Source organism: Sphingobacterium sp. UBA1897, from assembly GCF_002337775.1.
Lineage (GTDB): Bacteria > Bacteroidota > Bacteroidia > Sphingobacteriales > Sphingobacteriaceae > Sphingobacterium > Sphingobacterium siyangense.
Genome location: NZ_DDGR01000024.1, coordinates 57,672 through 115,342, shown reverse-complemented (window position 1 = coordinate 115,342; position 57,671 = coordinate 57,672). Strand labels below are relative to the sequence as shown.

At 37.4% G+C, this 57,671-nt stretch carries 51 protein-coding genes (1 of these 51 only partly in view); 24 read left to right on the top strand and 27 right to left on the bottom strand.

Annotated elements, in window-relative coordinates; translation table 11 throughout:
• The 6 genes from B4N43_RS15765 to surE all read right to left on the bottom strand — a co-directional run.
• Positions 1 to 835, bottom strand: partial view of a M20 metallopeptidase family protein gene (locus tag B4N43_RS15765; RefSeq protein WP_075994568.1) — the 5' portion only. It extends 356 nt beyond the left edge of the window; 835 of the gene's 1,191 nt are visible here — the first part of the coding sequence; the start codon lies at positions 833 to 835; its stop codon lies beyond the left edge, outside the window.
• Between the two features lie 13 nt (positions 836 to 848).
• The gene (locus B4N43_RS15760; protein WP_286735545.1) at positions 849 to 1,307 is read right to left on the bottom strand and encodes an SPOR domain-containing protein; all 459 of its coding nucleotides are present in this window, start codon (positions 1,305 to 1,307) and stop codon (positions 849 to 851) included.
• A gap of 20 nt (positions 1,308 to 1,327) precedes the next feature.
• Positions 1,328 to 4,615 carry a preprotein translocase subunit SecA gene (gene secA / locus B4N43_RS15755; RefSeq protein ID WP_286735544.1) on the bottom strand — a complete coding sequence of 1,096 codons (3,288 nt, stop codon included), beginning with the start codon at positions 4,613 to 4,615 and terminating at the stop codon, positions 1,328 to 1,330.
• Between the two features lie 257 nt (positions 4,616 to 4,872).
• Positions 4,873 to 5,742 carry a menaquinone biosynthesis family protein gene (locus B4N43_RS15750; RefSeq protein WP_088159757.1) on the bottom strand — a complete coding sequence of 290 codons (870 nt, stop codon included), beginning with the start codon at positions 5,740 to 5,742 and terminating at the stop codon, positions 4,873 to 4,875.
• 48 nt (positions 5,743 to 5,790) lie between these two features.
• Positions 5,791 to 6,051 carry a hypothetical protein gene (locus B4N43_RS15745; protein WP_075990446.1) on the bottom strand — a complete coding sequence of 87 codons (261 nt, stop codon included), beginning with the start codon at positions 6,049 to 6,051 and terminating at the stop codon, positions 5,791 to 5,793.
• On the bottom strand, positions 6,041 to 6,841 hold the full coding sequence (surE, locus tag B4N43_RS15740) for a 5'/3'-nucleotidase SurE (RefSeq protein WP_075990445.1): 801 nt from the start codon (positions 6,839 to 6,841) through the stop codon (positions 6,041 to 6,043). Before surE ends, B4N43_RS15745 begins: the two co-directional genes overlap by 11 nt.
• A 540-nt stretch (positions 6,842 to 7,381) precedes the next feature.
• On the opposite strand from surE, the gene kduI reads away from it, so the two are divergent.
• Genes kduI through B4N43_RS15725 form a run of 3 tightly spaced genes read left to right on the top strand, consistent with a single transcriptional unit; the run spans position 7,382 to position 10,120 of the window.
• Positions 7,382 to 8,227: a 5-dehydro-4-deoxy-D-glucuronate isomerase gene (kduI, locus tag B4N43_RS15735; protein ID WP_120335649.1), complete on the top strand. Its 846-nt coding sequence runs from the start codon at positions 7,382 to 7,384 to the stop codon at positions 8,225 to 8,227.
• Position 8,228: 1 nt separating this feature from the next.
• Positions 8,229 to 9,350 carry a DUF4861 family protein gene (locus tag B4N43_RS15730; RefSeq protein WP_286735543.1) on the top strand — a complete coding sequence of 374 codons (1,122 nt, stop codon included), beginning with the start codon at positions 8,229 to 8,231 and terminating at the stop codon, positions 9,348 to 9,350.
• Positions 9,351 to 9,355: 5 nt separating this feature from the next.
• Positions 9,356 to 10,120 carry an SDR family oxidoreductase gene (locus B4N43_RS15725; RefSeq protein ID WP_172840746.1) on the top strand — a complete coding sequence of 255 codons (765 nt, stop codon included), beginning with the start codon at positions 9,356 to 9,358 and terminating at the stop codon, positions 10,118 to 10,120.
• A 26-nt stretch (positions 10,121 to 10,146) separates the two neighbouring features.
• Here the strand turns inward: B4N43_RS15725 and B4N43_RS15720 are convergent, their stop codons facing one another.
• The 9 genes from B4N43_RS15720 to dnaN form a co-directional block, all read right to left on the bottom strand.
• Positions 10,147 to 10,986, bottom strand: a complete 840-nt coding sequence (locus tag B4N43_RS15720; protein ID WP_088159753.1) for a formylglycine-generating enzyme family protein — start codon at positions 10,984 to 10,986, stop codon at positions 10,147 to 10,149.
• 60 nt (positions 10,987 to 11,046) lie between these two features.
• A complete protein-coding gene (locus B4N43_RS15715) occupies positions 11,047 to 11,802 on the bottom strand; it encodes a hypothetical protein (RefSeq protein WP_286735542.1) in 756 nt (251 codons plus the stop codon).
• Between the two features lie 222 nt (positions 11,803 to 12,024).
• Positions 12,025 to 12,600: a nicotinate (nicotinamide) nucleotide adenylyltransferase gene (gene nadD, locus B4N43_RS15710; protein ID WP_075990440.1), complete on the bottom strand. Its 576-nt coding sequence runs from the start codon at positions 12,598 to 12,600 to the stop codon at positions 12,025 to 12,027.
• Positions 12,601 to 12,604: 4 nt separating this feature from the next.
• On the bottom strand, positions 12,605 to 13,174 hold the full coding sequence (gene gmk, locus B4N43_RS15705) for a guanylate kinase (RefSeq protein WP_286735541.1): 570 nt from the start codon (positions 13,172 to 13,174) through the stop codon (positions 12,605 to 12,607).
• Between the two features lie 2 nt (positions 13,175 to 13,176).
• Complete coding sequence (locus B4N43_RS15700; protein ID WP_083663423.1) at positions 13,177 to 14,052, bottom strand: YicC/YloC family endoribonuclease; 876 nt, start codon at positions 14,050 to 14,052, stop codon at positions 13,177 to 13,179.
• Between the two features lie 84 nt (positions 14,053 to 14,136).
• Positions 14,137 to 14,709: a CAP domain-containing protein gene (locus B4N43_RS15695; RefSeq protein ID WP_088159751.1), complete on the bottom strand. Its 573-nt coding sequence runs from the start codon at positions 14,707 to 14,709 to the stop codon at positions 14,137 to 14,139.
• Between the two features lie 171 nt (positions 14,710 to 14,880).
• Positions 14,881 to 15,528, bottom strand: coding sequence for a DedA family protein (locus B4N43_RS15690; protein WP_286735540.1), 648 nt, complete (start codon positions 15,526 to 15,528; stop codon positions 14,881 to 14,883).
• A gap of 27 nt (positions 15,529 to 15,555) precedes the next feature.
• Positions 15,556 to 16,218 (bottom strand): DedA family protein, encoded by a 663-nt coding sequence (locus B4N43_RS15685; RefSeq protein ID WP_075990435.1) that lies wholly within the window; start codon positions 16,216 to 16,218, stop codon positions 15,556 to 15,558.
• A 13-nt stretch (positions 16,219 to 16,231) separates the two neighbouring features.
• Entirely contained in the window at positions 16,232 to 17,353 is a 1,122-nt protein-coding gene (gene dnaN, locus B4N43_RS15680; protein WP_088159749.1) for a DNA polymerase III subunit beta, read from the bottom strand.
• 209 nt (positions 17,354 to 17,562) lie between these two features.
• Here dnaN and B4N43_RS15675 point away from each other — a divergent pair, with 209 nt between their 5' ends.
• From B4N43_RS15675 to B4N43_RS15645, 7 genes are all read left to right on the top strand, one after another.
• A complete protein-coding gene (locus B4N43_RS15675) occupies positions 17,563 to 18,708 on the top strand; it encodes an ATP-binding protein (protein WP_088159748.1) in 1,146 nt (381 codons plus the stop codon).
• A 6-nt stretch (positions 18,709 to 18,714) separates the two neighbouring features.
• Positions 18,715 to 20,091, top strand: coding sequence for a PSP1 domain-containing protein (locus tag B4N43_RS15670; protein WP_208734247.1), 1,377 nt, complete (start codon positions 18,715 to 18,717; stop codon positions 20,089 to 20,091).
• 52 nt (positions 20,092 to 20,143) lie between these two features.
• On the top strand, positions 20,144 to 20,614 hold the full coding sequence (locus B4N43_RS15665; RefSeq protein ID WP_145328248.1) for a gliding motility lipoprotein GldH: 471 nt from the start codon (positions 20,144 to 20,146) through the stop codon (positions 20,612 to 20,614).
• On the top strand, positions 20,611 to 21,660 hold the full coding sequence (lpxK, locus tag B4N43_RS15660) for a tetraacyldisaccharide 4'-kinase (RefSeq protein ID WP_286735539.1): 1,050 nt from the start codon (positions 20,611 to 20,613) through the stop codon (positions 21,658 to 21,660). Before B4N43_RS15665 ends, lpxK begins: the two co-directional genes overlap by 4 nt.
• Before the next feature lie 151 nt (positions 21,661 to 21,811).
• The gene (locus B4N43_RS15655; RefSeq protein WP_286735538.1) at positions 21,812 to 22,180 is read left to right on the top strand and encodes a hypothetical protein; all 369 of its coding nucleotides are present in this window, start codon (positions 21,812 to 21,814) and stop codon (positions 22,178 to 22,180) included.
• Positions 22,181 to 22,483: 303 nt separating this feature from the next.
• Positions 22,484 to 22,867: a hypothetical protein gene (locus B4N43_RS15650; RefSeq protein WP_088159744.1), complete on the top strand. Its 384-nt coding sequence runs from the start codon at positions 22,484 to 22,486 to the stop codon at positions 22,865 to 22,867.
• A gap of 64 nt (positions 22,868 to 22,931) precedes the next feature.
• The gene (locus tag B4N43_RS15645; protein ID WP_088159743.1) at positions 22,932 to 23,348 is read left to right on the top strand and encodes a hypothetical protein; all 417 of its coding nucleotides are present in this window, start codon (positions 22,932 to 22,934) and stop codon (positions 23,346 to 23,348) included.
• 146 nt (positions 23,349 to 23,494) lie between these two features.
• Here B4N43_RS15645 and dnaA read toward each other — a convergent pair whose 3' ends face one another.
• Both dnaA and dxs read right to left on the bottom strand, forming a co-directional pair.
• A complete protein-coding gene (dnaA, locus tag B4N43_RS15640; protein ID WP_046672557.1) occupies positions 23,495 to 24,919 on the bottom strand; it encodes a chromosomal replication initiator protein DnaA in 1,425 nt (474 codons plus the stop codon).
• A 550-nt stretch (positions 24,920 to 25,469) separates the two neighbouring features.
• The gene (gene dxs / locus B4N43_RS15635) at positions 25,470 to 27,398 is read right to left on the bottom strand and encodes a 1-deoxy-D-xylulose-5-phosphate synthase (protein WP_286735537.1); all 1,929 of its coding nucleotides are present in this window, start codon (positions 27,396 to 27,398) and stop codon (positions 25,470 to 25,472) included.
• A 160-nt stretch (positions 27,399 to 27,558) separates the two neighbouring features.
• Here dxs and B4N43_RS15630 point away from each other — a divergent pair, with 160 nt between their 5' ends.
• On the top strand, positions 27,559 to 28,347 hold the full coding sequence (locus B4N43_RS15630; RefSeq protein ID WP_286735536.1) for a segregation and condensation protein A: 789 nt from the start codon (positions 27,559 to 27,561) through the stop codon (positions 28,345 to 28,347).
• Positions 28,348 to 28,380: 33 nt separating this feature from the next.
• Here the strand turns inward: B4N43_RS15630 and thiL are convergent, their stop codons facing one another.
• The gene (gene thiL, locus B4N43_RS15625; protein ID WP_088163402.1) at positions 28,381 to 29,433 is read right to left on the bottom strand and encodes a thiamine-phosphate kinase; all 1,053 of its coding nucleotides are present in this window, start codon (positions 29,431 to 29,433) and stop codon (positions 28,381 to 28,383) included.
• Positions 29,434 to 29,660: 227 nt separating this feature from the next.
• A complete protein-coding gene (gene nadA / locus B4N43_RS15620) occupies positions 29,661 to 30,656 on the bottom strand; it encodes a quinolinate synthase NadA (protein ID WP_088163401.1) in 996 nt (331 codons plus the stop codon).
• 3,154 nt (positions 30,657 to 33,810) lie between these two features.
• Here nadA and nadB point away from each other — a divergent pair.
• The gene (nadB, locus tag B4N43_RS15615; protein ID WP_286735535.1) at positions 33,811 to 35,403 is read left to right on the top strand and encodes an L-aspartate oxidase; all 1,593 of its coding nucleotides are present in this window, start codon (positions 33,811 to 33,813) and stop codon (positions 35,401 to 35,403) included.
• A 5-nt stretch (positions 35,404 to 35,408) separates the two neighbouring features.
• Positions 35,409 to 35,915: a gamma carbonic anhydrase family protein gene (locus B4N43_RS15610; protein WP_286735534.1), complete on the top strand. Its 507-nt coding sequence runs from the start codon at positions 35,409 to 35,411 to the stop codon at positions 35,913 to 35,915.
• A 49-nt stretch (positions 35,916 to 35,964) separates the two neighbouring features.
• On the opposite strand, the gene B4N43_RS15605 is transcribed toward B4N43_RS15610, so the two are convergent.
• The 4 genes from B4N43_RS15605 to apaG form a co-directional block, all read right to left on the bottom strand.
• Positions 35,965 to 37,644: an Ig-like domain-containing protein gene (locus B4N43_RS15605; RefSeq protein ID WP_286735533.1), complete on the bottom strand. Its 1,680-nt coding sequence runs from the start codon at positions 37,642 to 37,644 to the stop codon at positions 35,965 to 35,967.
• Positions 37,645 to 37,722: 78 nt separating this feature from the next.
• Positions 37,723 to 39,582: a tRNA uridine-5-carboxymethylaminomethyl(34) synthesis enzyme MnmG gene (mnmG, locus tag B4N43_RS15600; RefSeq protein ID WP_286735532.1), complete on the bottom strand. Its 1,860-nt coding sequence runs from the start codon at positions 39,580 to 39,582 to the stop codon at positions 37,723 to 37,725.
• A 92-nt stretch (positions 39,583 to 39,674) separates the two neighbouring features.
• A complete protein-coding gene (locus tag B4N43_RS15595) occupies positions 39,675 to 41,540 on the bottom strand; it encodes an ABC-F family ATP-binding cassette domain-containing protein (protein WP_286735531.1) in 1,866 nt (621 codons plus the stop codon).
• Positions 41,541 to 41,889: 349 nt separating this feature from the next.
• Positions 41,890 to 42,276, bottom strand: a complete 387-nt coding sequence (gene apaG / locus B4N43_RS15590) for a Co2+/Mg2+ efflux protein ApaG (protein ID WP_046673176.1) — start codon at positions 42,274 to 42,276, stop codon at positions 41,890 to 41,892.
• Between the two features lie 149 nt (positions 42,277 to 42,425).
• Here apaG and B4N43_RS15585 point away from each other — a divergent pair, with 149 nt between their 5' ends.
• The 10 genes from B4N43_RS15585 to B4N43_RS15540 all read left to right on the top strand — a co-directional run bounded on the left by B4N43_RS15585 (position 42,426) and on the right by B4N43_RS15540 (position 52,737).
• Positions 42,426 to 43,136 carry an SAM-dependent methyltransferase gene (locus B4N43_RS15585; protein ID WP_286735530.1) on the top strand — a complete coding sequence of 237 codons (711 nt, stop codon included), beginning with the start codon at positions 42,426 to 42,428 and terminating at the stop codon, positions 43,134 to 43,136.
• Between the two features lie 204 nt (positions 43,137 to 43,340).
• Positions 43,341 to 44,096 (top strand): alpha/beta hydrolase, encoded by a 756-nt coding sequence (locus B4N43_RS15580; RefSeq protein WP_145328256.1) that lies wholly within the window; start codon positions 43,341 to 43,343, stop codon positions 44,094 to 44,096.
• Between the two features lie 22 nt (positions 44,097 to 44,118).
• Positions 44,119 to 44,604, top strand: a complete 486-nt coding sequence (locus B4N43_RS15575; protein ID WP_153847935.1) for a hypothetical protein — start codon at positions 44,119 to 44,121, stop codon at positions 44,602 to 44,604.
• A complete protein-coding gene (locus B4N43_RS15570; protein WP_088163391.1) occupies positions 44,594 to 45,694 on the top strand; it encodes a Nif3-like dinuclear metal center hexameric protein in 1,101 nt (366 codons plus the stop codon). The genes B4N43_RS15575 and B4N43_RS15570 overlap by 11 nt, the downstream gene beginning before the upstream one ends.
• The gene (locus B4N43_RS15565) at positions 45,694 to 46,446 is read left to right on the top strand and encodes a zinc ribbon domain-containing protein (RefSeq protein WP_046673181.1); all 753 of its coding nucleotides are present in this window, start codon (positions 45,694 to 45,696) and stop codon (positions 46,444 to 46,446) included. Before B4N43_RS15570 ends, B4N43_RS15565 begins: the two co-directional genes overlap by 1 nt.
• A 142-nt stretch (positions 46,447 to 46,588) precedes the next feature.
• The gene (locus B4N43_RS15560) at positions 46,589 to 49,906 is read left to right on the top strand and encodes a S41 family peptidase (protein ID WP_286735529.1); all 3,318 of its coding nucleotides are present in this window, start codon (positions 46,589 to 46,591) and stop codon (positions 49,904 to 49,906) included.
• Between the two features lie 241 nt (positions 49,907 to 50,147).
• On the top strand, positions 50,148 to 51,071 hold the full coding sequence (locus tag B4N43_RS15555; RefSeq protein ID WP_286735528.1) for a CPBP family intramembrane glutamic endopeptidase: 924 nt from the start codon (positions 50,148 to 50,150) through the stop codon (positions 51,069 to 51,071).
• Positions 51,046 to 51,261, top strand: coding sequence for a DUF2007 domain-containing protein (locus B4N43_RS15550; protein ID WP_083663420.1), 216 nt, complete (start codon positions 51,046 to 51,048; stop codon positions 51,259 to 51,261). The genes B4N43_RS15555 and B4N43_RS15550 overlap by 26 nt, the downstream gene beginning before the upstream one ends.
• Positions 51,258 to 52,058, top strand: a complete 801-nt coding sequence (locus B4N43_RS15545; RefSeq protein ID WP_286735527.1) for a phosphatidate cytidylyltransferase — start codon at positions 51,258 to 51,260, stop codon at positions 52,056 to 52,058. Before B4N43_RS15550 ends, B4N43_RS15545 begins: the two co-directional genes overlap by 4 nt.
• Before the next feature lie 7 nt (positions 52,059 to 52,065).
• On the top strand, positions 52,066 to 52,737 hold the full coding sequence (locus B4N43_RS15540) for a DUF2461 domain-containing protein (RefSeq protein ID WP_286735526.1): 672 nt from the start codon (positions 52,066 to 52,068) through the stop codon (positions 52,735 to 52,737).
• On the opposite strand, the gene B4N43_RS15535 is transcribed toward B4N43_RS15540, so the two are convergent.
• On the bottom strand, positions 52,738 to 53,934 hold the full coding sequence (locus B4N43_RS15535; protein ID WP_145328262.1) for an anhydro-N-acetylmuramic acid kinase: 1,197 nt from the start codon (positions 53,932 to 53,934) through the stop codon (positions 52,738 to 52,740).
• Between the two features lie 100 nt (positions 53,935 to 54,034).
• On the opposite strand from B4N43_RS15535, the gene gcvH reads away from it, so the two are divergent.
• Entirely contained in the window at positions 54,035 to 54,415 is a 381-nt protein-coding gene (gene gcvH / locus B4N43_RS15530) for a glycine cleavage system protein GcvH (RefSeq protein ID WP_075990412.1), read from the top strand.
• A 61-nt stretch (positions 54,416 to 54,476) separates the two neighbouring features.
• Here the strand turns inward: gcvH and B4N43_RS15525 are convergent, their stop codons facing one another.
• The 3 genes from B4N43_RS15525 to mqnB form a co-directional block, all read right to left on the bottom strand.
• Complete coding sequence (locus B4N43_RS15525; protein WP_088163385.1) at positions 54,477 to 55,232, bottom strand: DUF6263 family protein; 756 nt, start codon at positions 55,230 to 55,232, stop codon at positions 54,477 to 54,479.
• A 110-nt stretch (positions 55,233 to 55,342) separates the two neighbouring features.
• Complete coding sequence (locus tag B4N43_RS15520; RefSeq protein ID WP_046673190.1) at positions 55,343 to 56,329, bottom strand: pyruvate dehydrogenase complex E1 component subunit beta; 987 nt, start codon at positions 56,327 to 56,329, stop codon at positions 55,343 to 55,345.
• Positions 56,330 to 56,452: 123 nt separating this feature from the next.
• Positions 56,453 to 57,094 carry a futalosine hydrolase gene (gene mqnB, locus B4N43_RS15515; protein WP_286735525.1) on the bottom strand — a complete coding sequence of 214 codons (642 nt, stop codon included), beginning with the start codon at positions 57,092 to 57,094 and terminating at the stop codon, positions 56,453 to 56,455.
• Between the last annotated feature and the right edge of the window lie 577 nt (positions 57,095 to 57,671).

Here is a 57,671-nt window from a genome sequence, read left to right as displayed (position 1 = left end):
TTCTTTCATGCGCCTCAGCACGCCACTCCTCGTCAAATGTGCGAAATGTACCTTCCAGATATACCTGATCAGGAATAATATTTGTCGCTCCATTGGCAATAATCTTTCCAAAAGATAAAACCGTTGGGGTACGTGGGTCTGCAAATCGACTAGCGATCTGTTGCAAAGCGGTAATGATCTGTGCTGTAATAACAATTGGATCAATATTTTGGTGCGGATGTGCACCATGCCCGCCCCTGCCTTTGACTGTCATAAACAGTTCATCGCAGGAGGCCATGTATTTTCCCTCACGGAAACCAACCTTACCCACCTCGATAAAAGGCATCACATGCTGGCCTATTATGGCCGAAGGAGCCGGGTTTTGCAAAGCGCCCTCTTTGATCATTAAGGAAGCTCCTCCTGGCAAGCGCTCCTCACCGGGCTGGAAGATCAATTTGATCGTTCCTCCAAATTCGGCTTTCAGGCTATTCAATATTTTAGCTGTCCCCAAAAGAGAAGAGGTATGTACATCATGGCCACAGGCATGCATCACTCCAGGATTCTTGGACCCATATGAACGGCCCTCCACTTCTTGGATTGGTAAAGCATCCATATCTGCGCGTAACGCAATAACTTCATCTGATGGTAGGTCACCTTTGATTAAAGCGACAATACCCGTATCGGCTTTAGCCTCATAAGGAATTCCCAATTCATCCAATTGCGCTTTTACAAATGCCGAGGTATTGTATTCTTCGAAGGAAAGTTCAGGATTCTGATGAAGATGTCTACGATTGGAAACCGTATCTTCAAAATATTGATGAGCTAAGGCCAGGACTTTTTCTTTCGTACTTGCCATAAGGTTGATTGATTTATTGATATACAAAAACGTTCTCTGAAAAAACAAAGACGTTGCTAAAATATTGACGCAACTCGCGCATGAAGGCATTTGCTTCTGAACGACTTCTAAAATCTCCTACCTTAACACGATAATTGGGTTCATCATAGGTGATATAGGTATCAATATCTTTATACATGCTTCGGAAACGTGTCTGCTCCGAAAATGCCTGATTCCGATTTGATCCAGCGAAGATCTGTACACGGAATCCCCTTACTTTGACCCGCGTTGCCGCTGAACGGACGACGGGTTTAGAAGGAACTACTGTCGTTTTGCTTTCGACAGGATTGATCCCCATAACTGCCCTGAAATTTTGAAGCTGTGTAATCAATGAATCTTTGGTTACAATTACTCCACCTTTTTCTTGTGCGTTCACCTGAACTAGCGCAAACAACACAAGTGCATGTATGAAAATCAATCCTCTCTTCAGCATAGTTTAACCTTTCTTATCGATTAGTTATTTGCGCCGTGGCAATTTTTATATTTTTTTCCTGAACCACAAGGACATTCGTCATTGCGTCCCACAGTATTCTCATTACGAACAGGTTCTTTTGCACCCTCATTCACATCCTCTTCACTCACACCTGTAGGCGAAGCCAATTCAGCTTTGCTTTCAACTGTTTTCACTGGCGCCTGCTGTACTTGTCTCGCTTGCATAGAAGTCGGTTCTTGACCTGGAATCTCTCCTTTGAAAATAAAGCTAACGACATCTTTATTCATGGAAGCCAACATCGATTTAAACAAATCAAATGCCTCCATTTTATAAATGATAATCGGATCCTTTTGTTCATAAACAGCATTTTGAACGGATTGTTTCAAATCATCCATTTCACGCAAGTGCTCTTTCCAAGCCTCGTCGATTAATGCTAATACGATTCCTTTTTCAAAAGATTTGAAAACTTCTTTACCGTTGCTTTCGATCGCTTTTTTCAAATTCGCAGAAACTTGAATGCCACGGATACCATCCGTAAATGGAATAACGACATTTTCGACGATTTGACCTCTTTCCGCATACACATTATTCAATACAGGAACTGTCAAAGCGCCAACGGCTTCAATTTTATGGTGGTAAGCATTAATTGCATGCTCAAATAGACGATCGGTCAAGCCTTCAATTTTGCCTTGCGCAAATTCTTCCGCAGTAATTTCTGGTGTAATCGCAAAAATACGGATTACTTCGATTTGGAAATCTTCATAGTTACCTTGCTCTTTTGCTTCAACGACAATTTCTTCGGCTACATCAAAAATCATGTTGTTCAAATCCACATCCAAACGTTCTCCAAACAAAGCGTTTTTACGCTTCGAATAGATTACAGTACGTTGTGAATTCATGACATCATCGTATTCCAATAGACGTTTACGAATACCAAAGTTATTCTCCTCCACTTTACGTTGTGCACGTTCGATGGATTTAGTCAACATACTATGTTGCATCACTTCACCTTCTTCAACACCCATTTTCACCATGATGTTAGAGATTCGCTCTGAGGCAAATAAACGCATCAAGTTATCTTCCAAAGAAACGAAGAATTGCGAAGAACCCGGGTCTCCCTGACGACCTGCACGACCACGTAACTGACGGTCAACACGACGAGATTCGTGTCTTTCGGTACCGATAATTGCAAGACCGCCAGCATTTTTAACTTCTTCGGTCAATTTAATATCCGTACCACGACCAGCCATGTTGGTCGCGATGGTTACTTGTCCTGGGCGTCCAGCTTCAGCTACGATATCAGCTTCTTTTTGGTGTAACTTCGCATTTAATACATTATGTTTGATCTTACGCAATTGAAGCATACGGCTCAATAACTCCGAAATTTCAACCGATGTCGTACCAACCAATACTGGACGTCCCGCATCTGTCAATCGTTGAATTTCTTCAGCTACTGCATTGTATTTTTCACGTGCCGTACGATAAATCAGATCTTGACGGTCATCGCGTTGTGCAACACGATTCGTCGGAATTTCGACCACATCAAGTTTGTAAATTTCCCAAAGCTCACCGGCCTCCGTCGACGCTGTACCTGTCATACCCGAAAGCTTATGGTACATACGGAAGTAATTTTGCAGTGTAATCGTTGCGTAAGTTTGTGTTGCATCTTCTACTTTCACATTCTCCTTTGCTTCGATCGCCTGGTGTAAACCATCGGAGTAACGGCGGCCGTCCATGATACGACCTGTTTGCTCATCAACAATTTTCACTTTACCTTCATCAACGATATATTCAACATCATTTTCAAACAAGGTATATGCTTTTAACAGCTGGTTAATCGAGTGAATACGCTCTGCTTTAATTGAATAGTCGCGCAGCATGTCTTCTTTCTGAGCTGCCTTTTCTTCCAAAGTCAAAGAAGACTTTTCAATTTCGGCAATCTCAGTACCAACATCCGGTAAAATAAAGAATGAAGGATCTTCACCTGTTGCTGTAATCAACTCGATACCTTTTTCTGTCAATTCTACTTGATTATTCTTTTCATCAATCACAAAATAAAGTTCTGCATCTACTTTAGGCATATTTTTATTTTGCTCTTGCATATAGTAGTTTTCTACTTTTTGTAAGATAGAACGATTAGCACCTTCACTTAAGAACTTGATTAATGCTTTATTTTTAGGTAAACCTCTATAAGCTCTTAACAATGCTAAACCTCCGCCTTCAACATCAGAATCTCCTGCCGCCAACGCTTTTTTAGCATCATTCAAGACTGTATTGATGTAAGCTTTCTGTACATGTACCAAACGTTCGATACGCGGTTTTAATTGGTAGAATTCGTGTTGATCGCCACGAGGAATCGGACCTGAGATAATTAATGGTGTACGCGCATCATCAATCAATACAGAGTCAACCTCATCGACCATGGCAAAGTGTAATTTTCCTTGCACCAATGCGTCTGGAGTCTGAACCATATTATCACGTAGATAATCGAAGCCAAACTCATTATTCGTACCATATACGATATCCGATTGATAAGCTTTACGACGTTGCGGGGAATTTGGTTGATGTTTATCGATACAGTCAACAGATAGTCCGTGGAACTCAAATAACGGTGCATTCCACTCCGAGTCACGACGAGCAAGGTAATCATTCACCGTTACGATGTGTACTCCTTGACCAGAAAGAGCATTTAGATAGGTCGGTAATGTTCCTACCAACGTTTTACCCTCACCTGTTGCCATCTCGGCAATTTTACCGCTGTGCAATACAATACCACCGATTAACTGGACATCATAGTGTACCATGTTCCAAGTGACCTCAGTACCTGCAGCCATCCATTTGTTTTTCCAAATCGCCTTATCACCATTGATGATAACGTTTGATTTGTAAACAGCCAATTCTCTGTCAAAATCGTTGGCAGTAACTTCTAATTCTTCGTTTTCTGTCAAACGTCTTGAAGTCTCTTTTACCACGGCAAATGCCTCCGGTAAAATATCCTTCAATACCTCTTCCAACTTCTTGTCACGGTCTTTGGACAATTTGTCCACTTGCTCGTAAATAGAAGTTTTCTTTGCCATATCGTCCTCGTCTTGATCCGCTTCATTTTTAAGCGTATCAATTTCTTGGTCAATATCTGCTAGGTAATTTTTAATTCTTTCTTTGAAATCAACGGTCTTGGCACGTAACTCGTCATTGGTTAGATTTGAAAGCTTCTCATATTCAGCTTTGATTTGGTCTACCACAGGCTGAATTCCCTTGATATCTCTCTCGGATTTACTTCCAAATAATTTACTTAAAAACTTTAACATAATTTTTTTTCTATCTCAACTTAAGATTTTGTACAATAATGACTCCAAAGTAAAATTGCAGACAATTTGACACTAATCGGGCAAATTTAGTTATTAGATATGATATCTAACAGCTTACATCCATTTTTTTTACGTTATTTTTATTGAAAATGTCAGTTCCTCTCAGCCAGCAAGAATCCTATATATATTTATCCCCTATTACGCTATCTTTACGTGAAGTTTTTCTGTTTAATATATGCTTCTAAACCGTCAGCTGATTATGATAAAAACAACTTTTGGTCTGATTGCGGAATGAATCCCAGTTCCTGAGCCTTTTCAAACATCTTCGTAATCGCATCACGTCCTTCAAGCCCCAGCTCTACTGAATATTTATTGACATAAAGTTCAATATGCTTGTACATCACCTCTTCACTCATTTCCTGTGCATGCGCACGAATAAATTCAAGTCCAGATTTCGGATTGGCAAATGCGAATTCTACACTTTCCTTTAAAATTGTATTCAACGTATCCTTCACCTCTTGTGGCAAACTACGTTTTACGACAATTCCTCCAAGAGGAATCGGAAATTTTGTCGTCTTCTCCCAGTACTCGCCCAGATCCACGACTTTATGCAGTCCTTTTTCAGCATAAGTGAACCTATTTTCATGAATAATCAATCCCAAATCAATGGATCCATCAAGTAAGGCTCCCTCAATATCCGAAAAAACAAGTTCCACTTTATTTTTTAATTCGGGGAATGCCAAGCTTAATAAAAAGTTAGCGGTTGTATACTTTCCTGGATACCCCACTTTCAATTGATCGAATCCCTCCAGGCTCTCAGCTCTTTCTAATTTTTGCTGAAGTAATTTCGCTAATTTCGGATCCTTCGTAATCAGCATAGGCCCTACACCAAATCCTAAAGCACTACCTGCATCGAGCAGTTCATAATCTTCAACCGCGTAGGCAAAGGCATGATAGCTCAGCTTGGTGATGTCAAGATCGCCTTGAAAAGCTTTCAAGTTCAAGGTCTCCACATCTTGATATTCCACCTCAAAATCCAGTCCTTTGGTATCTATCTTATGATGAATCAATGCATCAAAAATAAATGTATCGTTTGGACATGGAGAAAATCCTAATGTTAATTTCATGTTGTACAAAATTTTTCCCATCCGTCAGATGGGATTTATGAATTTTAATCAAACCGTAATTCTATGCGTTATCAGGTAAAGTATCATTGCCAAGAAAGTACTGGCAATAATTCCTTTTCCGAGATGATCGTTCCCCGATCGATACGCAAAACGTAAAAGCACTAAATTAACCAATACGGCTATGGTATAGATAGCCATGGGTTTCTCGGGTAAAAAATGAAGTTCAAGATCCGTAAAACGTACTAAAATATGAGCCAATACTGGAGATACAGTACCGATACCCAATCCTATCCAGAGATTATTTTTCACGTTTATCGTCTCCCCTTGTATTTCCCAGATGATCAAAGCTCCATGAATTCAATTCTGGGATAGCGTGATGTGCCGTCATATCGAACTGTGTCGGAACGACAGATACATAACCATTGGCCAATGCAAAACTATCGGTATCTTCCCCCCTGTCCTGCAAGACAAATTTACCCGTTGTCCAATAATAATCGCGATTGTGCGGATCAATGCGTTCATCAAATTCTTCTACCCAATGTCCTCCAGCCTGTCTACAAATTTTAATCCCTTTAAAACCTGCTGTTTGCGGAAAATTAACATTCAGCAATGTATTTTTAGGAAGACCATTCGCCAGCACCTGCTCGGCAATAGAAATCACGTAAGGTCTGCAATAGCTAAAATCCGCATCATGGGAAAAGTTATCGAGCGAAAAACCAACAGAAGGAATCCCTTCAATAGCCCCTTCTACCGCAGCAGACATCGTACCGGAATACAAAACATTGATTGAATTGTTGAGCCCATGATTGATTCCCGAGACGCATATATCTGGCTTTTGCCCTTTAAAAACTTTATTCACCGCAAGTTTCACACAATCTACCGGTGTTCCTGAACACTGATACATTTCAACCCCTTCATATAAATTAATTTTATCCAAACGTAGCGGTCTACCAAGTGTAATGGCATGCCCCATTCCAGATTGCGCCGAATCAGGAGCAACGACAACTACATTTCCGATTTTCTGCATCTCCTCCAATAGCACCTTAATCCCCGGCGCTGTGATACCGTCGTCATTAACAACTAAAATATTGGGTTTCATATGTAAATAATTTCTTTTTTAAAGGTCATCAGGAATCCCCAGTTCAATCCATCTGTGTTTATGCTTTTAGAATATGAGGATTTCCTCTTTACCATATACGAAGTTAGTAAATCTGAAACCGAGATGTAAATAATATTGACACAACAGGCAATTATTATCTGTAAAGGTCGCTCATTAGGACATGGCAAACAGCATAAGCGACTGTCGAAACAGGGGGCAAACGAACACAGGGAAGCTGCAAGAGAGCGATGAGTTTAGGTGCAGCAAACGAAGATGAGATGGTAACCAAGTTATATGTTTTAACAGTGCTTGTTCAGTGCTCGTTCAGTGCTTGTTCAGTGCTTGCTCAGTAACGACTGACTAAATACTGATTAATCACTGTCTAAACATTGGTTAAATATTGTTATTCGGTACAATTTGGTAGGGGTGTGATTTACCACCGATTACTACGACATCGTTTGCGTAAGATTGTGTCGTTATTGACAAATATTAGCCCTAAATTTAGCATTCAAACAGACAAACAAAGATAATAATTCAGTTATGAGCATTAATTTTGAATCCCGTTATGCAATAGGGCCAAAGGAATACAAAACTTTAGATACACAAGGGTTAAGGGAGAATTTTCTAATTGAAACAGTTTTTGAAGCAGACAAAATTAATTTTGTCTATACCCACTATGATCGCTATATGGCTGGTGGAGCAATGCCTGTAAGCTCAAAAATCAAATTAGATACCATCCCGGCGTTATTGAAAGAACCTTACTTCCTTTCTAGAAGAGAGTTGGGTATTATCAATGTCGGTGGGAACGGTCAAGTTGAAGTTGACGGCATTACTTATGATCTCAATACCAAAGAAGCCCTTTATATCGGACAGGGTGCTCAAGAGGTTTATTTTTCAAGCAAGGACGCCGCACAGCCCGCAAAATTCTATTTAAACTCTACACCTGCACATTGCAGCTACCCAACTAAAAAGGTAACGAAAGAAGATGCAAATAAAATAGAATTGGGTTCATTGGAAACAGCTAACCACCGTACGATCAACCAGATGTTATTGAACAAAGTGGTACAAACCTGCCAATTACAGATGGGAATGACCGAGTTAAAACCGGGCTCTGTATGGAATACAATGCCATCCCATACCCACGATCGTCGTATGGAAGTCTATTTCTATTTTGAATTACCCGAGGGACAGGCGGTATCACATTTTATGGGTCCCATCGATGAGACCCGCCATATTTGGATGCACAACGATCAGGCTGTAATTTCTCCACCATGGTCAATTCACTCCGGAGCTGGAACTTCCAATTATACCTTTATATGGGGAATGGCGGGTGAAAATTTAGATTATGACGATATGGACAAATGTGCCATCACAGAATTGAAGTAATATGAAAAAAACACTCGTATTGAGTTTAGCGCTAGGACTTTCAACACTTGCTTTTGCGCAGAACAACAAAACCATTACTGTAAACAACTCTTCCGCTAGCGCAAGAACAGAGTTGATCAGCATCCCTTATACAACATTCGAGAAACACTTCGACCTGAAAAACAGTGTATTTACGATTGTGGATAAGGACAAAAAGGAACTGGCCTATCAACTTGAAAAACTAGGAAAACCGACGGCACAAAATATTTTAATCCAAATAACCGTTGCTCCTAAAAGTTCAACAACCTTCGGGGTAAATGGGAATAAACCCACAACTATTGCTTCCAAGACCTATGCAAGATACGTCCCTGAACGCAAAGATGACTTTGCATGGGAAAACGATATTGCAGCGTTTAGAGCCTATGGAAAGGCTTTAGAAGGTAGCTCTGAGGACGCACAGGGTTTTGACTTCTGGGCAAAACGTAGCAATGACCTTGTTGTTGACGAATGGTATAAAACCGGGGATTATCATGCCGATCATGGCAAAGGATTAGATTATTATTCCGTCGGACAAACCTTGGGTGTTGGTGATGCAACCCCCTTTATTGACGAACAGGTTGTTTACCATAAGCATTATCGCCAATACGAGGTATTGGACAACGGTCCGCTACGCTCCACATTCAAACTTATCTATGAACCGGAGAATGTAAAAGGTCAGCAGCTACAGGTTGAAAAGACCATTTCCTTAGATGCTGGGAGTCAATTGAACAAAATAAGCTATTCCATCAAAAATGCAACTTCAGCCGCTACACCAATTGTTGTGGGGATCGCTAAAAGAAAAGAGGAAAAACCTCAGATTCTAAATGATGTAGAGAATGGCATTTTAGCGTATTGGGAACCTGCAGAAGGAGATAAAATTACTGGAACTGCGGTTATCCTACCAAAAGTAAAATATGTATTCAAAGATAGTCCAAAACAATTTTTACTGGCAACCACCGTCAAAAATGATAAACCACTGGTTTATTTTGCGGGGGCTGCATTCAATAAAGCGGGTAAAATAGGTAGTTTTGAGCAATGGCAGTCTTATGTAAAAACATTTAAAAATAATTTAGATCAACCGTTAACAATAAAATATTCAAAATAATGTCCATACTGCAATCTTTTGACTTAAGTGGGAAAGTAGCCTTGGTAACAGGCTGCAAAAGAGGAATTGGCAAGGCAATTGCCGAAGCATTGGCTGAAGCCGGAGCAGATATTATCGGCGTTTCAGCGTCATTGGAAACTGAAGGCTCTGCAGTAGAAAAATCCGTAAAAGCATTAGGCAAAAATTTCTATGCCTATCAGTGTGATTTCTCTAAACGGACAGAACTTTACAAATTTATCGAAAAAGTAAAATCAGCGCATCCGACGATTGACATCCTGTTTAACAATGCTGGAAATATCCTTCGTAAACCTGCTGCCGAGCATCCAGATGAATATTGGGATGAAATTATCGAGATCAATCAAAATGCGCAATTTATATTAACACGTGAAATTGGAAAGGACATGATTTCACGTGGAACTGGAAAGATCGTATTTACAGCATCTTTGTTAACTTTCCAAGGTGGCATCAATGTTCCGGGATATGCCGCTTCAAAAGGTGCTGTAGGATCTTTAGTAAAGGCTTTTGCGAATGAGTGGGCTTCCAAAGGTGTCAACGTAAACGGATTTGCTCCAGGATATATTGCCACGGATAATACCGAGGCCCTTAGAGACGACCCTGAACGCTCTAAGTCCATTTTGGACCGTATACCTGCAGGTCGCTGGGGAACCCCAGAAGATTTTAAGGGGCCAGCTGTATTCCTCGCTTCAAAAGCGTCTGACTATGTACATGGAACCATCCTTACAGTGGATGGTGGCTGGATGGGAAGATAACAATCAACCTTTACGATGAATTTGTTTTAAGAGTCTTTATCCGAAGGGGTAAAGACTTTTTTTACAATTCTAAACCCCAGATTACTAAAAGATGCATTGGGACTAACTGAACCTATATAGACTGTATTAAAAGCAGCACAGCTATTTTTACTACACCACCAGGAGCCTCCTCGGGCATGGGCAATAGAGCGATCACCATCTCTTTCAAGCTTTCCGGTACAAAATTCAAAGACATTTCCAAAGATGTCATAAAGCCCCCATGGATTGGGTTTGAATTTTCCGACAGGAGAAGTATACAGATAGCCATCGGAATAATCCGCTTTCAAATGATCTCTTCCATGCCATACATTTGCATATTCACCCATATTCTCCTTACTGAAACCTTCAAAATAATAACCTTCGCTACCCGCTCTTGCCGCCACCTCCCATTCGTCAAAAGAGGGCAATCTACAGTTTGCCCATGTACAATATGCTAGCACATCCTTATAGGAAATGCAGGTAACAGGATGATCCATCTTAGCCTCAATGCCGCCACGACTTACGCCATTCGGAAAGCGCCAATAGGCTGTACTATCCTGTAGCCAACGAAACTCCGCCAAGCCAGGCTCAAAGACCATGGCGTTGTGATAGCGTTCTGCTAATGTTTTATAGCCTGTTGCTTGAACAAATTTCTCAAATTCAGCATTTGTCAGCTCAAACTTAGCGATCCAAAACGATTCAACTTTTACAACTCTTTTGGGATTGTCTAGGCTACCTGTATCACCCAAATGATAGTCTCCGGCCGGAATTTGGATATAGTTTCCAGCTTGGGCTTCACATTGGAGATGTAAAACAATCAATCCCATCAAATAGAGTAATTTCCTCATTCTCCTTGCCGTTTGTTATAATACAAATTTGAAGTTTCGAATACTAAAAATCCAACTGCACTACTTGCTTTTTTTCTCATCGTAATATTTAAGTGCCCGACTAAAGATCAGCGCCTCATTTTCTTTATTGTAATTTAGATAGGAGTAATAATTGCTATTTTCTCCATATAACTTTTTAAAAGACGTAGACTTTATAAATTCACTATATTCACCACGTTTCATCAGCAACATCAATAAGGTCAGGGCATCTTTGTCTTTCGGTGTCTTCTTGGCATAATCAATAATAAAAGGAATCATTTGCCAACCGTTTAGTTCCACTAGGGCATGCTTATAATTTACCCCCATCCGTTTGCTTCGGATAACAGATTCCTGGATAAGTTTGATTACTGAATCCCTATTCTCCTGCAAAAAATCGGTCTGTCTTTGCGACCAGGACGACTCATTAAAACCGTCCAATAAGGTACCAAAGATTTTTTTGTCGATCTGCGTTTGGTATTCAGGTATAGCGCAATTCTGTGCATATAGTTCTGCGTGAATCATGGTATAGGTAAACTTTTCGCGCAGGGATAGCTTTTTAAAATCAGTAGCCGAAATTGCATTTGTTCCAGCATCGGTCGTTTCTTTATCTTCTTCGGGGATTATTTTTGCGATTAACGCCTTTACTTTGTCCAAACCATAGGGCGGGATGGTCATTTTGTTTCGCACTTCGATAGCGGCAGGATCCATAAAAAGACTCTCGTCATCCTCCGGATTCGTTTGTGCAAAAACACCTGCCCAACACAGGAAAGAAATAAAAAATAAAAGTCCCCTTTTCATATCGTATGATTTAATATCTTTTAAAAATAAAGAAATTACTGCTACAAAAATTATTCCTCTTTATTAGATAGAACTTCCTTTCGCCCCGATCTGCCTTTTCCTAATTGCAATGATTTCTAAATACAATAATTCCTTTTTTTAATGAATACCCTCTGCTCCTAACAAAAATCCCCGGATTTAATAAAACCCAGGGATACTATATTTCTTTTACTTTTGTCTATATCAAGAATATAAACCTTTTTTATCGATAAACTCTATCACCTTTTGCGGTACAAAAAATTGAATATTTTTATTTTCCTTGATTGCCTTTCGCAAAAAGGTAGAAGACAATTCCATCAATGGTGTAGCTGTGATGGTGATTGAAGGATGATCCTTAAGCTTTCCACCATCATATCCAGGACGTGGATAGACATAAATCTGGTAGTCGCGTAAGATAATATCCGCATTTTTCCATTTTTCCAAAGATTCCAAACTATCTTCTCCCATAAGGAGCACAAATTCACGATTGGGATATTTTGCTTTTAAATGGGTGAGCGTATCTATCGTATATGACGGTATTGGTAAATGGAATTCAATATCTGTTACCCGCAGGTGTTCAGCACCCTCCAAAGCCAGATTTAACATCTCCAGACGATCATAGGGATCTGCCAATGTAGATTTCTTCTTAAATGGATTTTGAGGAGAGACCACAAACCAAACTTCATCCAATTCAGTGAAACTGGCCATATAATTAGCGATGATCAGGTGTCCTATGTGCACCGGATTAAAAGAACCAAAATACAGACCAATTTTTCGCATGGACTTATTTATTGATAAATCCCATAACAATTTCTTCAGCTTCGGCACATGCAGTAGCTAAATCAAAGTTATTCAATATGACATCAAATTTATTGGCATAGGTAAGTTCCAGTTCAGCTTTGGCAAAACGTTCCTTCAATTTTTCTTCTGAATCCGTTCCACGTCCTGTCAAACGCTCCTTAAGCACCTCCAATGAAGGTGGCTGTACGAAAATAGAAATTGCCTGTTCTGGAAATTTTGATTTCAAACGTAGTCCACCAACCACATCGATATCAAATATAACATGTTTACCTTCTTTCCAAATACGTTCAATTTCTGAACGCAAAGTACCGTAAAATGTTCCTGAATATACTTCTTCAAACTCGATAAACTCCTGTTTAGCGACCTTATGTAGGAACTCCTCCTTTGACATAAAATAATAATCTTTTCCGTCTACTTCCTGTCCTCTGGGGTCACGGGTACTCGCAGAAATGGAAAACTCCATTTTATCGCCATGTTTACTTAAAAGATCTCTTACTATTGTTGTTTTACCCGCTCCTGATGGGGCCGAGAATATAATTAATTTACCGCTCATCCTTATAATACGTTGAGCAATTGCTCTTTTATTTTTTCTAATTCTTCTTTCATTCTAACCACAATCTGTTGGATTCCGGCATGATTGGCTTTAGAACCAAGAGTATTGATTTCTCTACCCATTTCTTGTGAAATAAAACCTAATTTTTTACCATTTGAATCGGCTGAATCAAACGCTTTTAAAAAGTAGTTGCAATGGGCGCGCAATCTCACTTTCTCCTCAGTCACATCCAATTTGTCGATGTAGTAAACAAGTTCCTGCTCAAATCGATTTTGATCGACATTTTCTTTACCTACCGTATCATTCAAAAATTGCTCGATACGCTGTCTGATCAAAGGTATACGTTCTACTTCCAAAGCCTCTACCTCAGCAAGGTAAACTAAAATAAGCTCAGCCCGCTTTTTTAAGTCTCCAGCAAGTACATTTCCCTCATCTTCACGAAATGTATTAAAACGTTTGACGGCATCATAAAAAGCATCCATCAATACCTTAGACTCCTCGTCATCAACCGAATCATCATTGTTCGTGATTACCTCAGGCATATTTAATGCGAGTTCAAACAGGTTGACATTCGTATCGTTGAGCTCTACAGCAATCTGCTGCAATTGACTATAATATTTTTTGAGTAAATCAGCATTAATGGAAGACGCCTTCGCAGTTTGATCCGTGTATTCAACCGTTACATTCATGTTAACTTTACCACGTTCAATAAGTTTGCTACTTTCAGTACGCAGGGTTAATTCTTTGTCCGAAACAACTTTGGGCAAACGAAGATTTAATTCAAGGAATTTTGAATTTAAGGACTTTATTTCGACACTATATTTAACTTTACCGTTATCAGCGGAAGCTGTGCCATATCCTGTCATGGATTTTATCATATGCAAAGGTATGACTTTTCAGTAAAAATTAAATACACTGTATCGATTAATTGCTGATACTCGCCAAATTACCTTTCTTTTTATTTACCAATCGTGTTTAGCGATGATAACTACTAAGTAACTTTCATAAGGTTTGGCACCTTTGCATTCAACATAACCAATCCCAATATCATATAGCGAAGCGTTCCACTGATCCATACCCAATAAATGGGTACGATGATGATAACCCGGAGCCTCCTTTCCAATAATTAAGGCCTTAATGCCAGCGGTAGCACCGGATCGGTTGGCCGCAATGGACTCAAAATTGTTTGCATTTCGTTTTGACAGCCATGCCGGATTAAGCTGATATCCTGCCTCGTCAATGAAATAATTAGGTCCATAGCCCTCAGGTGAGACATGGTCAAAATAAGAACGTTTAGCCATATCTTTTGCACGATAAACCGCAACCTCGGCCAATTGTTTGTTCCAATTGAGTTTGGTTCGTTTAATCTTCTGCAGATTAAAAAGCTTCAGTTCCTTCTTATACTTTTCGGGATTTGTACGAATTTTGTTCAATAACTCATAGGCCTCGATGGCTTGACCATGATCGACAACCACGCGTTGGGCAAAAATAGACTGTGTAAAAAGCAGGGTAAATGCTAAAACCAAATAGTTCATACGTAAATAATCTCTTCTTCAATGACCTTACGAAATATCCAGATGATATTGCCAGCTTAACTTAATTTTATCGCGTCCAAAATACAATCGGGCACAGTACCTGTACTTTTTCAATAGGAATATTTCGTATCAATCCTTTAACCCTAAAAGACCATATTTAGTATGCAACGTTTAATCTTTTTTTGATTTATTTGTAGTCAGAAATTGTATAAGCATGGGTATTAGACTAATAAAGATAACGGCCAGAATAACAAGGGAAAAATTATGTTTAAAGAATGGCAGCTGTCCAAAAAAATAACCTGCAAGCATAAACAATGAAACCCATAATATACCGCCAATTAAATTATATTTTCCAAAGATCCTGTACGGCATTTTACCAATACCGGCTACAAATGGCGCAAAAGTTCTAACAATGGGCACAAATCGCGCATAAATAATGGTCCTCGTTCCATGTTTCGCATAAAAATCCTGTGTTTTTTGCAGGTAAGTCGGCTTAAATATCCTTGATCCTGGCTTAAAAACACGTATTCCAACATATTTACCAATTTCATAATTCACGAAATCCCCGGAAATAGCGGCGAAAACTAAGATGACCATAAATAGTGGTAAAGAAAGCGGACAATCGGGGCGGGCAATTATCGCACCCAGGGCAAATAAAACTGAATCACCAGGAAGAAATGGGGTAAAAACAAGTCCTGTCTCCGCAAAGATGACTAAAAACAAAATCAGATAAGTCCAGTTTTCATAACTATTGATCAGTTGCAAAAGATGCTGGTCGATATGCAATATAAAATCAATAAACTGTGAAATGATTTCCATTTTTTTGATCTATAAAAAAAGGGAATCTTATTGGATTCCCTTTTTAGTTTTTATCTTTTCTTTAATAAGCTCGAAGATTATTGGCAATATCGATATAAAAATAATGATCAATACGACCTTCGAGAAATTATCTCTGATAATCGGAATATTTCCTAAAAAGTATCCTGCGAGGGTTATACCACCCACCCACAAGACAGCTCCTACGACATTATACGTAATGAAGGTGCCATAATTCATCTTTCCAATCCCCCCAACGAAAGGCGCCAAGGTACGTACGATAGGTACAAATCGAGCGATAACGATTGTTTTACTGCCATATTTCTCATAAAAAGAATGAGTCTTGGCAATTTGCTCATCTTTGACTACCTGCTTACCAAAGAGCTTAAATTTCGTTAGGCGCATACCAAAATTCTTACCAATAGCATAGTTTAAGGAATCCCCAGAAACCGCGGCTACCAATAAAATGAGAATCATCAACCATACGTTAAGATCATTTGGTTGTGCGGCTAGCATGCCCGCTGCGAACAATAAAGAATCTCCTGGTAAAAAAGGCATCACAACCACTCCGGTTTCTACAAAAATAATAAGAAACAGAATAAGGTATGTCCAAGTCTGATAATCATTGACTATTTCAACCAAATGTTTATCAATATGGAGAATAAAGTCTATAAGATGCGTAATTAGTTCCAAACCCTGACGAAGATTAAGCGTTGTTTAACATAACAGGCATCACCAACATCAAAATATCTTCATGATCTTCAGATACGGCCGGAATCAATAAACCGGCACGATTTGGCGTACTCATCTCCAAAACAACTTCTTCACTCTCTAAGTTATTTAACATCTCCACGAGGAATTTGGCGTTAAAACCGATTTCCATATCATCCCCTTCAAATTGACAGGACAAGCGTTCATGCGCTTCATTAGAGAAATCTAAATCTTCTGCAGAGATATGCAATTCACTTCCTGAGATCTTCAGACGAACCTGATGGGTTGTTTTATTAGCAAAAATCACCACACGTCTCAAGGTATTTAAAAACAATAATCGATCTACAGTTAACTTGTTAGGGTTGACTTGAGGGATTACAGCAGCATAATCTGGGTAACGTTCATCAATCAAACGACAGATCAAATTAATATTGCCAAAGCTAAAGAACGCATTGGTTTGATTATATTCTATCGATACTGTAACATCATCGGATGGTAGCGACGATTTGAGCAATGAAAGTGCCTTTTTCGGCAAAATAAGTGATGCTGGTTTTTCAGCACCGATATCAGTTCTCGAATAACGCACCAACTTGTGCGCATCGGTAGAGACAAAAGTCACATTCTTTTCAGCTAATTGCACCAAAACACCGGACATCGCAGGTCTCAATTCGTCGTTACTGACAGCAAAGATTGTTTTACTGATCGCTTCTGACAAAATAGGAGCTGGCATCTGAATAACTGACCCGTTATCGATTGAGGGAATTTTAGGGAAATCGTCGGCATTCTCTCCACTCAATTTATATTTTCCATCACCTGCACTGATCTCAATAGCCAAGGTATTCATATCTACTGAAAATGCTACTGGCTGATCTGGTAAGGTTTTTAATGTCTCGATCAAAATCTTCGAAGGCATGGCTACTCTTCCCTCTTCTTTTGCTTCGATCTGTAAGGAAGTAACCATACTAGTTTGCAGATCCGTAGCAGAAATAGTCAAGTTATTGTCTTTTATTTCAAAAAGAAAGTTTTCCAAGATAGGCAAAACAGTACTTGTACTGGATGCGCCATTGATAGCTTGTAACTGCTTTAATAAAATTGATGTTGATACAATGAATCTCATTTCCTGAATACTAATTATTATGTGCAATAATACACAAATTAATCAATATTTTTCAGTTTTATAGGCCGCTTTCTTTCCACATAAAGAGATTTCGATCGTTCAAATAAGCAATTGTATTTCAATTAATAAGCACAGCGCCAAAAGTATAGAAAGCAAATTCGGCCCGATAAATCACAATATTTATTACATTTGTATAATAGCAGTAGTGTATGCAGTTTAAAGAGATCATTGGGCACAAAGACATCAAAGAACATTTAGTTCGCACGGTTCATGAAAATCGTGTGAGTCATGCGCAATTATTTCTTGGTCCAGAGGGCTCTGGTAGCCTTGCATTAGCCTATGCTTATGCACAGTTTTTGAATTGTGAAAACCGACAGTCAACCGATAGTTGTGGCGAATGCCCCTCTTGTCGAAAATATAATAAGCTGATCCATCCCGATCTCCACATGTCCTATCCTTTCATAGCCAAACATAAGGAAGATACGGCATCCGATTATGCGGACAGCTGGCGAAAATCTTTTTTATCCAATCCGTACATGGGATTGGAGTATTGGCGCAATCAATTGGATGCGGACAACAAACAGGTCAATATCAATATTGCCGAGGCGCATGGTATCATCAAAAAACTAAGTCTCAAATCCTTCGAAGCTGAATATAAGGTTTTAATTATGTGGCTGCCCGAATACCTGGACACACAAGGCAATGCGCTGTTAAAGTTAATCGAAGAACCACCCGAAAAAACGCTCTTTATTCTGGTTGCAGAAAATCAGGACAAAATATTAAATACAATCATATCACGTACGCAATTGGTCAAAATAAAGAAACTGGATCATAGTGAGGTAACACAATACTTAAAAACGGTACATCAACTTTCGGATCAAGAGGCGTCAGAGATTGCTTTTATTGCAGATGGAAATCTCCAGGAAGCAACCAATCTATTGCACGCGCAGACAAATAATCATTTTGGCATTTTAGTCAATTGGTTACGTTTCATTGTTTCAGATGCGGGAACCAATATGATTTCCCTGGTAGAAGAAGAGCTCTCAAAAATGGGGCGAGAAAACCAAAAAAGCTTTCTTTTTTATGCAATTAATATGATGCGTCAGATTATATTAATCAAAGAAGGGCTTTCCAGTCTCGTATTCTTACCGGCCAAAGAATTGGATTTTGTCCAAAAATTTGCCGTACACTATACCGTTGAACAAATTGAAGCAACAATAAATCTATTTGAGGAAACACATTATTTTGTAGAAAGAAATGCAAATCCCAAAATATTATTTTTAGATTTATCTTTGCAGTTAACATTAATATACAAGTACAAAACGTTTCCGAAAGGAACTCAATATATAATATAGAAAACTATGGGATGTGGCAGTTGCTCATCCGGCGGAGGTTGCGGTACTACCACGACAAATGGTACACCAGCAGGATGTCAGAACAATGGCTCTTGCATGACTAGCGGATGTAATAAATTAGATGTATATGACTGGCTTTCCGATATGGATATGCCTTCAAACTATAAACCATTTAATATCGTCGAAGTACGATTCAAGGGATCACGAAAAGATTTCTTTATTAATGTAGACAATACCTACCTTGAAATGGGGGAAATGGTCGTTGTAGAACCTTCTACTGGTGGCTATGATATCGGACATGTCTCCTTAACGGGTGAATTGGTCAGACTACAATTAAAAAAGAACAATGTTACCCCAGAAACGGTAACTAAAAAAATCTATCGGAAGCCCAATGAAATGGATGTAGAGAAGTATAATGCAGCAAAAGATCTCGAATGGGAAACTATGCACAAAGCACGTAAACTGGCTTTGGACCTGGGTTTGTCCATGAAGATTTCTGATGTTGACTACCAGGGCGATAAAACCAAAGCTACCTTCTACTACACTGCTGAGGGCCGCGTGGATTTCCGTGAGCTTATCAAAAAAATGGCTGAAGCTTTCAGAATACGCATTGAAATGCGCCAGATAGGTATGCGACAAGAAGCTAGCCGTCTCGGTGGAATCGGCTCCTGTGGTCGCGAACTCTGCTGTTCAACCTGGCTAACGGATTTCAAAACAGTATCCACGTCGGCAGCACGTTATCAAAATCTTTCTTTGAATACGTTAAAGCTAGCGGGACAATGCGGAAAATTAAAATGCTGTCTCAATTATGAATTAGATAGTTACATGGATGCTTTAAAAGACATCCCGAATAATATCGACCGCATCGAAACGCTAAAAGGAGTTGCTTATCTTCAAAAGACCGATATTTTCAAGAAAATGATGTGGTTCTCTTTTCCTGGAGCTGAAAATTGGATCGCCATTCCCGTTCAACAAGTCAAAGAGTTTGTCGAAATGAATAAGCAGGGGATCAAACCGGAAGCAATTTCGAGTGCAGTAGATAACGATGAAGTCAGAGAAGAGAAAAATATCAATTACGATTACGAAAATGTAGTCGGACAAGATAGCTTAACTCGACTTGATGACCGGAATAAAAGAAAGAAAAAAAGAAAATCCAAAAGCAATACTGTCAAACCTGAAAGTAAGGCTGGACAAAAAACTGAGAAGTCCGAACAAAGTACACCTAGACAAAGTGCTAAACCTCAGATTTCGACCGATGCTGGAGCTCCAAGCGCGAATAAAGAGAATAAAGAAGGATCTAACAACAGACCCAAAAAGCGTTTTAATCGCCATCGGAATAAAAACAAAGGTAATAACAACAATGCTGCACCGAAAGCAGAATAAAAAAAATATGCCTAATTTTAACCCATTAGGCATATTCTTTTTATAAATAAACATGAAACTCAAAAGCTCTCCCTTCCTTATTGGTTTGTTATGTATTGGCATAGGGTGTTCTTGTGACCAAACTTTTGTCATAAATGAAAATAAACCCATTGATAATAAAGCTTGGCTGAATACATCACCGCCTAGTTTTCAATTTCATATCGGCGACAAAACCAAACGATATGATGTATTGATGGATGTCCGTCATACAACAGAATATGCTTTTTCCAATCTTTTTGTACTTATTTACCAACGAGGCCCAGATAAAAAACAATATACTTATCGTAAAGAAATAAAAATGGCCAGACCGGATGGAAAATGGCTTGGAAAATCCTCTGGCAGCTTGTATAACAATCAATCCATCATCCATAAAGATTACCTATTTCCGGATACAGGAATTTATACGATTTCCATCGAACAGAACATGAAAGAAAATCCGTTGAAAGAAATCACAGACGTAGGGTTAACCATTGTTCCAAAATGATACGCTTATTACGATATCTATTATTTCCTTTTACCATCATCTATGCCCTTGTGGTGTGGATAAGAAATCGATTATATGATCTTAAGCTGCTTCCATCGCGGTCTTTTGACATTCCAACCGTAGTTATAGGAAATCTTGCCGTTGGTGGGACAGGAAAAAGCCCAATGACTGAATTTGTGGTATCCAGCCTTAAAGGTCACTTTAAAACAGCAATACTCAGTCGGGGGTATGGACGCAGCACCAAGGGGTTTTATCTGGTACAAACGGATTCATCAGCTATGGATGTCGGTGATGAGCCCTTACAGTTCAAAAATAAATTTCCGGCTGTCACTGTTGCAGTTTGTGAGGATCGTTGTACTGGAGTTGAAAAACTTCAGTCAACTCATCAACTTATTATTCTGGACGACGCTTATCAACACCGAAAATTATCGCCTCTTTTCAATATATTATTATTTGATTTTTTATCATTTTCTCACCCTATGTTCGTATTTCCCACAGGAAACTTTAGGGATCTCCTTATGGAGGCTAAACGCGCACAGATCATAACGATTACGAAATGTCCTATTGATCTTTCTAATGAGCAAAAAAAACGGATAGAAAACAAAATCAGGTATTATAACAAAGAAGCTTTAATAGTATTTAGCTATATCGACTATCTTGAACCCATCAATAGTAAAGGAAATCTAATCGATGTCAAAGGCAAAGATATTATTTTGGTTACGGGTATTGCTAAACCTCAACCCTTAGTAGATTATCTCCAAAACAAAACCAATTCAATCCAACACATTTCCTTTAAAGATCATCATTCTTTTACTGAATCGGATATCAATCAAATTGCAAAATCTTACCACGATCTGGCGAGCAGCAACAAGATCGTATTGACAACTGAAAAGGACTTTCAGCGACTAAAACCTTTTAAACAGCAATTTACTGCAATTGATTTGGCTTATCTGCCGATCGGTCTTCAATTTCACGACCCTATCCAACAGGAAATATTCCATGAAAGGCTATATAATGCAGTGGCTCAAAGTGTTAATCAACCTTAAATTTTGTTAAGATCAGATGCTATACTAAACTTTTTCATCAAATTTATATTCTATATGTAAACAGAGAATCTCAAAAGTTTTCGCTCTGTCTATAATGAACAAATTGAGTGTATACCCGATATTCGGCACTCATGATATAAACTATACAAAGATGAAAAAGAAAATTTTAATGGCAGTAGCTTGTCTATTTTTAAGTGCTACAGGAGTTTTTGCCCAACAACGTCAGCAACGTAGTCCTGAAGAACAAGCTAAAATGCGCGTAGAGCATTTAGACAAATTATTAAGCCTAAATCAAACGCAAAAAGATTCGATCTATAACCTTACATTAAGTCAGGCTCAACAACGGGCTGCTCTTCGAAATGATGGTGGAGATCGAAAAGCGAGTATGGAAAAATTTAAGCAGCATCAGGAAATACAAACAACCAAAATCAAATCATGGCTTACTCCAGACCAAGCTAAGCTATTTGACGAACAACAAGAAAAAATGAAAGAAAGAATGTCTAAACGTTCCGACAATTAATAAAGCTATCTTAGAAAAGGCCTTGTTTTTTGACAAGGCCTTTTTTATTTCACGTTCAGTTTTATTCTGACGTTATCATCACAATTAAGTTCGTCTAACTTTATCGATCCTGTTAACTGTGCAATAACAGCGATATCATCAATTTTTGCATTTCACACCATATATAAAAATCCATATTACAATGAATTACAATCAGTTAATGTTAAAACTTTGTTAAAGTAACATAGTTGATACAATATAAATACCCCTTTCCGAGTTTTTATAGCAAGATCGTTTAATTGTAACTTTTTAAATACAATAGATATGAAAAAGCTAATTTTAACAGGAATAGGATTCATTCTAGCGATGGGCCTAACGTTTGCACAACAGGGTAGTCCCGAAGATGCAGCTGCTAAAGCAACGACTGAACTTGTACAGAAACTGCATCTGAATGATGAGCAAAAAACTGCAGTATCAACTATTCTATTGGATCAGGTAAAAGCAGAACAGACAATAGTAAAAGATACTGGGTCTTCTGCTCAAGCGAAAAGCGAAGCGCTTAATAAGCTACAGACTGAAGTAGATACCAAAGTCAGTCAATTACTTACCGAAGATCAGAAATCGCTTTATCAAAAAGTCATAACTGAAAGACCAGCTAAAGCTGTGCCGACCGCAGCTGAGCCTACGAAAACTGAATCTGGTCAATAATCGACAACAAAGTAAAATTAGGTAGCAGAAAAACATTGAATAATTTCATCTAAAATTGAACATCATGAAAAAGTTATTTTTAGCAGGCATAGGTTTCTTCCTAGCGATGGGCCTAACATTTGCACAACAAGCACAAACAACACCGGAAGAAAATGCAACAAAGGTAGTGACTGAATTAGTCACAAAGCTGACATTAAATGACGAGCAGAAAACTGCGGTATCAACAATCGTATTGGATCAAGAAAAAGCTATAGCGGCTGTCATTCAGGACTCCACGACTAAGGTTGACGTCAAAAAGGAGAATATTGCCAAAATACAGGGTGAATCAGATACTAAAATAGCACAGTTGCTAACAGATGAACAAAAAGTTGCTTATCAGAAATATGTAACTGAGCGACCTCCGGTAAACATTCCCGCAACGCAAGAAACAACAGAACAAAAAGAATCCGGTAACGGACAGAGCAATCAACAACAACAATAACCATTCGAGAACGAATGAAAATCCTCTGGGTATGTAATGCATATCCAGAGGATTTTTTATGCCTTACAGGGCCTTAAATACATTAAAAAAGGGCTGTCCAAGTAATATGGACAGCCCTTCTAGTGTTTTGCTTACGATAATTGACATTAAGATTTTAATTTTTTCATAATGTCACTTACATAAGTTTTAAATTTCTTGTCAGTTTCAATTAAATCCTCTACGGTTTGACAGGCATAAATGACTGTCGAGTGGTCTCTTCCTCCGAAGAATGCTCCAATCGATTTTAGTGAAGATTTGGTATGTGCTTTTGCTAAGTACATCGAAATTTGCCTGGCCTGCACGATTTCACGCTTTCTAACTTTCGACTTTACCATATCCACAGGAACTTCAAAATATTCACAGACTAATTTTTGAATAAAGTCCATTGAAATTTCCTTATGGGTATTCTTCACAAAATTCTTCAACATGGATTTTGCTAAGCCCAAATCGATCTCTTTTTTGTTCAAAGTAGACTGAGCCAATAATGAAACCATGGCTCCTTCCAATTCACGAACGCTGTTATCGATCTGTGTTGCGACGTACTCCACTACATTTTCAGGTAAGTCAATACCATCGGAATACATCTTCTTCTTCAAAATTGCCATTCTCGTCTCAAGATCAGGAATCTGAATATCTGCAGATAATCCCCATTTAAAACGACTAAGCAAACGTTCCTCCAAACCAGCTAAATCCTTAGGTGCTTTGTCTGAAGTCAAAATAATTTGCTTTCCAGATTGATGCAAATGATTAAAAATATGGAAGAAAATATCCTGTGTTTTTTCTTTACCGGCAAAGTTATGTACATCATCCATAATGATGACATCCATTGCTTGATAAAAGTTAACGAAATCATTGATTGTATTATTTTTCAATGAATCCACAAACTGCTGACAGAATTTCTCACAAGACACATAAATGACCAGTTTATCGGGAAGATTTCTCTTGATTTCATTTCCGATTGCTTGGGCAAGGTGTGTCTTTCCCAAACCAACATCACCATAAATCATCAAAGGGTTGAATGAAGTACCACCCGGCTTATTCGCTACAGCATAACCTGCTGAACGAGCAAGACGATTACATTCACCTTCGATAAAATTTTCGAATGTGTAGTTTTGATTCAATTGCGGATCAACCTGCAATTTTTTCAATCCAGGAATAACAAATGGATTTTTGATATCTCTATTTAAAGATACCGGTACAGGGATAGATTGTCTTTTCCCTTCTGCTCCATTGCCATTCGATGGAAGATTAGTCGTATAGGGATGAGAAGCTGAAGACTTCTCCACTACAATATTGTATTCCAATCTACCTTGTTCTCCTAAAAATTTCTTTACGGTCTTACGAAGAATTCCTACATAGTGTTCTTCCAGCCACTCATAAAAAAATAAGCTAGGCACTTGAATAGTCAAAACGTCACCCTCCAAACGGACTGCTTTCACAGGTTCAAACCAGGTCTTGAAACTTTGCGCTGGTATATTATCTTTGATAATCGAAAGACAATTATTCCAGACACTTGAATACGTTTTTTCCATTCTAAAATTGTTAATAAGTTGATTTACAATACGCGACAAAAAATATGTTGATAACTTTCTCTGAGAACGAAGATGACAAAAAAATATCAGCTAAAAAACTAAAATATAAAATAATTAATAAACCATTATATATCAGATATTTACTATGTAAAATTGTGGAAAACTAGCGCTAAAATTGATCTCTAAAAATAATTATTAACATTCCAAATTTATTTGAAAAAAAAGAACAAAAAAAGTAGCAAACTAACTACGTCTCAGTCCTTAAGGTCTAAATCTAAATTAACCAAAATAATAGCTAATTACAATCTTTAGTTCATATATTTTTAATATTAAATTTATAAGAATTTAAAGCCAACTTAACATCATTGCTAATGGACGATTCAACTTATTTATGTCCAACTGTAAAACAAAAATCTATATAATTTATCCGAAAGAAAAAAACACATTGTAACATATGAGATTAATTTTGAGCTCCAAAAAAGCTATACTATAGAAACAAAAAAGGAGGTCCATATGGATCTCCTTTTTTGTTTCTTATAGTGTATAACTTTTATCCGACCATTGAACTGGTCAATTTTCCATTACAAAGTTTTTTAGCTTCTGCTATGATCGCATTCGCATCGTAGTGGGCATTCTTCCACTGTGCATTTTGTTCAGCATGCTCAATGATCTTATCGGGAATACCTAAACGAACCACTTGGCTATGATATCCATGATCTGCCATAAACTCCAATACAGCGGAACCTATTCCCCCTTGCAAACTTCCATCTTCAACCGTGATAATTTTATCAAACTTTTTAAAGACCTGATGGAGTAAGACTTCATCTAATGGTTTAGCAAATCGAAGATCATAATGTGCTGGGTGTATCCCCAATTCATTCAACTGCTGTACCGCTTTAACGGCTTCATTTCCTATAGCGCCAAAGCTCAATATAGCAAGCTCTTCCCCTTCTGTTATAAGACGTCCTTTTCCAATTTCTATTTCCGTAAATGGGCGACTCCAGTCTGGCATAACACCATTTCCTCTAGGATATCTAATAACAAATGGACCTTTATTGGGTAACTGAGCTGTATACATTAAATTTCGTAACTCTTCCTCATTCATCGGCGCAGAAACCGTCATATTTGGAACACAGCGCATAAATGCGATATCATAAGCTCCATGGTGTGTCGCACCATCCGCTCCTACCACGCCCGCACGGTCTAAACAGAAAACGACGTTCAGATTTTGCAATGCAACATCATGGATTACCTGATCATAGGCCCGTTGCATAAACGATGAATAAATATTACAAAATGGCAATAGTCCCTGAGTTGCAAGTCCAGCACTGAAAGTAACAGCATGTTGTTCGGCAATACCGACGTCAAATGCACGCTCAGGCATAGCTTTCATCATAATATTCATGGAAGAACCGGATGGCATTGCAGGTGTTATACCCACAATCTTATCATTCTCTTCTGCAAGCTCCACCAAGGTATGTCCAAAGACATCCTGAAATTTGGGAGCTACCGGTTTATCATTCGAAGACTTCTTGATCTCACCGGTAATTTTATCAAATAAACCTGGAGCGTGCCACTTCGTCTGGTCTTTCTCCGCCAACGCGAAGCCCTTTCCTTTGATAGTGACAGCATGTAATAATTTGGGACCTGGTATGTGTTTAAGATCTTCTAGCGTTTTAGCCAATTTTTTAACATCATGCCCGTCAACTGGCCCAAAGTATCTAAAATTTAAAGATTCAAATAAATTAGCATTTTTCAGCAAAGTTCCCTTTATGCTTTTTTCAAGCTTTTTGGCAATGCCAAGTGCATTGGGACCAACTTCTGAAATCTTTGTCAATACTGCTGCTATATCGTCTCTAAATCTATTGTATCGCTTAGAGGTGGTAATGCTTGTCAAATACTCCTTTAATGCACCAACATTCGGATCTATCGACATGCAGTTATCATTTAAGATCACCAAAAGATTTGATTTAGAAATTCCAGCATGATTCAATGCTTCAAATGCCATTCCTCCCGTCAAGGCACCATCACCGATTACAGCAATATGCTGACGGTCTTTCTCACCTTTTATCTGAGAGGCAACAGCCATACCCAGCGCAGCAGAAATAGATGTTGACGAGTGACCAACACCAAATGCATCGTATTTAGATTCAAAACGGTTCGGAAAGCCCGAAATTCCGTTCTCAATTCGATTTGTATGAAATATATCGCGACGCCCCGTTAGGATTTTATGTCCATAAGCCTGATGACCTACATCCCAGATCAATTGATCGTACGGGGTATTCATTACGTAATGTAACGCCACCGTTAACTCGACGACTCCCAAACTTGCTGCAAAGTGACCACCATTAACCGAAACCTGATCAATAATAAATTGACGTAATTCCTGACTTAACTGTTCTAATTGGTCTTCCTTTAGCTTTTTAAGATCAGAGGGATCGTTTATTTTACTTAATAGTTCTCCAGCCTCAAACTGCATAGTACTGCTATTTACATGATATGTTCGTACAAAGTAACGACAATTTTATTTAATCTTTAAAATTAAATCGCATTTACATATTGAGGTACAACAAATAAAATAATGAATAGTTTGTATCGAAGTTATTCCAAAAGATTTTATATGTAAATTTGTATAAGATATGCAAGTAGAAGAAGGCTACGAAATCAAGCTTCCTCAATTTGAGGGACCTTTTGATTTATTATTATTTTTTATCGAACGGGATGAATTAAATATCCACGATATACCTATTTCAAAGATTACAGATGATTTTTTATCGTATGTTAGCCAAATGCAAGCGCTCAATATGGAAATGGCAAGCGAGTTTATCTTTGTTGCTTCGACACTGATGCGTATTAAAGCTAAAATGCTCTTGCCTCGTCTAGATCTTGATGAAAATGAGAATGAAATCGATCTTAGAGAAGATCTTGTTCAAAAACTTATTCTTTATAAGCAATTTAAAGAGACCTGTGAAGATTTGAGAGTCTTGGAGGAGGATCGTCTCAAACTATACAATCGAGGCAACATACGCTATGATATCCAACAAAGACTAAAATTAGATTCTACCGGAGAAAATTTGGATAGCTTCGACCTTTATAGTCTAATGATGATTTACGAGCAAATGATGTATCAATTCCGTAATCGCCCCCCAGAAGTAACACATACAGTTGTCAAATATCCATACACCATTGAACAACAGAAGAAAGCAATAGCCGAACTAATTGAAATCAATAAAAAATTGGATTTTCAAGAAATTCTTAAAAACTCAGAAAATAAAATACAGTTTGTTTATAACTTTTTAGCAATTCTTGAAATGCTGCAACAGAGATTATTACAGATCGAAGTGGGCTTAGGCTATAACAATTTCAATGTAGGTGAAAGAGATCCAAATGAGGTAGAGGAACTCCGGCTTGAGGAGCAAGAAGCATAAAAAAAGACCTGTTTTGAACAGGTCTTTTTCGTATTAATCTTTTTTCTTAAAAGCATTCCAACCCTGGGCTGTTATCGGATAAAGATTCCCTGACTTGGAAATCATTTCACAGCCTTCAGTACTTGGGGTCATATAACCAATAATGCTAATATCCGGTAAGTTTTTGATTTTATCATGATCAGCCTGAGCTATTGTGAACAGTAGTTCATAATCTTCACCACCATTAAGTGCAGCTACGGTTGGATCAATACCAAATTCCCGCCCCGTATCATAAGTCATCTGATCCAATGGAATCTTTTCCTCATATAATCTGCAACCTTTGTCAGATTGCCTGCAAATATGTAGAATTTCCGATGCAAGCCCGTCTGAAATATCCATCATCGCTGTTGGCTTGATCCCTAGCTTGGCAAATAATTCAACAATGTCTTTCCGGGCTTCAGGTTTCAATTGACGTTCAACGATATAATCCTTTCCCTCTAAATCAGGCTGTACATTGGGATTTTCTAAATAGATATCCTTTTCACGCTCCAAGAGCTGTAAGCCCATATAAGCTGCCCCTAGATCACCAGACACACACAAGAGATCACCTTCCTGCGCACCACTACGATAAACGATCTGATCTGTATCAGCATAACCTATGCTTGTCACAGAAATAACCAAGCCTTGGGCTGAAGCGGAAGTGTCTCCGCCAATTAAGTCGACATTATATTTCTTACAGGCAATCAATGCTCCCTGATAAATCTCTTCTACAGCTTCCAATGGAAATTTTGAGGACAGACCTATTGAAAAGGTAATTTGTGAAGCTATTCCGTTCATCGCGTAAATATCGCTCAAATTGACCTGAACAGCTTTGTAACCTAGATGTTTTAACGGAACATATCTAAGATCAAAATGAATCCCTTCCAACAGTAGATCAGTAGATATCAAGGTTTTTTTACCTCCAAAATCTAGAACAGCAGCATCATCGCCAATCCCTTTAATTGTGGATTTTTCTGTTAATTCTACAGCTTTTTTTATATAATCAATCAAGCCGAACTCACCCATTTCTTCCAAATTGGTTCGCTCGGTGTTTTCAAAATCAAACATGCTAAAAAGTTTAAAAGTTTAATATAGATAATGCCTGCTGATAATCATCTCCCAGAGAGATATCCGGATGGCATTACAAAATAAGTTTTACTATAAGACCAATGCCCCCCTGCTTATACATTGGACTCTTTTCGTTGAACTGCATATAAACAGCTCAACGAAATCATTATTGACCATTGAAAACCAATCAGTTATTATCTTGGTATGATCAAAAATTATGCAGATTTCTATAAGCCTAAACTTGCCGATATTTCCAACATACGTTCAATAGGACGCTGGGCTCGGAGAATAACATCCTCGGGAAGAAGGATTTCAGGCGATTCATACTTCAGACAGTTATATAGCTTCTCAAGCGTATTAAGCTTCATATGCGGGCAATCATTACATGCACAGGCATTATTAGGAGGTGCAGGGATAAAAGTCTTATGTGGACTTGCTTTTTGCATTTGGTAGAGAATACCTGATTCTGTAGCAACAATATAAGCCTGGGCCGTATCTGTCTGGGTAAATTTAAGCATGCCGGCAGTCGATCCCACATAATCGGCTATCGCCAGTATATGATCTTCACACTCCGGATGGGCAATAAACTTAGCATCAGGGTGCTCGCTTTTCAAACGATCAATTTTATCTTGAGAAAAAATTTCATGGACCATACATGCACCATTCCAAAGCACAAGATCTCGTCCAGTTTTCTTTTTAACGTATGCTCCGAGATTACGATCCGGCCCAAAAATGATTTTCTGATCCGCTGGCAGGCTCTCTACGATCTGAACAGCGTTACTAGAGGTACATACGATATCGGAAAGCGCTTTCAATTCCGCTGTACAGTTTACATAAGTGATGACCAAATGATCAGGATATTGTTCCTTAAATTTAGCGAAAAGATGCGGTGGGCAAGAATCTGATAGCGAACAACCTGCTTTGGCATCTGGCAGAAGAACCTTTTTCGTCGGTGAAAGTATTTTAGCCGTCTCAGCCATGAAATGTACTCCAGCAAAAACAATTACATCTGCATCAGTTTTCGCAGCTTCCTGGGATAAACCAAGGCTATCTCCTATATAATCCGCTATATCTTGAATTTCAGACTCTTGATAATAGTGAGCCAAGATGACAGCGTTCTTTTCTTTCTTTAACCGTTGGATCTCTTTAATCAAATCCAGTGAGGGATCAATCGGAGCATCGATATAACCTTTTGCTTGAAGCTCATAATTTACAATTTCCATGCGAGTAGTTTCAACTTTTATGAACAGCAAAAATAAGCATTGTTAGATATATAAAAGTCAATTAAAAGCAAATTAATCAGGTCGTGGTAATATACCGCTCGCTTGAATGTGATGCATTATTAGATAATAACAGATAAAACACTGATATAAAACCTCTTATTAATCAATAATAGATTACAACGGATCTACCGAGTCTAGCTTATTGGATAATGTCAGTTTTCAAATTTGATCGAACAGCTACAACTGTTGCCCAATTACATGATCTTGCAGAACTGACAGTGAAATACCTATTTAAAAAATACAAATTAAACATTTACAAATATTAATAGTTAAATTAATTTATATAAAGTTTAATTACGCAATATTACGTCCATATAAACTCTTTTAGACTTGAATATTTAGGAAACTATTCAAATTCTTCATTTATACCAAAAGCTGAAAGGGTTTATTTCACATTATTTCGATCTTCGAAAATCAGTTTCATCCGCATCAAACCTTCATAGCCTAAGGAACGTTTTTAGGCATATTACAAAACAATGAAAAATATAGCACAAAAGGAAGCTTTATTTATTAACATTTCAGATTAAAAAACGTTTTTGAGCTCTTATAGGAGAGATTAATGGATTCTGGATTGATCAATAATTTTATATCAAATTCTCAGCGGGTTTATTTTGTAAATTTGGAGTAAACTGTATATGCCTGCAGCATTGAAAGCGTACGAAATAGCTTCGAAAGCAAAATAAACGCTCTCAGAATCGTCTATAGGATATTGTATCATCATCTTCCCTAGATATGCCATTCTAATCGCAAATATTTGAAGTTTATATATTTTTCGTTTACCAACCACATACAGCAACGGAGGCCAGAATTGGGCGAAAATCAATTTTCATCAATAAAAATAGGTCAGAGACAATCAATACAAAACAATAATCTCTGGAATAAGTGCTTTTACATTTGCATATAAAGATACTAGCAGCTTATAGAAATGAATATAGGAATGTAGCGATGTAAATTTATGCCAATTCAGGGTCGATAGCGTTGAATGAAATAGTTAAAATAAACCCTATAAGAATTGGATATTTATAAAAAAATCTAAAAGAGTCGAGTAGAAGCGAATCTAGAAGAGAGTAATTCGCAGAAATTGAAATAAAAGACTAAATGACTCCTACAGCATCCAAAATAAAGCGGATAAGAATTAAATATTAGCGACTTATAACCTAAGAGAGCACATTTATTTAATTCTAAGAGGGTTTAATAAAGTATTCACAATTTAATTTTACAAAATTTAAGAATCAATGATGAATTCTGCCAAAATAAAATCAATTATACCTAGTATGCCGATAAGAATCCAGTAAATAGCTTCTCTCAAAAGCTCAATATAACAGAATCCGAGCGTATATCCGGCTAGACCAAGCATCTGGCGATAATTATGGTACAAACCACAAAAAATTCAACAAATACAACTTAAAAGATACTAATAAGTATAATAACGAAATATAAATTTGTTGAAAAATATAAATTTTCACATTTATATTAAATTTAGTGAATTAAACCGCTTGATAGTCAAATATATAGATAATATTACAAGATAACACTAAATATGCGACTGACAACGCATTTTCAAAGCAACTTAGTCGCTTAGAATTAAATATTCGAAACAAATAGCGAATCAAGTCAATATATTCAATCCATAAGGGCTTTATTTTAGAAAAATACGCTCTGAGAATGATATAAAAAGATACTCCATAACAATAATCCACAATATTCGAATCTCACTGATCTAAATTTGGACAATTCCTCCATCTAATGGATGTTGGGCTGCAAATATAGTAAGATTGTTTGTTCTACAATAAATTATTTGAAGAAATTATTTGCAATCCAAAATTATAAACAAGCTAATTTTAAAATTTCACTTAGATCGCAAAAAATTCACTATTTAAACGCATAGAATGCAATAAAAAGCACTGAAAACAGATTTTGTAAAAATATCCAATTTTAACCGGGTTTATTTTTAAACAATAACTTTGAGATTCTGTTTAAAATTCAATTACGCCAGAACCAAACGGATATTATAGCCAATCCGAATACAATAACGCGATCCAGGAATAAAAAATTTCAATAACCATTAAGGTTCAATTTTCATTTTGAAAAATTTGCTGATAAAATTATAAAGATTTCGTACTCCAATTTAAACTCGTTGAGAAGGCAATATTCTAATATTTCTAAAAAAAATAAGCAAATAAGCAATCCTAAAACGACTTAAAATCAAAATAATAAAATCAAGTAAATTACCTTTTTAAAGAAATTCTCAAAGCAAAGATTAGTAGCTATTAGAATTCAATAAAAGAATTTATCTGGTTGAAAACCAAAAATATTGAAATCTCATAGCACCAAAATGAGAATTAAACCATTCCTTCATCAATTTCTATCAGTTACAATTCAATAAAATTGAAATAAGATCCAATAAGGGAAAATATCCAAGTATAAAACGGTTTAAAACTAAATTTTTCCTGAAAAAAATATAAATAACGCGCTGAAACTACTTTAAATCCATATACAAAAAAAAATAAAATAAATATCCAATCCTAAAGCGCTTCAAAAGCCAATAGGAAATTAAAAAAATAATATAAACTCAATTAGAATTAAATATTTCAATAGGGGACTTTATAATTCCCAGATATCGAAATCTAACCGCCTCTAATCGAACTTGACAAAACTAAACAAAGATTTTCGAACGTATTCCACAATCTTTTTTTTCAATAAATACTAATTATTTAAAATAGAAAATCTCTTATTGTTTATTATGGTGTGGAAAAGTGGTATAAATTAGGTTATTTCAATTTTGATTTTAGGTTTTTAATGAGTTTTCAACAATTTTTCAACAGGATTTATCTATTAAAGAGCTGATTTTTAAAATTCTAATTTATCTTATTTTTTATTTTCCATATATTTTTGTTGAATAGTTTTTGTTTAGAAAATGTGGAAATCTATGGATTTTTGTGCGGAAAAATTTTAGAAATAAGGCTTCGAAATAGGGGATTTGTGAATTGTTAAATACTTTTCATTTTTATTTAACCTTTTATTTACACGTTTTCCACATTTTTCGTTAATTTGAATCGTCACTTTTGGGGATAGTTTGTGAATTTTAATTTATATGGCAGATAGAAAGGTAGATTTTTTGGTCATTGGATCAGGTATTGCTGGATTGAGCTTTGCTTTAAAGGCATCTAAATTCGGTAAAGTATTGATAGTCACTAAGTCCAATGAGGATGAGTCTAATACAAAATATGCGCAAGGGGGAGTGGCTGCCGTTGTGGATAAGTCAGATAGCTTTGAAAAGCATATCATTGATACTCAGATTGCTGGGGATGGTTTATGCGATGTTGAAATTGTGGAAAACGTAGTAAGAGAAGCACCGGAACGGATAGCAGAACTTATTTCATATGGGACATCATTTGACAAGGAGGAATCGGGCTTGTATGACCTGGCAAAAGAGGGGGGACATTCAGCTCATCGTATTTTACATTATAAAGATATAACTGGTTACGAAATAGAGCGTGCATTATTGGCTCAAGCACATAGTGATCCCAATATTGAAATTGTAACACATTACTTTGCCATTGATTTGATTACACAGCATCATCTGGGTGAGTACGTGCATAAAAATAGGGAAGACATTACCTGTTATGGAATTTACGCTTTTAATACCTCATCACATTTAGTAGATCAGATTTTGAGTAAGGTCACCGTGATGGCCTCTGGCGGAGCCGGTCATGTTTATTCAAGTACAACAAATCCAACTATCGCGACTGGAGATGGTATAGCGATGGTGTATCGGGCAAAAGGTAAGGTACGTAATATGGAGTTTATGCAATTTCACCCTACTTCTTTATATAATCCAAAGGATTCGCCTGCATTTTTGGTATCCGAAGCTGTACGTGGATTTGGGGGAATTTTAAGGAGGATCAATGGTGAATCTTTTATGGAGGAGTACGATGAACGTGCTTCCTTGGCACCAAGAGACATCGTTGCTAGAGCTATTGATGCCGAGATGAAGAAATCAGGTATAGATTATGTTTACCTCGATATTACGCATCGGGATAAACAGGATATTATCAAGCATTTTCCAAACATTTATGAAAAGTGCCTTTCGATCGGGCTGGATATGGCGAAGGATTTTATACCAGTTACACCGGCGGCGCATTACCTCTGCGGGGGTATCTATGTCGATGATTTTGGACGCAGTAGCCTTGTTAATTTATATGCTTGCGGTGAATGTTCTTCTACTGGACTACATGGTGCAAACAGATTGGCTTCTAATTCGCTTCTTGAAGCACTTGTTTATGCGCATCGTATTTTCTTAGACGCCACAAAGTCGATAGGATTGATTAACCATATTGTTGACGTTCCGGAATGGGATGATTCTAAAACTTCACTTTCAAATGAGGATATTTTAGTAAGTCATAATTTGCGCGAATGCCAAAAGATTATGAGTGACTATGTTGGTATTGTTCGTTCCGATTTTAGGCTGGAAAGAGCCCTTAAACGATTACATCTGTTATATGAGGAGACTGAAGAATTTTATCGAAATACCAGGCTTTCTGTTAAATTGTGTGAATTGCGTAATGTTATCCAAGTAGCTTATATTGTGACAAAATCAGCTATGTTGAGGAAAGAAAGTAGGGGATTGCATTATACAACTGACTACCCTAAACATTCGGAAGTACTACAGGACACAATTTTTTAAGGAATATGGCACTTATTTTACCTGTTTTGGATAAATCTCCATTGATAGCCGAAGAATGCTTCTTAGCACCTAATTCAACGATTGTAGGCGATGTAGAGATTGGGCATCACTGTTCGGTATGGTTTAACGCTGTAATACGTGGAGATGTCAATTATATTCGTATTGGTAATTATACGAATATTCAAGATGGTGCTGTTATACATTGTACCTATAAGAAATGCGGTACAACGATTGGAAATTATGTAAGTATAGGCCACCAGGCTATGGTACATGGATGTATTTTGGAAGACCATGTACTCATTGGTATGGGAGCTATCGTTATGGATAATGCTATTGTTGAATCGAATGTTATTGTAGCAGCTGGAGCAGTGGTGTTAGAAAACACCCGCTGTGAATCGGGATTTCTATATGCTGGGGTACCTGCGAAAAAGATAAAGACACTTTCTGAAGAGCAGAAAGATCTATTGCAGCAGCTACCACATAATTATGTTCTGTATAGCTCTTGGTTTTAGCTTAATCGAATTAGCAATATTTTAAATTATTATTTTAGAATGGCCTCACTTATTCTTTTTTGAGGCCATTCAATGAAAAGCTATCTTTTTGTTCCCAATTAGCACGTATCGTAAATACTTTATTTAGATATATTACAGGTTCCGGAAAGGTTTTCTTTTCGACATCTCCGGTATCCCATATTCCATTATCATTGTCGTCGCGAATTACACGTATGCTATACTTTCCTCCTGGATACTGTTTGTATACGACGGTCGGATTGTTCATGTTTATTTTGTCGACGCGGTAGACTTTATCTTTTTTCTCATTGATTAACTCTACCAGATATGTTGTATTGCTATCTAGATCTGTAAAATCAAATGTCAGATCCCCATAGTTTTCACTATCGTCATAAGTCAAATCCAGCTTTTTCTCTTTATTCTGCTCGCCAAAATAGCCTGTTATGGCGCCTTCTGTAAACTCAATTTGGTACTTTTTATCTTTTCTCCAATTATATCGAATATGGTAGATATTGCTATTCGCTGTATCAACGGCAAGTTGGTAATTGGTTCGGACCAATGAGTCTTCTTTGAATTTCAACTTGGTTTTATCGATATTCTTGATCGGTGTGAATGCAGATACCTGAAGGTGTGTAATCCGATCTACTCGCCCATTATTCGGGGTAAAAATAGGATCAATTGTCTGCTCTATTTTTACATTCCCTTTTCTAATTAGAATGGTGTCCAATGGCCTTTCATTTTCTGTCAGAACCAGCTTTAGGGAGTCTATTTTTAAATTTGGAATAAACAAAGTAGCGGAGTCTGATGTATTTGAAAAGCGTACTATTTTATCCTTGTTGTTTACTTCATCATTTAGGATATTGAGTTTGGGTTTGTCCACTCGCCTGTTAAAAATAAGAAGTATACTTCCATTTTTTTCAAATTTCTTCTCTTGCGTTCTAAACTTTTTTGGGGTTCCTTTGAATATCTCCAAATTGATATTGTTTAAGTCTCGCGCTAGCACGATAGAGTCTTTTAGGAAACCTATTTCTTCATCAGCGCCATTATAGATCCTATCATTGTTCTTTTCTTGAAGTGCGTAAATGCGATAGGTTCCTTCTCTCAAATTGTTTAGTTTGTAATTGCCTGCAGTGTCTGTTGTCGTAAATATATTCGCTTTCTTCTTCCCGAAAATGGAATCTTGGCTAGTGGGGATCAATAAGACTTTAACATCTTTTTGGACCTCTTTGGTCACTGCGCTTTTTACATTACCGGATATACTGAGCGAATCTATTTTGTCTCCTGTTGCGAATACATAAGCATAATTGACCAGTGCATTTCCTGCGTTATAATCGACTAGTCCTTTACCGAAATATATGCTGTAAGTTGTATTTTTTTCGAGAGAATCAGGTAAGGTAATTTCTAGATTTTTTTTCTTGACCTTGAATTCTGGGTTACTCCCCATGTCTGGCGTAATACTGAATTCTTTTTGCTGATTTGCTAGTTTGATATACTCGTCGAAAGTGATAACTATTTTTTTTGCTGTAAAATTCTTCGAAAAATTCGTAGGGCTTTCCAATAGTATTTTCGGGGGAATGGAATCTTTTGGGCCCCCCGTAGGCTGTTGTATGCTCGCACATTGTATGGACAAGCCAATAAGCATAATAAACATGCTTAAAATAAGTAATCTTGTTTTTAAGCTACTTTTTAGCCTTTTTGAACCACTTTTATTTTCTTTTAAAGAAGTTGTCATAAAAAATAGAATATTGTCTTAAATCGCTTATTTTAAGCTATGTAATATTTTATATATAAGTATTTGTATATCAGTTTTTTAACTCATGTGTACCATCAATACAGTGATATCGGAGGGTGAAACACCCGAGATTCTTGAGGCTTGTCCCAGTGTACGTGGTTTTACCTTTGATAGCTTTTGTCTTGCCTCAATGGATAATGACGTTAGCAAGCTGTAGTCGAAATCAGGGTTTATTTCTCTATCTTCCATCTTCTTCATACGATTAACTATTTCCATTTCTTTATCGAAATAGCTTTCATATTTGAGATTGATCTCTGCTTGTTCGATGGTGTCGTTATCAAATTGGGATACATAGTGTGCAAAGCCTTCATCTCCTTTCAGAATATCTTGGATACCAACTTGTGGTCTTGCAAGTACATTACTCAACCTTGTTTTCTGAGGAAGAGCGCTCGAGCCAACTTCTGCTAACACTGCATTCATCTTTTCGACATTGGTTGAATTTTGTTTTAGATACTCAATTATTTTAGTTGAGTTATCAATTTTGTCTTGCACTTTTTTGAGTCTTTCTTCTCCTACTAATCCCAATTTATAAGCTAATGGGGTTAGGCGAATATCAGCATTGTCCTGGCGCAAAAGTAGACGATGTTCTGCTCTTGATGTAAACATACGGTATGGCTCTTCAGTTCCTTTTGTTACGAGATCATCGACCAATACACCTATATAAGATTCGGATCGTTTTAGAATAAGTTCCTTATCATCGTTGATCCGTTGATGCGCATTTATCCCGGCTAGGAAACCTTGAGCGGCGGCCTCTTCATAGCCAGTAGTCCCATTGATTTGTCCTGCAAAAAATAGATGTTTCACCAATTGGGTTTCTAGGGTTAGATCCAATTGCATTGGTGGAAAGTAGTCGTATTCTATGGCATAACCTGGTCGGTACATCTTTGCATTTTCAAAACCAGGGATTAATTGCAGAGCTTTTAATTGTACATCTTCCGGCAATGAAGTCGAGAATCCATTAACATAGATTTCTACGGTTTTAAAACCTTCGGGCTCCACGAATATCTGATGTCTTTCACGCTCGGCAAAACGATTTATTTTATCTTCTATAGAAGGGCAATAACGGGGACCCAATCCTTTGATACGTCCCGTAAACATGGGTGATTTTTCAAACCCAGTACGAAGCATTTCGTGAACTTTATCGTTTGTGTAGGTAATCCAACAACAGCGTTGTTCGGTAGGTATTTCTACATCTGTATAAGAAAACCGCCCTCTTTTTTCGTCGCCCCACTGTTCTTCCATTAATGCATAGTTGAGGCTTCTCCCATCTATGCGTGGTGGAGTTCCTGTCTTCATTCTTCCTGATTCGAAACCAAGGGAAACAAGTTGTTCGGTTAAACCTGTGGCTGCCTTCTCTCCTGTTCTACCTCCTCCAAATTTCTTATCGCCAATGTGAATTACACCATTTAGAAAAGTTCCATTGGTCAGTACCACAGCGTCCGATTCTATTTCTATTCCCATCGAAGTGATGACACCGCAAGCTTTTCCATTTTTGACGATAACTTCTTTTACGGTATCTTGCCACATATCTAAATTTGGAAGAGACTCCAATTGTAACCTCCATTCTTCAGCAAAACGCATTCGGTCATTTTGTGTACGTGGACTCCACATAGCTGGACCTTTCGAAAGATTGAGCATTCGGAATTGAATGGTTGATTTATCTGCTATGATACCAGTATATCCGCCCATAGCATCAATTTCTCTTACAATTTGTCCTTTTGCTACACCACCGATAGCGGGGTTACAACTCATTTGGGCTATTACTCCCATATTCATTGTGATGAGTAAAGTGGACGAACCTAAGTTAGCTGCTGCCGCTGCTGCCTCACATCCGGCATGCCCCGCACCAACGACAATTACATTATATTTTTTAAACATTTTTCTATTCTTGTTCCACGTGAAACGTGGTGTTTTTATTTCTTTGTAAATTTACGTTTTCTTGTGTTCCACGTGAAACCTCTGGTGAAATTTTACATAAAATCAGCAAGATATAACCATCTTTCGGATTTATCGTCTATCTGTTTTTGGATAGATTGAATTTCTTCCGCTAAGGAAGAAAGTTTTAGATGATCTGTTACCTGGTTTAGTTCCTCCGTTTTTAACGCTACTTGTGTTTCCAGTTTTTCGATTTCTTCTTCTAGTTTGTTATATTCCAATTGTTCCTTGTACGAGAGTTTTTTCTTTTCCTCTTTTACAATTGGCTTTACCTGTTCTTGGGTTATCTTTTTTTGTTTTTCCTTTTCTAATTTTTGGATTTCTTCCTGTTCAAGTTTAAAGTCGGCATAATTTCCATTGTATATCTGCACGATCCCCTTTCCTTCAAAAATGAAAAGTTGATCCGTTAATTTATCTAATAGATACCTGTCGTGTGATACTAATATGAGTACTCCTTTGTAGTTGTCAAGAAAATCTTCCAGCACGTTTAATGTATCAATGTCCAAATCATTGGATGGTTCATCCAGGATTAAGAAATTTGGATTCTTCATTAAAACACGCATTAATTGAAGTCTTTTTTTCTCCCCTCCACTTAATTTGTTAACGAAACCAAATTGTTTTTCAGGTGGAAATAAAAAGTGGGTTAGCAGCTGTGAAGCTGTGATTACTTCCCCATTTGCCATTTCAATATAGTCTGCTATATTTTTTACAACATCTAATACTCGATCGTTTTCATTTACTTCCAAACCTCCCTGTTTATAGTAGCCATATACTGTGGTTTCCCCTACTGCTATAGACCCTGTATCAGGTTTTTCTTCTCCCGTGATTAAATTAAGAAAGGTTGATTTTCCAGTACCATTTTTTCCAGCTAGACCAATACGATCACCTTTTTTAAAGGTGTATGAAAAATCATGTATGATTTCCTTTGCTCCATAACGTTTGGCAACATGTTCTAGTTCGAGTATTTTTGAGCCCTGTCTGCTTACTTTTACACTGAGTTGTACCGAGTCGTTTCCTTTAATTGCTTTAGATTTTTCTTCCAAGTCATAGTATGCTTCAATACGTGATTTGGATTTGGTACCACGTGCCTGTGGTTGACGACGCATCCACTCCAATTCACGGCGAAGTAGATTTCTGCTTTTCTCAACCATAACCGCATCAATAGTTTCGCGTTCGGACTTCTTTTCTAGAAAATAAGAATAGTTACCTTTATAGGTAAAGAGATTGCCCCTATCCAGCTCTCGAATCTCAGTACAGATATTATCCAAGAAGTAGCGATCGTGTGTTACTAAAAGAACGGTTTTGCTACCTGTTGTTAGTAGTTTTTCAAGCCATTCAATAGTCTCTATATCCAAATGGTTGGTGGGTTCATCTAATATATAAATATCCGGTTCGTCTATCAAAAGCTTGGCTAGGGCAAGGCGTTTTCGTTGGCCTCCTGATAAACTTTTGATATCTTGATGGAAATCCATAATGTTTAAACGATTAAGAATCGTCTTAATATTATGCTCATATTCCCAAGCATTCAATGAACTTATTTTTTCTGTAAGATCTTCTAATTTTTTCTGATCGATATCAGTTTCCAATAACAGCTCCTCGTACTCACGGATAAGACGTTGTTGATCGTTGTCTGTACTATAAATAAAATCGTTGATTGATTTTAATCCTGTGAAATCAGGATCCTGTTCTAAGAAACCAATTTTTATACCTTTTTCTTTTACAACTTTTCCTGAGGTTGGTAAGATTCGCTCTGCTAAAATAGCGAGTAAGGTTGATTTACCTGTGCCATTGATTCCGACCAAGGCCACACGTTCTCCCTTCTGGAGACCGAAATGTAAATCTTTAAAAAGCCATCGATCATGGAAGGAATGGCTTACTTGTTCTGTAGCTAAAATACTCACGTTATATCACCCTAAATTATATTCAGTCAATTTACACGCCAAAACACTACCAGGAGGTTTCTTCTCTAGGTAGTTTATATCGTGTTGATAATCAATACTTTATTTATATATCTATTGATTATCAGTTATTTATATATTGAATCAATAATCGTTTTGATTGTTGACTAATTTAATCTATCGGGTGGCATACGATCAAATGCTAGCATTTACCATCGGGTAAAATTAGTATATCCCGAGGTTGGCATGTTCATTTGGAATGCTCGCAAAAATAAAGAAATAGTTTCTTATTCGATGCGAAAAAAGCTTCGTTATTTGATTAATTGGCAATAATGATACTGCCTTGATAAAATTAATTCAATGCGTAATCAGCTATCAGATTGAAACGTGGTATTTCAACTTGAAAGCTGCCGTTGTCCAGTGTTCGGATCATATTGTAATATCCTTCCATGAATCCGAATTCGCTATTGAGATTGCAACCTGAGGTATACTGATGAGTCTGGCCAGGTTCTATAATAGGTTGTTCGCCTACTACCCCTTCTCCAGATACCTCCCTATAGTCTCCTTTTGCGTCAAAGATTTTCCAATAGCGACTTATCAATTGAACCGTGTAATCGCTGAGATTTTCTATGCTGATATGATAAGCAAACATGAAATGTTCACGGTCCGGATTCGAATACTCTGATTGATAGATGGTTTCAACCGAGATTTTTACGCCTTCTGTAATTTGTGTGATCATTTGAATGATGTTTATTGTTGCAATGAATATTTACGCTAAAATACTAATAATGAGTTTAAAAATCGAAATTATAATCATTTTAAAAGGTTAAATAATGCTAAGTTTAAAATTAGTATAGCCAAATGGACCTTAATTAGTAGGTTTGTATTATGGCAAATGGTATCTTATATTTAATTCCTGTTCCATTGAGTGATGACGCAGCTTTCCAATCGTTTACTGCATATTTAGTGGAAACAATCAATTCATTGGACGAGTATATTGTAGAAAATGAAAAAACGGCTCGTAAGTTTTTAAAACTTGCAGGTTTAAAGATTCCGCAGAGCGAACTAAAAATTCATGATTATGGAAAACATGCGCGGGATAAGGGAAATATAAACGACTTTTTTGGAGGCTTGAAACAGGGCAAAAATGTTGGTTTAATGTCTGAGGCAGGATGTCCTGGTGTTGCTGACCCTGGAGCTTCTATTGTAGCACGGGCACATCAATTGGGTATTAAAGTAGTTCCTCTTGTTGGACCAAGCTCTATTTTACTAGCGCTTATGGCTTCTGGATTTAGCGGTCAGAAATTTGCTTTTCATGGGTATTTACCTATCGATAAAATTGATAGATCTAAGGAAATTAAAAATCTCGAACAACAATCAGCACGCGAAAAGCAGACTCAGATTTTTATTGAAACTCCATTTAGAAATAATCAGCTTTTGGCTGATCTACTAAAAATATGTAAACCTTCCAGCTTACTCTGTGTTGCATCAAATGTAACTGCGGCCGATGAAAATATCCAAAGTTTGACGATTGGTGAGTGGAGAAAACGATCGTATGATTATCATAAAAAGCCTACTATTTTTTTACTTTATGCATGATGTTTTTATAGCTCCCCCCTACCCTATCTTCCTTGATGAAGTTTAGTTGAGAAGCTAAAAGCTGTTTTTATTCGATTGAATCATGTTTTATTAAAGTGAGTGAGTAGTCACATCTAATTTTTAAATAAAAATGTAAACTGGCTTATCTATACAGTTTCTGAACAGATTTTGTGAAGTGTCGAGGATGTTTTAATATATAACACAATGAATTACTGTAAATTACTGTTTATTATATTTTTCTTTTCATTAGTTGGATTCGGTAAAGATGTTTCTGCGCAGTCTTCTACGTATGTGATCGTCCATGGAGCTTGGGGTGGTGCTTGGCAGTTTAAAAATACTGCAGTTGAGTTAGCGAAGAAAGGAAATGCGGTTTACCGCCCTACACTAACAGGCTTGGGCGAGCGTTATCATTTAGCAGATACCTCTATTCGATTGCAAACTCACGTTAATGATGTTGTGAATACGATCCTGTTTGAGGATCTTCATGATATTATACTGGTGGGACATAGTTATGGTGGTATGGTAATTACGGCTGTGGCCGACAGTCTTCCGGATAGAATACGTAAATTGGTTTACTTGGATGCTATACTTCCGGAGGATCAACAATCTGTAATAAACTTAATGGGGAAATCTACTGCAGCAAATGGACTGCTAAGATTAGAAAAGGATGGTTATATTTTTCCTTTCTGGGTGAAGGACGTTAAGAGGTTTCCTAGAGATGTCCCCCACCCGCTAAAAACAATGACAGATAAGATTAATTTAAAAAATCCGAAACGACTTAAGATCCCAAGTACATACATTTTGACTTATATGGATGATACAGCAATTGAAGAAGATGATTTTTACCCGTTTTATAAGAAGGCTAAAACCATGGGTTTTAAAACAATTGAATTTGTTGGAGATCATAATCCACAAATAAAAAAGTTGAAAGAATTAGTAGATTTGTTGGAACAGGAATAATAAATAAGCAATAAATAGTTCAATGACGCAAGAGGAATTAATAAAAGAGTTAAGTAAGCCTGAAGTAATTTATACCGCTATGGGTATTGTGGCTATACGTATTATTGTATGGCTTTTATTTGCAAATACAATTCGAAAGACCTTAAAATTGGTCGCTAAAGAAAATAGATTAATGACGCCTAACCAATCCTGGTTAGCTGCCATTCCGCTGGTTAATATTTATTGGAATTTTCAGGTTGCTTCGCGTCTAAGGGATTCTTTGATCAATGAATTTTATGATCGGAAAATAGCTGTGGAAGAAAACCCTACGTTTAGGAAAGGATCGCTATATGCATGGATTTACTTGGCCACAAATATTCCACTCCCACTTTCCATTTCCGGTGTACTGATCATTATGCATTTTGTGACCTTGGCTAATTATTGGTTTGAAATTAACGCGAATAGAAGAATTTTGGAAGAACATAATAAATTTAGAGAAAAGGAGGTAATTGTAGACCATGAAAATTAAAGAAGTCATTGATTATTTGGAGCAATTGGCTCCTTTAGATTTGCAGGAGTCTTATGATAATGCTGGGCTTATTGTGGGCGACGCCAATAGAGAGATTACAAAAGTGCTCATTTCTTTGGACTGCACAGAAGCTGTTGTAAAAGAGGCCATTGATAAAGGATGTAATTTAATTATTTCGCATCATCCTATTGTTTTTAAGGGCCTAAAAAAATTTAATGGAAAAAATTATGTGGAGCGTACGGTTATTAAAGCAATTGAACATAAAGTTGCATTATATGCCATTCATACAAATCTCGACAATGTTACCGGTGGAGTGAACACGAAAATTGCCGATAAATTGGGATTAGAAAATCAGGCTATACTGGAATCTAAAACAGATGTATTGCGAAAAATGGTCGTTTTTGTACCAAGGAGTCATGTTGAAGATGTCCGACAGGCATTGTTTGATGCGGGTGCAGGTAAAATCGGAAAACACTATGATCAATGTAGTTTTAATACGGCAGGTTATGGTAGTTTTAGACCTTTAAAAGGGGCCGATCCTACCATTGGAGAGATTGATGTTCAAGAGCGTGTAGAGGAAACACGAATTGAGGTTATCTACCTGAAATCTAATGAAAGGAAGTTACTTTTAGCACTCTATGAAGCTCATCCCTATGAGGAAGTAGCTTATGATTTGTTTGATATTCAAAATACGGCCACTGAAATTGGTGCTGGAATGATTGGAAATTTGGCTGAACCAATGGCTGAATTGGAATTTTTAGCTTATCTTAAGGACAAACTGAGGTTGAATGTCATTCGTCATACAGCCTTATTAGATAAAAAAGTTAGTCGTGTAGCTGTCTGTGGTGGCTCGGGTGGATTTTTACTTGGTGCAGCCAAACGTTCTGGCGCTGATTTTTTTGTTACAGCAGACTATAAATATCATGAATTTTTTGATGCTGAAGGTGAAATAGTGATTGCAGATACGGGACATTTTGAGAGCGAACAATTTACGCAAGAATTATTGTACGACATTATTACGAAAAAATTTCCTAACTTTGCAACCTTAACAACAGAAATAGATACAAATCCTATAAAATACTACAGTTGATGGAACAAACCGTAGAACAAAAATTGAAAGCATTATGGCTTTTACAAGCCATACATACTAAAATAGACAAAATTCGCCAAGTTCGTGGTGAATTGCCTATGGAAGTTGCAGATCTTGAAGATGAGATTGCGGGTTTAGAAACTCGTATTGAGAAGATCAGAATAGACTTAGACGATTTAGAAGATTCGATCGTTAAGCGTAAAAACATGATTAAGGATGCCCAAGCTGCTATCAAAAAATATGAGTCGCAGTTAAATGAGGTAAAAAATAATCGTGAATACGACGCTATTTCGAAAGAAATCGAAATTCAAGGTCTTGAGATTCAGGTTTGTGAAAAAAGAATTAAAGAAGCAGAATTCGAAATTCGCAACAAGACAGAAAACTACGATACTACTGTAGGTAATCTTGAGTATAGCAAAAACGAGCTTGAGGGAAAAAAGAAAGAATTGGAAACAATTACTTCTGAAACTCAAAAGGAAGAAGATGCATTATTGGCTAAAGCTGCTGAGGCTGAAGCTAACATCGAAGAACGTTTGGTAAAGGTATATTACCGTTTACGTAACTCGTTCAAAAACGGACTTGCTGTTGTTTCGATTGATCGCGATAGCTGTTCAGGATGTCATAATAAGATTCCTGCTCAAATGCAATCAGAAATACGTCAACGTAAGAAAATCATCATTTGTGAGCACTGTGGTCGCGTTTTGGTCGATGAAGGAATTGTGTTAGAAATCGAACAAGAGTACGGTTTCTAATCTTCAATAGCTAAAGAAAAGTCCTGCTGAAAGCGGGACTTTTTTTTTGTCATATTTTTTATGCAACTTTGTGGATATACTAACTAGGTCCACTTTACAAAAGTGTAGTTTTGTGTGTGGTAAATTTAACCGTTAAACGTTTATGAATAAAACTCATTTCAAGTTATTTGCTGCCTTTTTGCTCGGGACATCCTTTCTGCAAACAAAAGCGCAAGAAACCCTATTACTTCGAAACCCAAGTATCAGCGCCAACAATATCGCTTTTGTGTATGGTGGAGATATTTGGATTGCCGACAAAAACGGAGCTAATCCGAGACGCCTTACAACAAATCCAGGGGTGGAACAGAATCCAATGTTTTCTCCAGACGGCAAGAAAGTAGCATTCACAGGAAATTATGATGGAAATACAGACGTATATGTAATCCCTTTAACGGGTGGAGAGCCAAAACGTATCACTTATCATCCCTCTTCGGACGTATTGCGCGGATGGCTCAATAATGATGAAGTATATTATACTACATCTCGTGATTTCACCTATGCTTTAAGTCCACGATTATACAGTTCCAATATTCAAATGTCGGGAATGGACAAGGCGCTCATTATGCCTGAGGCTACTCAGGGAAGCCCTTCTGCCGATGGTCGTTATTGGGCTTACATCAAGAATACTGACCCTACTGAAAGAGATCGAGTAGCCTTTAAGCGTTACCGGGGTGGTGGTATGCCAACCATTTGGATCTTTGATACCAAAACAAAAGAAATCGAGACTATTCCGAATGTTAAAAGTAATGATGTTAAGCCATTATGGTTGGGAACGAAGGTTTATTTCCTATCTGACCGCGATAAAATTGTCAATATTTTTAGCTACGACACCAAAACTAAAAAGGTTGAAAAACTAACAGATTTCAAAGATTATGATGTACGTTCCTTGAATGGGAATGGTAACGACTTGATTTTTGAATATGCTGGAGTATTGAATACACTGAATCTAAACGGAAATAAAATTACTCCTTTGCACATCACTGTGAATACAGATGTCATGTACAAAAGACCTTATTATAAAGATATCAAGGACGATATACGTTATGCTACATTATCTCCTACGGGTCAGCGCGCGTTATTTGAAGCACGTGGGGAGATCTTTACGGTACCAAAGGAAAAAGGAGAAGCTCGAAATTTATCTAATTCACCAGGTTCGCATGAACGTTTTCCAGATTGGTCTCCTAATGGTAAATGGGTTTCATATATCTCAGATAAAAATGGATCCTATCAGTTGGTACTGATGGATCAGTTCGGAAAAGATCAGCCCTTATACTTTAATTTAGGGGAAACCAATTTCTATTTTGAACCTACTTGGTCACCAGATTCAAAGAAGCTTTTTTACAATGATGCGCATCTTAATCTGTATTATATTGATATTGCTTCCAAGACTGTTGTCAAAGTTGCCGACGACAAATTAAGTGGTCAAACCGGGCGTGTATCCAATCATTTCCAACCAAGTTGGTCTCCAGATTCAAAATGGATATCCTTTATACGTACACTGGAAAACGGTGCACCTGCTGTGTTCATGTATAACTTAGATACAAAGAAAACTCAGCAAATTACGGATGGTATGAGCTCTGCCCGCAGTACAGCATTTTCGCAAGATGGTAAATATTTATTTTTCACGGCGAGTACAAATACAGGTTTAACAAATTCTGGTTTACATATGTCCGCTGTACAGCGTAATGTAGATTATGCAGTCTATGCTTTTATCCTGTCGAGCAAAACACCATCATTCTTTAAAAACGATAGTGATGATGAGCAAATCCGTGAAGATAAAGCTGATAAAAAGGAAGAGGGAGAGAATAATAAAAAAGAACGTGTAAAAGAGAATGATAAAAAAGCTCCGAAAAAGGATAAGAAGGAAGAGTCAGTTGCAAGCAAGCCGGTTGACAAATCTATTCAGGTAGACTTTGATCGTATAGAGAATCGAATTGTTGCCCTCCCTTTGCCAGCCGGTCCTTACTGGAATTTAAATGGTTTGGTTCCGAATCAATTGACTTATCAACGTAGAGGAACAATCGGTGCATATGATTTTAAGGATCTTGAAAATAAAACTTTAGTGGAGAATGCACGTAGTTTTGTTATTAGTGCTGATGGTAAAAAAATGTTATATCAAACGGGAAATGGGTTCAATATTGTAACAGCTGGGCAAAAAGTAGCCTCTCCTACTGCAGGAGAAGTCAAGTTAGGTGGAATTCAGCAATTGGTGGATCCCGCAGCCGAATGGAAACAGGTATTCAATGAAGTTTGGTCAATGCAAAAAGACTATTTCTATGTAGAAAATATGCATGGTGCTGACTGGAAAGCGATGAAAACCAAATATGAAAAATTCTTACCTTTTGTAAACCATCGTTCTGATCTTGGTTATTTATTGAACGAAATGATGGGAGAAATGGTCGTGGGACACAATTATATCTATCCAGGAGATCAACCTTCCACGCCATCAGTTTCAGTTGGTGTGTTGGGAGCAGATTATACGCTAAAGAATGGTTATTATCAGATCGCCAAATTGTTTACGCGTCTTGAATGGAATCCATCGTTCAAAGCCCCATTGGCTGAACCGGGATTAAACATAAAAGAAGGAGATTATATTGTTGCAGTTAATGGTACTGAATTGACTGAAGATAAGGATATTTATAGTCTATTCGACAACACTGTTGGTAAACAAGTTACGTTGAAGGTCAATTCAAAACCTTCTTTGGTAGGCGCACGAGAAGTAATCGTTAAACCGATCTCGTTTAGTGATGAAATGAACTTGCGTAACATGGAATGGGTCGAAAGGAACCGTAAAAAAGTAAATGAATTGAGCAATGGGCAAATAGCTTATGTGTACATGCCGAATACCGGTCCTGAAGGGTATACCTATTTCAATCGGTATTACTTCGCTCAGATGGATAAAAAGGCTCTTCTAATGGACGAAAGGAACAACGGTGGTGGTTGGGTTGCCGATTACGTGATTGATCTCTTATCTCGCGAGTTAATCGCTGGCTGGGGAATTCGTGATGGAAAAGGATTTACGACTCCAGGAAATGGCATTTATGGACCAAAAGCCATGATTATTAATGAAAATGCAGGCTCGGGTGGGGATATGATGCCTTATATGTTCCGTTTTAAAGGACTTGGTAAATTGGTCGGTCGTACAACAATGGGGATTTTGGTTGGCATAAGCGGTTACCCTCCTTTGTTGGATGGAGGCCGTATTACTTCACCAAACTTCGGTGTTTATGACCTAAAAGGAAATTGGATTATCGAAAATGAAGGGGTCGCTCCTGATGTATTTATCGAACAATTACCAAAAGATCTTTTGGAAGGCCGAGATCCACAGCTTGAAAGAACGGTGAAAATATTGTTGGAAGAAATGAAAACATATCCGTATAAAAATCTGCAGAAACCTGCAGACCCAATTCGAGTGAATTAGGATAATCTATATTAAAAAAAGGCTTTGGATTTTTCCAAAGCCTTTTTTTTGATCATATATGCTGTGTCAAATGTATTCATATTCGGGATGATCGAATACCTCTGTTGGAGTTTTTACTGTATTTGGATGATATCGCGCGTTGCCATTCGGCTAGTACAAACTAGACGGCAGAATTTGAATGAACGCGACAATTTTAATAAATCTTGCTTTTATTGCTATCTTTAACTGATATTTAATAGCTATGTTTCCTGAACAAACACCCCATCCGTTTCAATCTTTGTTACGATTGATCTTAATGGTTATCGGTTTTACCATTCTTTCGCAGATTATTGCTATTCTGATTATTGCAAGTTATTATACATACACCAGGCAGGTCTTCTCACTGGAATCCTTAATGAATGGATCGGCCAATGAGATGCGCTTTATGTTGTTAATGAGCAGCTTGGGATCTTTTGTGGTACCGGCTTATCTGATGAATACACGCGAAGGATATGGCATTACTTATTTTAAACTGAAAAAATGGCCTAGTGGAATGCAATTTGGCTATATATTTTTAGCAATGCTTTCTTTTATGCCTTTGATGAGTCTGATCGGTCACTGGAATGAAACCTTACAATTGCCCGATAGTATGCAATCGTTGCAACGTTGGATGGAGCGTAGCGAAAAGGAATCGGGTGATTTAATCAAGGGCATAATCATGGAGTCGAGTATAGCCGGCTTTTTGTACAATATTGTTGTACTGGCCTTGATTCCGGCCATAGGTGAAGAATTGCTGTTTCGTGGTATTTTGCAAAAAATAATAGGAAGATGGTTGAGCAATCAGCATGTGGTTATATGGCTCGTTGCTATTATCTTCAGTGCGATACACCTGCAATTTTTTGGTTTTGTTCCCCGCATGTTATTGGGGGCTTTTTTTGGCTATCTTTATGTATGGAGCAAAAACATCATATTGCCCATCTTTGGGCACTTTGTCAATAATGCCGGAGCCACAATTGGAGCATTTTATTACGTAAGACAGGGAAAGAGTTATGATGAACTCAATGCATTTGAGTTACAATCTTGGTGGATATATCTTGTAGCCTTCATTTTTACTCTTATTTTTGTATTCTTATTTTATCGATCAACGCAAAAAGAAAACAATGGAGAACGATTGGAAAAAAATTAAAACATATACAAATGCTATTCAAGCCGAGATAGTCAAACAAATGTTGGAAGAGAATGGTATTCCGGCTGTCGCGTTGAATAAACAAGATTCTTCTTATCTGTTTGGGAAAATTGAACTTTATGTCAGCGAAGGATCTATCGAAGCAGCCGAAAGGTTAATTGAGGAATCGGAAGGGGATTTTAGTTTATGAAAACAAGAGCAATAACCGGAGTAATCTTTGTGGCTGTTATGATAGCGGCTACTCTTTTGGGAGCTTATGTTTATTCCATCTTTTTTACCTTGCTAAGTACATGGTGTCTTTATGAATTCTATGGAATAATTTCATCCGAAGAACGCGCTCCAAATAAAGTGATTGGTATCGCCCTGGCCTTGGTACTGTTTGTTTTGGGATCCTTAATTTCGATGGATCTGCTTGCGGTAAAATTTTTAGCACTGATTATTCCGTTTATAAGTGTGACTTATATTATTTCACTGTTTCAGAAGAGAGCTTTTCCTTTTAATGATATTGCCTATACTTTTTTGGGAATAGCTTATGTTACATTACCCTTTTTCCTATTTTCCAAATTAGGGTTTATGCAAGGTGCTTTTAACCATGTGCTGCCCTTAGGTTTTTTGATCTTATTGTGGACAAACGATACAGGGGCATATCTCGCTGGACGAAGCTTCGGGAAACGTAAACTATTCGAACGGATCTCACCAAAGAAAACATGGGAAGGTTTTTTCGGTGGATTGATTTTGGCAATTGTTGCTGCAGTGAATCTAGAGAAGTATTTTGGTTATCTACCACTCTGGCAATGGGTAAGTATAGCGGCTATTATCAGTATTGTTGGAACATTGGGAGACTTAGTTGAGTCGATGTTAAAGCGTAGCTTGCACGTAAAAGATTCCGGAAATATATTGCCCGGACATGGTGGTTTTTTAGATAGATTTGATGGATTGTTATTAGCGGCACCTATGGTCTATGTTTTCTTAATTTTAATCAATTGATTGTATTATGAGTCACATTCAAAAATCTACATTTGATTTTTTAACGGAATTGAAAGCCAATAATTCTCGGGAATGGTTTGCCGATAACAGAGCTAAATATGAAGCTGCATTGGCCGATGTGAGAAATTTTTTGACAGATTTAATTGCCGCTTTGAGCGAGTTTGACCCTAAAATCAATACTTCCATACAAGCAAGTAAATGTTTGTTTCGGATTTACCGTGATACACGCTTTTCAAATGATAAAACACCTTATAAAAGTTGGTTTGGGGCAGGAATTTCAGTTGATGGAAGAAAGTTGCAGGGACCAGAGTACTATATTCATATTGGAGCAGAAAATTCATTTATTGCCTGTGGGTATTGGCGTCCAGAAAAGCAACATTTAGAGGCAATAAGACAAGAAATTGATTACAGCGGTAATAAATTGGATGAAATTTTAAAAACAGTATTGACAGGCGGTAATATTGCACTTTTCAAAGAAGATTTACTGAAGCGTGCCCCTGCGGGCTATAGTGAGGATAATCCTTTTATTGACTTTATCAAATTGAAAAGTTTTGTGTTGGATAGATCTTTAACTATTAAGGATTTATCTGCAAAAAATGCGTTAGATAATATCGTGGCTTCCTATAAAAGTATGCTTCCTTTTAAAGAGTTTTTACAAGAAGCCATCGATACGGACTAATTATTCCGGTAAGCTGATTTTGCCCATGCAGACAGCGGGCGAATCTTTAATTTGCGCTACATTGGATTTGTTGCCTACCAAAGTTTCATTTGCTAACAAAGCAAATAGGACGGCCTCTTTTGCATCTGGATTGATACCTAATGTTGCAAAGCTTTCAACTTTACAGGTAGGTAAGCTCCTTTTGATGTAATCAAACAGCAATGGATTGTGCAGTCCACCACCACTTATATATACAGCCACATCAGATAGTCCTTCTGACTGCTTTCGGATGCCGTTGACCATCGCAAGAGCCGCAAAGCGATTGAGGGTTGCCATGACGTTTTCATGTGGAATATGAGTTGTTTTCGAACGCTCTTGCGCCTTTTCGAGATAAGCGAGATTAAATAGTTCTGGCCCGGTGGTTTTTGGAAAGGGCAGTGTTAGAAATTCTTCTGTTAATAATTGATTCAATAGCGCATCATTTACTTGTCCCTTTTTGGCCATATAGGCATCTCTATCCATCTCCTGATTAAAATTAGCCTTCATGTATTGGTTCATCATTGTATTGCCTGGACCGAGATCTGTTGCATAGGCTTTCAATTTTGTTTGATGGCTTGGGATAAATGTGAAATTAGAAATACCGCCAATATTCAGTAAGAATCGATTCTCTGTTGCATGCGAGAAAAGTAGATAGTCGCCATACGCCGCCAAAGGTGCCCCTTCCCCTCCCGCAGCAACATGTTTCTGTCTAAAGTCAGAGAGGGTTATGATGCCGGTATTTACGGCAATATGATCTCCATCGCCGATCTGTAAGGTACTATTGGGCCAATTACGGTCTTTGGTCAATGATTGGGGAGCATGGTATACGGTTTGCCCATGGCTGGCTATACAATCAATCTCGCTGCTTGGTATATTCCACTGTTGTAATGCTGTATTGATTAATTTGGCATGTGTGACTCCAATATAAGCATTGAGTCCCGAAAATAATTGTTGGTCGATATTTCGTTTTGCAAAGACTTCACGGACTCGTGCTCTAAAATCATCCTCATAATCCATTGTAGCAAAATTCTCTAGCTGTATTTTTGTTGTTTTACCTGCATTTTCTATGCGGCATACTGCGATATCAAGACCATCCAGGGACGTTCCGGACATCAGGCCAATAATACGACGTTCTTTCTTTTGTGAAATTTGGTAAAGTCTTTCGATTTGAGGATTCATAGCTTAAAAATAAACACAAAAATGTTATGATGAATATCATTTTTGACAATTAAAGATATTTTGTAACTTCACGGCATTAAAAATCAAAAAATTAAATACAATGAATTTTCCAGCAGAATTGAAATACACCAAAGATCACGAATGGATTCGTGTTGAAGGTGATGAAGCAGTTGTAGGGATTACCGATTTCGCTCAACGTGAATTGGGTGATATCGTTTTTGTTGACATAAACACTGTAGGTGAGGAAGTTGCCGCTAATGAAGTTTTCGGTACAATTGAAGCTGTAAAAACAGTTTCTGATCTATTTTTACCTGTATCAGCTACGATTTTATCGGTTAATGAAGCTATTGATGCATCTCCTGAATTGGTCAATTCTGATCCTTATGGTGAAGGTTGGATTGTTCGTATTAAATTGAACAATGTTGCTGATGTAGATGCTTTGTTATCTGCTGATCAATACAAAGAAGAGATCAACGCATAAATTTGATATATAACAAAAAAATAGGGGCCTATTGGCCCCTATTTTTTTTTGCTATAGTCGTTTATTGACTTTTTAATGTGGTCTTTATTTTTGCTTCAGGCATATCCACGGCACTTGTCATTTCTGTTATCTTGGTAAGGCAGGTGTTTTTATCCAGGACATAGAACCCCTGTACGTTGCCTACCTGATTTGCATCCGGGCCGAACATTTTTCCTTCAACATTTACTTTATAGCCTAGCTCATTTGCTTCTATTAAAGTCATTGTGCTCTCCACCGAAATGCCTGAATCATCAGATTCCGTTTTGGATGTCCATGAGTCACCGATTTTAACAGGCTGTTCAGGTAATACTGTACTTATATTTTCGAACATACTTTTATCAAACGGCATGTTAATACCCTCAGGTAACTTGATGTCAGAAGATTTGCCAAGTTGATCAACATTAAAGCTAATGCTATTTTCTAGCAATTTGCCTAAGGTAGCATGCATCTGTTTGGAAAACTCATTGGCTTCGGGGTTTTTCGAGTCGTAGGACATGTCCATTCCCGCCATATTCATTTTCATGTTTATTCCGGTATATTTAAGGTCAAACGCGAAGATATTGTCTTTTTTCGTTGTATTGGTGATATCAAAGCCCATATTAAGGTCTGTAACCATTTTTTGGCCAGCAGCGTCAATATCCATTGTCATCACAAGGTTTTGCGATATTTTTTTCCCTGAATCGGGATTTACACGTAGTGTGTATTTCTTTTGTGCGGAAGCAGATATCACTAGAAATACAAATACGGCCATCAAAGAGGCAATTCTTAATTTTTTCATATATGGAATTTTAATTTTTTTAATAAGCAACAATCGGCCAGCTTAAATATAAAAAAAAATCCCTTTTACAGGGTAAAAGGGATTTTAATTTTTTAAGAATGTAATTCGTATTACTTCTTGATATAAGATACTTCTTTCACAGCTTTAACAACTTTCTCAACGCTAGGTAAAGCAGCTTCGATCAATGTTGGAGCATAAGGAAGAGGTACATCTGCACAATTTACGCGGATAACAGGGGCATCTAAATAATCAAATGCGTTACGTTGTACATTGAATGCTAAATCCGTCGAAATAGACGCCAATGGCCATGCTTCTTCCACGATTACCAAACGGTTTGTTTTCTTAACAGACGCGATGATTGTAGGATAATCGATAGGACGTACCGAACGCAAGTCAATTAATTCAACGCTGATACCTTCTTTCTTCAATTCTTCAACTGCAGGGATGACAACGCGAGGAAGCATTTTACCAAAAGACACAACAGTTACATCTGTACCTTCTTGGATAATATTAGCTTTTCCGATTTCCAAGTAATATTCTTCTTCAGGAACTTGTCCTTTATCACCATACATTACCTCAGATTCCATGAAGATAACAGGATCTGGATCGATAATAGCTGATTTCAATAAACCTTTAGCTTCATATGGGTTCGAAGGAACCACAACTTTTAAACCTGGTGTATTTGCAAACCAGTTCTCAAAGTTTTGAGAGTGTTGTGCTGCAAGCTGACCCGCATTTCCTGTAGGACCACGGAAGACCATCGGAATAGAGAACTGTCCACCACTCATCGAGTGAATTTTAGCTGCCGCATTGATTACTTGGTCAATTGCAACAAGTGAGAAGTTGAATGTCATGAATTCAACAATTGGCTTCAAACCATTCATTGCAGCACCAACAGCAATACCAGCAAAACCAAGTTCCGCAATAGGTGTATCAATGATACGCTTTGCACCGAATTCATCAAGCATACCCTGACTTACTTTGTAAGCTCCGTTATACTCAGCAACTTCTTCTCCTAATAAAAATATTTTGTCGTCTTTACGCATTTCTTCGTTCATTGCTTCACGAAGTGCTTCTCTGAATTGTATTTCTCTCATCAGTTGTAAAATAGTGTCAATTTTTAGATTACAAATCTACTATTTAAAATTGATATTTTGAAGATTTGAACCCGCTAATTCTATAGTTTTATGTCATTTTTTAATAAGTAAATGACTTTTGTATTAAATTTTTGAATATAAGTTGTTCAGATATTCCAATGTTTTTATAAGTGCCTTATTACTATTCATTATCGCTAACGGAATGTTCCACGTGGCACGGTTCCTTCTTTCCACGTAATTTGAAATACCGCGAATCTCAATCACGGGAATTGTCATTTTATCGGCGGCATAGAAAACGGCAGCTCCTTCCATACTTTCAACAAGACTATTGGGATGCAGTTTTTTAATTTTTTCGATACTTTCTGTGCTACCATGGACTTTGTTTACGGTAATTCCTTCCCCCTGTTGTAGAAAAGGAAGCCTAAGCTCCTTGTCATTCAGTAAACACGAGGTAAATGTAGACCTGCCATAGCCCAATTGATCTATTGGAATAAAATTATGACCGTCTTCCGCACCTAGTTCAACAAATGACTCTGAAACGACCTGAATAACCGAGCCTATTTCAATCGTATGATCCAAACATCCTCCTATCCCGACATTAATAAGGAGATCATATTTTTTTTCGTGCAGCATTCTTCCCAGCTCAAAGCCTGTGGCGACCATGCCTACACCAGTTACTAGGGTATCGCATTGATCGTAATTTGATACCACTTCCAGAAAAGGCTGCAATTCAAATGAAGTAGCCGCAATAATTAATATTTGCATGACGAGCTCGTTTTGGATTGAAAATTACAAATTATCTTGCAAGCGCATCTCTTTTTAACATAAAAATATCATGCTTGCAATGAGTCCTGCTTAGAAACCCGAGCTTGATGTTAATAGCGCGAACTGTTTTTTTGCTATGATCTCCTCTTTTATAATGCTGCACGAACTGTATAGTTTTTGTCCTGATGCTACTGGAAACAATACTAATCGAGCGATATAATAGTTTAAATTAGTTTAGATTTTATATATCCTTAGTTTAGATTTTAGTTAGGGTTACTTTAGGTAAAAGCTATATAAAACCTAAACAAACCCTAACTAAACCCTAACTAAACCCTAACTAAAGGTAAAAGAAAATTGGCCTTAAAAATCAGCATTCGTTGTCGTTCTTTTTAAACAGCGAGTGTTTACACTCCGCTACAAAATTTTATATCAAATCATTCTTGAAAGCGGGTTATGAGTAAGGATAAAGTGCTTAGATTTTTGTCTGTTTGTTCAATAAGAGAGAAAGCACTTCATTATATTACTATATTCTGACGGCATTCCTTAAATTGAGATGTTTTAATTGCACTTAAAGCCT

What these genes read in the sequence shown, in the direction of transcription:
- secA (WP_286735544.1), bottom strand. Translation starts at nt 4,615, where the DNA reads ATGTTAAAGTTTTTAAGTAAATTATTTGGAAGTAAATCCGAGAGAGAT.
- kduI (WP_120335649.1), top strand. Translation starts at nt 7,382, where the DNA reads ATGAGCATTAATTTTGAATCCCGTTATGCAATAGGGCCAAAGGAATAC.
- B4N43_RS15630 (WP_286735536.1), top strand. Translation starts at nt 27,559, where the DNA reads ATGCAAGTAGAAGAAGGCTACGAAATCAAGCTTCCTCAATTTGAGGGA.
- B4N43_RS15730 (WP_286735543.1), top strand. Translation starts at nt 8,229, where the DNA reads ATGAAAAAAACACTCGTATTGAGTTTAGCGCTAGGACTTTCAACACTT.
- B4N43_RS15720 (WP_088159753.1), bottom strand. Translation starts at nt 10,986, where the DNA reads ATGAGGAAATTACTCTATTTGATGGGATTGATTGTTTTACATCTCCAA.
- B4N43_RS15545 (WP_286735527.1), top strand. Translation starts at nt 51,258, where the DNA reads ATGAAAACAAGAGCAATAACCGGAGTAATCTTTGTGGCTGTTATGATA.
- B4N43_RS15520 (WP_046673190.1), bottom strand. Translation starts at nt 56,329, where the DNA reads ATGAGAGAAATACAATTCAGAGAAGCACTTCGTGAAGCAATGAACGAA.
- B4N43_RS15540 (WP_286735526.1), top strand. Translation starts at nt 52,066, where the DNA reads ATGAGTCACATTCAAAAATCTACATTTGATTTTTTAACGGAATTGAAA.
- dnaA (WP_046672557.1), bottom strand. Translation starts at nt 24,919, where the DNA reads ATGGAAAAAACGTATTCAAGTGTCTGGAATAATTGTCTTTCGATTATC.
- dxs (WP_286735537.1), bottom strand. Translation starts at nt 27,398, where the DNA reads ATGCAGTTTGAGGCTGGAGAACTATTAAGTAAAATAAACGATCCCTCT.
- B4N43_RS15575 (WP_153847935.1), top strand. Translation starts at nt 44,119, where the DNA reads ATGACGCAAGAGGAATTAATAAAAGAGTTAAGTAAGCCTGAAGTAATT.
- B4N43_RS15550 (WP_083663420.1), top strand. Translation starts at nt 51,046, where the DNA reads ATGGAGAACGATTGGAAAAAAATTAAAACATATACAAATGCTATTCAA.
- thiL (WP_088163402.1), bottom strand. Translation starts at nt 29,433, where the DNA reads ATGTTTGATTTTGAAAACACCGAGCGAACCAATTTGGAAGAAATGGGT.
- nadB (WP_286735535.1), top strand. Translation starts at nt 33,811, where the DNA reads ATGGCAGATAGAAAGGTAGATTTTTTGGTCATTGGATCAGGTATTGCT.
- B4N43_RS15695 (WP_088159751.1), bottom strand. Translation starts at nt 14,709, where the DNA reads ATGAACTATTTGGTTTTAGCATTTACCCTGCTTTTTACACAGTCTATT.
- B4N43_RS15670 (WP_208734247.1), top strand. Translation starts at nt 18,715, where the DNA reads ATGGGATGTGGCAGTTGCTCATCCGGCGGAGGTTGCGGTACTACCACG.
- B4N43_RS15645 (WP_088159743.1), top strand. Translation starts at nt 22,932, where the DNA reads ATGAAAAAGTTATTTTTAGCAGGCATAGGTTTCTTCCTAGCGATGGGC.
- B4N43_RS15675 (WP_088159748.1), top strand. Translation starts at nt 17,563, where the DNA reads ATGCAGTTTAAAGAGATCATTGGGCACAAAGACATCAAAGAACATTTA.
- B4N43_RS15750 (WP_088159757.1), bottom strand. Translation starts at nt 5,742, where the DNA reads ATGAAATTAACATTAGGATTTTCTCCATGTCCAAACGATACATTTATT.
- B4N43_RS15690 (WP_286735540.1), bottom strand. Translation starts at nt 15,528, where the DNA reads ATGGAAATCATTTCACAGTTTATTGATTTTATATTGCATATCGACCAG.
- B4N43_RS15580 (WP_145328256.1), top strand. Translation starts at nt 43,341, where the DNA reads ATGAATTACTGTAAATTACTGTTTATTATATTTTTCTTTTCATTAGTT.
- B4N43_RS15605 (WP_286735533.1), bottom strand. Translation starts at nt 37,644, where the DNA reads ATGACAACTTCTTTAAAAGAAAATAAAAGTGGTTCAAAAAGGCTAAAA.
- B4N43_RS15665 (WP_145328248.1), top strand. Translation starts at nt 20,144, where the DNA reads ATGAAACTCAAAAGCTCTCCCTTCCTTATTGGTTTGTTATGTATTGGC.
- B4N43_RS15610 (WP_286735534.1), top strand. Translation starts at nt 35,409, where the DNA reads ATGGCACTTATTTTACCTGTTTTGGATAAATCTCCATTGATAGCCGAA.
- mnmG (WP_286735532.1), bottom strand. Translation starts at nt 39,582, where the DNA reads ATGTTTAAAAAATATAATGTAATTGTCGTTGGTGCGGGGCATGCCGGA.
- dnaN (WP_088159749.1), bottom strand. Translation starts at nt 17,353, where the DNA reads ATGAGATTCATTGTATCAACATCAATTTTATTAAAGCAGTTACAAGCT.
- B4N43_RS15760 (WP_286735545.1), bottom strand. Translation starts at nt 1,307, where the DNA reads ATGCTGAAGAGAGGATTGATTTTCATACATGCACTTGTGTTGTTTGCG.
- gcvH (WP_075990412.1), top strand. Translation starts at nt 54,035, where the DNA reads ATGAATTTTCCAGCAGAATTGAAATACACCAAAGATCACGAATGGATT.
- B4N43_RS15585 (WP_286735530.1), top strand. Translation starts at nt 42,426, where the DNA reads ATGGCAAATGGTATCTTATATTTAATTCCTGTTCCATTGAGTGATGAC.
- gmk (WP_286735541.1), bottom strand. Translation starts at nt 13,174, where the DNA reads ATGAGCGGTAAATTAATTATATTCTCGGCCCCATCAGGAGCGGGTAAA.
- B4N43_RS15555 (WP_286735528.1), top strand. Translation starts at nt 50,148, where the DNA reads ATGTTTCCTGAACAAACACCCCATCCGTTTCAATCTTTGTTACGATTG.
- nadD (WP_075990440.1), bottom strand. Translation starts at nt 12,600, where the DNA reads ATGCGAAAAATTGGTCTGTATTTTGGTTCTTTTAATCCGGTGCACATA.
- mqnB (WP_286735525.1), bottom strand. Translation starts at nt 57,094, where the DNA reads ATGCAAATATTAATTATTGCGGCTACTTCATTTGAATTGCAGCCTTTT.
- B4N43_RS15650 (WP_088159744.1), top strand. Translation starts at nt 22,484, where the DNA reads ATGAAAAAGCTAATTTTAACAGGAATAGGATTCATTCTAGCGATGGGC.
- lpxK (WP_286735539.1), top strand. Translation starts at nt 20,611, where the DNA reads ATGATACGCTTATTACGATATCTATTATTTCCTTTTACCATCATCTAT.
- B4N43_RS15715 (WP_286735542.1), bottom strand. Translation starts at nt 11,802, where the DNA reads ATGAAAAGGGGACTTTTATTTTTTATTTCTTTCCTGTGTTGGGCAGGT.
- B4N43_RS15565 (WP_046673181.1), top strand. Translation starts at nt 45,694, where the DNA reads ATGGAACAAACCGTAGAACAAAAATTGAAAGCATTATGGCTTTTACAA.
- apaG (WP_046673176.1), bottom strand. Translation starts at nt 42,276, where the DNA reads ATGATCACACAAATTACAGAAGGCGTAAAAATCTCGGTTGAAACCATC.
- B4N43_RS15525 (WP_088163385.1), bottom strand. Translation starts at nt 55,232, where the DNA reads ATGAAAAAATTAAGAATTGCCTCTTTGATGGCCGTATTTGTATTTCTA.
- B4N43_RS15655 (WP_286735538.1), top strand. Translation starts at nt 21,812, where the DNA reads ATGAAAAAGAAAATTTTAATGGCAGTAGCTTGTCTATTTTTAAGTGCT.
- surE (WP_075990445.1), bottom strand. Translation starts at nt 6,841, where the DNA reads ATGAAACCCAATATTTTAGTTGTTAATGACGACGGTATCACAGCGCCG.
- B4N43_RS15700 (WP_083663423.1), bottom strand. Translation starts at nt 14,052, where the DNA reads ATGATAAAATCCATGACAGGATATGGCACAGCTTCCGCTGATAACGGT.
- B4N43_RS15535 (WP_145328262.1), bottom strand. Translation starts at nt 53,934, where the DNA reads ATGAATCCTCAAATCGAAAGACTTTACCAAATTTCACAAAAGAAAGAA.
- nadA (WP_088163401.1), bottom strand. Translation starts at nt 30,656, where the DNA reads ATGGAAATTGTAAATTATGAGCTTCAAGCAAAAGGTTATATCGATGCT.
- B4N43_RS15560 (WP_286735529.1), top strand. Translation starts at nt 46,589, where the DNA reads ATGAATAAAACTCATTTCAAGTTATTTGCTGCCTTTTTGCTCGGGACA.
- B4N43_RS15570 (WP_088163391.1), top strand. Translation starts at nt 44,594, where the DNA reads ATGAAAATTAAAGAAGTCATTGATTATTTGGAGCAATTGGCTCCTTTA.